At 59.8% G+C, this 41,079-nt stretch carries 32 protein-coding genes and 1 tRNA gene (1 of these 33 running past the window's edge); 7 read left to right on the forward strand and 26 right to left on the reverse strand.

Features of this window, described 5'->3' with window-relative positions; genetic code table 11:
* On the reverse strand, positions 1–129 hold the 5' portion of the coding sequence (locus tag HMPREF2928_RS06915; protein ID WP_070687944.1) for a co-chaperone YbbN. Its footprint begins 870 nt before the window's first position; the window shows 129 of its 999 coding nt (coding positions 1–129); it begins with the start codon at positions 127–129; its stop codon lies beyond the left edge, outside the window.
* Between the two features lie 295 nt (positions 130–424).
* Between HMPREF2928_RS06915 and HMPREF2928_RS06920 the strand changes: the two genes are divergently transcribed.
* On the forward strand, positions 425–1,711 hold the full coding sequence (locus tag HMPREF2928_RS06920; RefSeq protein ID WP_070687946.1) for an AI-2E family transporter: 1,287 nt from the start codon (positions 425–427) through the stop codon (positions 1,709–1,711).
* 188 nt (positions 1,712–1,899) lie between these two features.
* On the opposite strand, the gene HMPREF2928_RS06925 is transcribed toward HMPREF2928_RS06920, so the two are convergent.
* Positions 1,900–2,718 carry an alpha/beta hydrolase gene (locus HMPREF2928_RS06925; RefSeq protein WP_070687948.1) on the reverse strand — a complete coding sequence of 273 codons (819 nt, stop codon included), beginning with the start codon at positions 2,716–2,718 and terminating at the stop codon, positions 1,900–1,902.
* Between the two features lie 84 nt (positions 2,719–2,802).
* Entirely contained in the window at positions 2,803–3,129 is a 327-nt protein-coding gene (locus tag HMPREF2928_RS09000) for an ATP/GTP-binding protein (protein ID WP_080562540.1), read from the reverse strand.
* Between the two features lie 205 nt (positions 3,130–3,334).
* On the opposite strand from HMPREF2928_RS09000, the gene nucS reads away from it, so the two are divergent.
* A complete protein-coding gene (nucS, locus tag HMPREF2928_RS06930) occupies positions 3,335–4,048 on the forward strand; it encodes an endonuclease NucS (RefSeq protein ID WP_070687950.1) in 714 nt (237 codons plus the stop codon).
* Between the two features lie 231 nt (positions 4,049–4,279).
* Here the strand turns inward: nucS and HMPREF2928_RS06935 are convergent, their stop codons facing one another.
* The 13 genes from HMPREF2928_RS06935 to HMPREF2928_RS06995 form a co-directional block, all read right to left on the reverse strand.
* A complete protein-coding gene (locus HMPREF2928_RS06935) occupies positions 4,280–4,537 on the reverse strand; it encodes a hypothetical protein (RefSeq protein ID WP_070629492.1) in 258 nt (85 codons plus the stop codon).
* 2 nt (positions 4,538–4,539) lie between these two features.
* Positions 4,540–6,003: a F0F1 ATP synthase subunit beta gene (gene atpD, locus HMPREF2928_RS06940; RefSeq protein WP_005507810.1), complete on the reverse strand. Its 1,464-nt coding sequence runs from the start codon at positions 6,001–6,003 to the stop codon at positions 4,540–4,542.
* 56 nt (positions 6,004–6,059) lie between these two features.
* On the reverse strand, positions 6,060–7,001 hold the full coding sequence (locus tag HMPREF2928_RS06945; protein ID WP_070506648.1) for a F0F1 ATP synthase subunit gamma: 942 nt from the start codon (positions 6,999–7,001) through the stop codon (positions 6,060–6,062).
* 75 nt (positions 7,002–7,076) lie between these two features.
* Positions 7,077–8,702, reverse strand: a complete 1,626-nt coding sequence (gene atpA / locus HMPREF2928_RS06950) for a F0F1 ATP synthase subunit alpha (RefSeq protein WP_070629493.1) — start codon at positions 8,700–8,702, stop codon at positions 7,077–7,079.
* A 187-nt stretch (positions 8,703–8,889) separates the two neighbouring features.
* Positions 8,890–9,702, reverse strand: coding sequence for a F0F1 ATP synthase subunit delta (locus HMPREF2928_RS06955; RefSeq protein ID WP_049354850.1), 813 nt, complete (start codon positions 9,700–9,702; stop codon positions 8,890–8,892).
* Positions 9,702–10,259, reverse strand: a complete 558-nt coding sequence (locus HMPREF2928_RS06960; RefSeq protein WP_049326923.1) for a F0F1 ATP synthase subunit B — start codon at positions 10,257–10,259, stop codon at positions 9,702–9,704. The genes HMPREF2928_RS06955 and HMPREF2928_RS06960 overlap by 1 nt, the downstream gene beginning before the upstream one ends.
* Positions 10,260–10,310: 51 nt before the next feature.
* Positions 10,311–10,514, reverse strand: a complete 204-nt coding sequence (gene atpE, locus HMPREF2928_RS06965; RefSeq protein ID WP_005506461.1) for an ATP synthase F0 subunit C — start codon at positions 10,512–10,514, stop codon at positions 10,311–10,313.
* Between the two features lie 143 nt (positions 10,515–10,657).
* Positions 10,658–11,449 (reverse strand): F0F1 ATP synthase subunit A, encoded by a 792-nt coding sequence (gene atpB, locus HMPREF2928_RS06970; protein WP_005507804.1) that lies wholly within the window; start codon positions 11,447–11,449, stop codon positions 10,658–10,660.
* 112 nt (positions 11,450–11,561) lie between these two features.
* Positions 11,562–11,822, reverse strand: coding sequence for a hypothetical protein (locus tag HMPREF2928_RS06975; RefSeq protein ID WP_005506464.1), 261 nt, complete (start codon positions 11,820–11,822; stop codon positions 11,562–11,564).
* 28 nt (positions 11,823–11,850) lie between these two features.
* The gene (locus HMPREF2928_RS06980; protein ID WP_070687952.1) at positions 11,851–12,423 is read right to left on the reverse strand and encodes a hypothetical protein; all 573 of its coding nucleotides are present in this window, start codon (positions 12,421–12,423) and stop codon (positions 11,851–11,853) included.
* The gene (locus HMPREF2928_RS06985) at positions 12,423–13,709 is read right to left on the reverse strand and encodes an MraY family glycosyltransferase (protein ID WP_070687953.1); all 1,287 of its coding nucleotides are present in this window, start codon (positions 13,707–13,709) and stop codon (positions 12,423–12,425) included. Before HMPREF2928_RS06985 ends, HMPREF2928_RS06980 begins: the two co-directional genes overlap by 1 nt.
* Before the next feature lie 253 nt (positions 13,710–13,962).
* Complete coding sequence (locus HMPREF2928_RS06990; RefSeq protein WP_070687956.1) at positions 13,963–15,921, reverse strand: polysaccharide biosynthesis protein; 1,959 nt, start codon at positions 15,919–15,921, stop codon at positions 13,963–13,965.
* Complete coding sequence (locus HMPREF2928_RS06995) at positions 15,921–17,888, reverse strand: glycosyltransferase family 2 protein (protein ID WP_070687958.1); 1,968 nt, start codon at positions 17,886–17,888, stop codon at positions 15,921–15,923. The genes HMPREF2928_RS06990 and HMPREF2928_RS06995 overlap by 1 nt, the downstream gene beginning before the upstream one ends.
* A 429-nt stretch (positions 17,889–18,317) precedes the next feature.
* On the opposite strand from HMPREF2928_RS06995, the gene HMPREF2928_RS07000 reads away from it, so the two are divergent.
* Complete coding sequence (locus HMPREF2928_RS07000) at positions 18,318–19,319, forward strand: NAD-dependent epimerase/dehydratase family protein (protein WP_049337344.1); 1,002 nt, start codon at positions 18,318–18,320, stop codon at positions 19,317–19,319.
* A gap of 182 nt (positions 19,320–19,501) precedes the next feature.
* Here the strand turns inward: HMPREF2928_RS07000 and HMPREF2928_RS07005 are convergent, their stop codons facing one another.
* From HMPREF2928_RS07005 to argS, 9 genes are all read right to left on the reverse strand, one after another.
* Positions 19,502–20,710, reverse strand: a complete 1,209-nt coding sequence (locus HMPREF2928_RS07005) for an L-threonylcarbamoyladenylate synthase (RefSeq protein ID WP_070687960.1) — start codon at positions 20,708–20,710, stop codon at positions 19,502–19,504.
* A gap of 169 nt (positions 20,711–20,879) precedes the next feature.
* Positions 20,880–21,788 (reverse strand): peptide chain release factor N(5)-glutamine methyltransferase, encoded by a 909-nt coding sequence (prmC, locus tag HMPREF2928_RS07010; RefSeq protein ID WP_070687962.1) that lies wholly within the window; start codon positions 21,786–21,788, stop codon positions 20,880–20,882.
* A 134-nt stretch (positions 21,789–21,922) separates the two neighbouring features.
* Positions 21,923–23,005 (reverse strand): peptide chain release factor 1, encoded by a 1,083-nt coding sequence (prfA, locus tag HMPREF2928_RS07015; protein WP_005507792.1) that lies wholly within the window; start codon positions 23,003–23,005, stop codon positions 21,923–21,925.
* 142 nt (positions 23,006–23,147) lie between these two features.
* Positions 23,148–25,301, reverse strand: a complete 2,154-nt coding sequence (gene rho, locus HMPREF2928_RS07020; RefSeq protein ID WP_070687105.1) for a transcription termination factor Rho — start codon at positions 25,299–25,301, stop codon at positions 23,148–23,150.
* 515 nt (positions 25,302–25,816) lie between these two features.
* Positions 25,817–26,785 carry a homoserine kinase gene (thrB, locus tag HMPREF2928_RS07025; RefSeq protein WP_070687964.1) on the reverse strand — a complete coding sequence of 323 codons (969 nt, stop codon included), beginning with the start codon at positions 26,783–26,785 and terminating at the stop codon, positions 25,817–25,819.
* Between the two features lie 122 nt (positions 26,786–26,907).
* Entirely contained in the window at positions 26,908–28,008 is a 1,101-nt protein-coding gene (thrC, locus tag HMPREF2928_RS07030) for a threonine synthase (RefSeq protein WP_070604619.1), read from the reverse strand.
* A 158-nt stretch (positions 28,009–28,166) separates the two neighbouring features.
* Positions 28,167–29,456 (reverse strand): homoserine dehydrogenase, encoded by a 1,290-nt coding sequence (locus tag HMPREF2928_RS07035; RefSeq protein ID WP_070604617.1) that lies wholly within the window; start codon positions 29,454–29,456, stop codon positions 28,167–28,169.
* A gap of 316 nt (positions 29,457–29,772) precedes the next feature.
* Positions 29,773–31,293: a diaminopimelate decarboxylase family protein gene (locus HMPREF2928_RS07040; protein ID WP_070687966.1), complete on the reverse strand. Its 1,521-nt coding sequence runs from the start codon at positions 31,291–31,293 to the stop codon at positions 29,773–29,775.
* Positions 31,294–31,376: 83 nt separating this feature from the next.
* Positions 31,377–33,041 (reverse strand): arginine--tRNA ligase, encoded by a 1,665-nt coding sequence (gene argS / locus HMPREF2928_RS07045; protein WP_070687968.1) that lies wholly within the window; start codon positions 33,039–33,041, stop codon positions 31,377–31,379.
* A 74-nt stretch (positions 33,042–33,115) separates the two neighbouring features.
* Between argS and HMPREF2928_RS07050 the strand changes: the two genes are divergently transcribed.
* From HMPREF2928_RS07050 to HMPREF2928_RS07060, 3 genes are all read left to right on the forward strand, one after another.
* A tRNA-Arg gene (locus HMPREF2928_RS07050) sits at positions 33,116–33,189 on the forward strand.
* 282 nt (positions 33,190–33,471) lie between these two features.
* Positions 33,472–34,419 carry an NADP-dependent oxidoreductase gene (locus HMPREF2928_RS07055; RefSeq protein WP_070687970.1) on the forward strand — a complete coding sequence of 316 codons (948 nt, stop codon included), beginning with the start codon at positions 33,472–33,474 and terminating at the stop codon, positions 34,417–34,419.
* A 14-nt stretch (positions 34,420–34,433) separates the two neighbouring features.
* Positions 34,434–35,576, forward strand: a complete 1,143-nt coding sequence (locus tag HMPREF2928_RS07060; protein ID WP_246823581.1) for an alpha/beta hydrolase — start codon at positions 34,434–34,436, stop codon at positions 35,574–35,576.
* Between the two features lie 35 nt (positions 35,577–35,611).
* Here the strand turns inward: HMPREF2928_RS07060 and HMPREF2928_RS07065 are convergent, their stop codons facing one another.
* A complete protein-coding gene (locus HMPREF2928_RS07065; RefSeq protein ID WP_005506503.1) occupies positions 35,612–36,073 on the reverse strand; it encodes a helix-turn-helix domain-containing protein in 462 nt (153 codons plus the stop codon).
* 285 nt (positions 36,074–36,358) lie between these two features.
* Here HMPREF2928_RS07065 and hrpA point away from each other — a divergent pair, with 285 nt between their 5' ends.
* Positions 36,359–40,837 (forward strand): ATP-dependent RNA helicase HrpA, encoded by a 4,479-nt coding sequence (gene hrpA / locus HMPREF2928_RS07070; RefSeq protein WP_070687972.1) that lies wholly within the window; start codon positions 36,359–36,361, stop codon positions 40,835–40,837.
* Positions 40,838–41,079: the final 242 nt, after the last annotated feature.

The raw sequence follows: 41,079 nt of genomic DNA on the forward strand, positions 1-41,079 counted from the left end.
CATGGCATTGCGTACGGAGGCGGGAATCTCCTGCGCTGCCCCGTTCTGTGCTGCACCACCCTGCGCGACATTACCCTGTGCCGCGTTCTGGGATGCGCCGCGGTCTGCCGGATCAAAAATAATGCTCATCCTGGGCTCCTTTACGTTCTGTATCTATTGTTGCGTGCGGGCTAGATCCTTCACGCGTTCCTTCCTCTATTATCCCCACAACGCACCGTTGCGAGCGCCCGTTCTCTGTCGCCTACGCTCTGAGCTCATGCCGGGGATAGCGTTTGGGCTATTGCCTGAAACCGCCCCGCAGATGTCTCTCCCATTTGCGCTCCCCTGTCCTTGGGATTCACCGTTGACGCCGTAACAAAGTAAACCAGCCGGTAGAATGGCACAGTAGAGAAAAAATACCCGGAATGATCCGGAAAGGAAGAGCATGAGCGAGAAGAAAGCCTCAGCAGCTCACGAAGAGACAACATCGTCCGACGAGCCACGCAAGAAGGAATCCCTCACCGACCAGCTAACGGAGACCTTCAGCGAGATAACCGAAAGCATTAGCCAGGTGCGTTCCAACCGCCGCCGCGCGTCCATGCCTCCTACGGATACTATTCCGGTGGTCCCCGCCGCTTCTGAAGATGCGCCTCCCGCCCCGAAGGTGGTCGGCAACGGCAAGACCTCCATGATGCACAACCCGGTCGCGTTTGGTTTCCTCATGACCGTGGGCGTGGGTCTGGCGCTCTTCGCCTACTACATTTTCAATAATGTGGGTGCCCTGGTGGGCTGGGTGACCGGCGCTATTTTCATTGCTCTGGGTCTGGATCCGATTGTGCGTCGCCTGGAGTCGTGGGGCATTAAGCGCGGTATCGGCGTGATTGCTGTGCTTGCTGGTTTTGCTGGCGCCGTGACCGGTCTGGTCATGACGATTGGCCCGGTTATTAGCGAGCAGGCTTCTAAATTTATCCAGTATGCGCCGGGTATTTATCAGAACACGATTGATTCTGATTGGTACCACGAGCTTGATCAGCGCTTTAATATCAGCACCTGGGTGAATGAGAACGTCCCGAAGTTCTTGGAATCAACGTTCTCCTCTTCGCAGGTCAATAGCTTCATGTCGAGCCTGGTTTCTGCGGGTTCTACCCTGGCGCAGAGCGTGACCGGCGTGATTATTGTGCTGTTCCTGTCCCTGTACTTCCTCACCTCGATGGACACTATCAAGGCGTGGGGTGTGCGCCTGGCGCCGGCGTCTAAGCGTGTGCGCGTCAAGTACATTACCGACAAGATTACCGAGTCGGTGGGTAACTACGTGATGGGTCAGGCTCTGGTTGCTGTTCTGAATGCTTTTGTGGCGTTCTTTATTATGCTGTTTGTGGGCTTTAGCTTCCCGCAGTTGATGGCTTTGGTCGTCATGATTCTGGCGTTCATTCCGCTGGTTGGTGGCGTGATTGCGCTGATTTTGACCTCGCTGATTCTGCTGACCCAGGGCTGGAGCCTGGCGCTGTGGTTTGCGGTGGCGTACTTCCTGTACTTGCAGGTGGAGGCATACCTGATTTCTCCGCGTATTATGGCTCGCGCTGTGTCGGTCCCTGCCGGTGTTGCGATTATTTCGGTGGCTGCCGGTGGCGCGCTCTGGGGCGTGCTGGGCGCACTGATTGCTATTCCGGCGGCGGCTTCCATGCTGATTCTGGTGCGTGAGGTGTTCATTCCTCGCCAGGACCAACTGTAGTCATCTCCAGCTGTAGTCACCGCCCAACTGTAGTCACCTCCAGTTGTAAACAGTTGTAGGTTATCTACGCTCTCGCTACTCTTCCCGTGGGGGCACGCATCCCGTATAGATACGAAGGCGGCGGCTTTGGATGTTCTATCCAAAGCTGCCGCCTTGATATTTTTATGCCGTGTTTTTATGCCAAACCTTTAGAGCTCAGTGATTTCTTCTGCCACCGGGCCGCTGTATTCGGTGGGCAGTTCGGTGGGAACACCGGTCACGATGCTGACAATAGTGTTCAGGACCTGCTGCACGGACTTCTCGCCCACCCACAGGTGCTTGCACCCCTCAAAGGGAATCACCCGAGTACGCGGTACAGCCGCGAAACGCTCACGCGCCGCCGGAGGCTGCAGGTAGTCATCATGCTCGGGCACCAGCGCGTACAGCGGGTTCGAGATCTTGTTCCATTCATCCAGCTCAGCCGGGTGCACGCGGTGCAGCGGCGGGGGGAGCAGAATAGCGCCGGTGAACTCGTTAGCGTATTCGGGCGCGTACTTGAGCACCAGCTCGGTACCGAAGGACCAGCCGACCAGCCAGGGGTTCGGCAGGGCGCGCTCGCGTACAAACTTCAGGATTGCATCGAAGTCCTTCTTCTCGGCAAAGCCGCCGTCAAAGACGCCTTCGCTGGTGCCGCGAATCGAGGAGGTGCCGCGAGTGTTGAAACGCAGCACCGCAATGTTCGACAGCGCCGGCAGGCGGAAGGACGCCTTCTTGTACACGTGCGAGTCCATGTAGCCGCCATGGGTGGGCAGCGGGTGGAAGGTCACCAGGGTTGCCTTGACTTCGCCTTCGGGCAGGGCAAGTTCACCGACGAGGCGCTTGCCGTCCGCGGTGATGACGGTGAAGTTCTCACGGCGTGCCGGAAGCACAGTACGTGCCTTAATGGGGGTGGGCTCAGCGGCGGTGCTGAAGACGTAGCGGGCGGGATTGAATTCCTGCTCGCGGGTGATATCGGCGGTGTTGCTCATTGCGTTCCTTCAAGAATTGGATTCGAGAATGTGGTCTTGGTCAAAAATGTGGTCTTGGGCTGCGCCTCAAGTGCAGTGTTCAGCCTATTTACGGCGGGTGCGCCAGCAGTGCTGATGCCAGTGCCTGCGCTCGTCAATGGCGCGGCTACGGCCCATCGTGTGGCTTTCTTGCCACACCACCAGGTGCGCTGTTCTGGGCGGAATCGGGCGGTAGCATTCGGGGCAGGTGTAGGTTTTTTGGGCGTTGACGGCGGGAATGTATTGCACCAGCCAGTCACCGTATCGGTCACGTTCCAGTCGGGGTGCAGGATCGAGGATCCTGCTGATATCACGCCCTGCGGGTGCTTGACGGTGCCACTTATCACTGGTGGTGCCGGATGCTCGCCTGCCGGGATGATTCTTACGTGCCATGAGCCCTATTCTACCGCGCCGCTCAACTATCTCTACCTACCCGCCCTGCCGCTGTTCGCTCTGCGCTCTTCCTGAGGCGGCACTCCCCCGCTCTGTGCCGTACTTCCCTACTATCCCCTGTACCGCGACCTATACCAGGCTCAGGTTCCCTAGCTCATACCCTCACCTGCTAGAGCCAAACACTCGTACCTGCTAGAGTGGACGGATGCGTATTGTCATTGCTGAATGCTCCGTAGATTATGAGGGCCGCCTCCGCGCCCACCTGCCCCGCGCTACCCGCCTGCTGATGGTCAAGAATGACGGCTCCGTCCTCATTCACTCCGACGGCGGTTCCTACAAGCCTCTGAACTGGATGAGCCCTCCCTGTTCCCTGCTGGTGGCTGAGCGTGAGGACGTTCCGCAGAGCATCCGTGAGGACCTGGAATCCGATGTTCAGCAGCTGTGGACCGTTCAGGCAGCTAAGAGCGATGACCGACTCATGATTCGTATCTACAAGATTGAGCACGAGCACACCGTCGACCTGGGTGTTGACCCAGGCCTCATCAAGGACGGTGTGGAGGCTGACCTGCAGCGTCTGCTCGCCGAGCAGATCCACACTCTCGGTGAGGGCTATTCGCTGGTACGCCGCGAGTACCCGACCGCTATCGGTCCGGTAGACATCATGGCGAAGGATGCGCACGGCGTCTCCGTGGCGGTCGAGCTCAAGCGTGTGGGCGATATTGACGGTGTGGAGCAGCTGACCCGTTACCTGGAGCTGCTCAACCGTGACCCGCTGCTAGCTCCGGTGCGCGGCGTGTTTGCGGCGCAGACGATTAAGCCGCAGGCTCGTACCCTGGCTGAGGACCGCGGCATCCGCTGCGTCAGCCTGGACTACGACGCGATGCGCGGCGTGGACGATTCGGCTGACCGCCTGTTCTAAACGACTCTAGCTAGGCGGCTACACATAGTTTGAGGGGCGCCTCCCGATACATGGGAGGCGCCCCTTTTCTGTGCGCATTATCTTTCTATGCACGCTGTCGTTCTGCACGCGCGCTCTTTCTGGGCCCATGCTCTACCCCCGGATACACCAATCGCCGGTGCCCCTCCCCTTTCAGGGTGGAACACCGGCGAGGTGTACACAGCGGTCAATTCCCTCTGTAGAGAACCGACTTTAAATCTGTGCGTGCTTTGCAGCGATGGTCACGTGATCGTTCGAGACGGTCAAGAAACCTGCGTTGAGGATGGTCTTAATGGGCTCACCATCAACAGGTTCAATGAGCAGCTCGCCGTCCTGTGCCAGCAGCGTGCAGGTGGGGATCATGCCCGGCAGGATGCCGAGGTCACCGCTGACGGAGCGTGCACGAACGTACTTCGCTTCGCCAGTCCACACGACGCGTTCGCGGGAAACAACTTCAACTTTCAGAGCCATGATTACTTAGCTCCAGTCTGTGCCTTGATTTCCTCGTAGCGGCGCATAACGTCGTCCATACCACCAATGTTGTAGAACGCCTGCTCGGGGATGTGGTCGACATCGCCGTTGCAGATCATCTGGAAGGACTCGATGGTGTCCTTCAGCGGAACGGTCGAACCCTCGACACCGGTGAACTGCTTTGCAGTGTAGGTGTTCTGGGAGAGGAACTGCTCGATACGACGTGCACGTGCCACGACAATCTTCTGCTCCTCGGAGAGCTCGTCCACACCCAGAATCGCGATGATGTCCTGCAGTTCCTTGTTTTCCTGCAGAATAGCCTTCACGCGAATTGCGGTGTCGTAGTGCTCCTGACCGATGTACTGTGCGTCCAGAATTCGGGAGGTGGAGGACAGCGGGTCAATTGCCGGGTACAGACCGCGCGATGCGATTTCACGAGAGAGCTCGGTGGTCGCATCCAGGTGCGCGAAGGTGGTTGCCGGCGCCGGGTCGGTGTAGTCATCCGCAGGCACGTAAATTGCCTGCATGGAGGTGATGGAGTGACCGCGGGTGGAGGTAATACGCTCCTGCAGCAGACCCATTTCGTCCGCCAGGTTCGGCTGGTAACCCACTGCGGAGGGCATGCGGCCCAGCAGGGTGGAAACCTCAGAACCTGCCTGAGTGAAACGGAAGATGTTGTCGATGAACAGCAGCACGTCCTGGTTCTGAACATCGCGGAAGTACTCCGCCATGGTCAGACCGGTCAGTGCCACGCGCAGACGGGTTCCCGGGGGCTCATCCATCTGGCCGAATACAAGAGCGGTGTCCTTCAGAACGCCTGCTTCTTCCATTTCGACCCACAGGTCGTTACCCTCACGGGTACGCTCGCCAACACCGGTGAACACGGAGGTACCACCGAAGTTACGAGCCACACGGGTAATCATTTCCTGGATCAGCACGGTCTTACCCACGCCTGCACCACCGAACAGACCGATCTTACCGCCCTTGATGTAGGGGGTCAGAAGGTCGATGGACTTAATACCGGTCTCCAGCATTTCGGTGGAGCCTTCCAGCTCTGCGAAGCCGGGAGCGGCACGGTGAATCGGCCAGTAGGTGTCAGCCTTAATCTCGGAGTTCGGCACGTCGAGTGCGTCACCAAGAACGTTGAAAATGTGGCCCTTCACGCCGTCACCAACGGGGACGGAGATCGGTGCGCCGGTGTCGACTACAGCCTGACCGCGGACCAGGCCGTCAGTCTGCTGCAGGGAGATAGCGCGAACGATCGAGTCGCCCAGGTGCTGTGCGGTCTCGAAGGTGATGGTGCGGGTGCGACCGTCGAGGGTCAGCTCGGTGGTCAGAGCGTTGTAAATCTCGGGGACCTGACCGGCGGGGAACTCGACGTCGACCACGGGGCCGATGACGCGGGCAATACGACCCGTTGCGCCCTGAGTCGGTGCGGAGACCGATTCGTTGTAGGTGGCAGTCATATTTCTCACTTACTTAGAAAGTTTGGACAGTTGATGGCTTCGTTGGCGTACAAGTACTAGGAGCCGAGGGCGTCTGCGCCGCCCACGATTTCGGAGAGCTCCTGAGTAATTTCCGCCTGACGTGCGTTGTTCATCAAACGGGTGTACTTGGTAATCAGCGTCTCAGCGTTGTCACCTGCGGTCTTCATTGCGCGCTGGCGGGATGCCAGCTCACTTGCTGCTGCCTGCAGGAGGCAGGAGAAGATACGCGATGCAATGTAGCGCGGCAACAGCGCGTTGAGCACTTCCTCAGCGGAGGGCTCGAACTCGAAGGATGCCGCCTGCTCGTACTCAGCCTTGGTCAGTTCCTGGTCGGGAACGATTTCCTCGCCCATAGCCTTTGCGTCACCCACGTGGATGGGCAGCAGGCGCAGAATCTTGGGTTCCTGAACAACCATCGACTTGAACTCGGTGTATACGATGTGCAGTTCGTCCACGCCGCCCTCTTCGAAGGGCAGGTCGTAGGCTTCGAGCAGCGCGTCACGAATCTCGACGGCGGTTTCGACGCGAGGTGCATCGGTGTGGCCCTCCCACGCACGGGCGTAGGGGCGCTCACGGAACTCGAAGTAAGCCTTTGCCTTACGACCAACCAGGTACAGCTGTACCTCCTGGCCGTTAGAGCGCAGCCTCTCAATCAGAGATTCGGTACGACGCAGGATAGCGGAGGAGTACGAACCTGCCAGACCGCGGTCACTGGTAACAACCAGGATTGCGGAGCGGCGGTGTTCGTAGGCTTCGGACTCGTTCGGCTTGTGAATCAGCGGGTGCTTAATACCGTGCTGAGTCGCAACCGCAGTCACCACGCGGGTCAGAGCGTTCGCGTAAGGTCCGGCTGCCTGAGCAGCGTTACGAGCCTTGTTAATGCGGGAGGTCGCGATCATCTCCATCGCCTTGAAGATCTTCTTCATAGACGACGTCGAAGCAATCTTCTGTCGGTAAACCCTAATCTGGGCTCCCATAGAGCTTCCTTTCTCCTTGCTTTCTGCCCCGCCCCAGCCTCATAGCTGAGGCGGGGAGAAGGCGAGGACTAATCGCTAACCGATGGTTTCCTGAGTGATGTCGCTATCGCGAGCTGCCTTGTGCTCCTCGTGACCTGCGTCGACGAGGTGGCTGCTGCCCTCAGACTTGAAACCCTGCTTGAAGTCAGCAACTGCGGACTTCAGAGCTGCAACGGTGTCATCCTCAAGCTTGCCGGAGGAAGCGATATCGGTCAGTACCGAGGTCTTGTGACGCAGGTACTCGATGAATCCTGCCTCGAAGCGCAGCACGTCGGAAATCTCGATGTCGTCGAGGTGACCGGAGGTACCAGCCCAAATGGAGACAACCTGCTCTTCAACTGCGTACGGGGTGTACTGCGGCTGACGCAGCAGCTCGGTCAGGCGAGAACCGCGGGTCAGCTGTGCCTTGGTAGCGTCGTCCAGGTCGGATGCGAACATTGCGAACGCTTCCATTGCACGGTACTGTGCCAGCTCCAGCTTCAGGGTACCGGAGACCTTCTTCATAGCCTTGGTCTGTGCGGCACCACCAACACGGGAGACGGAGATACCGACGTCGACTGCCGGACGCTGGTTAGCGTTGAACAGGTCGGACTGCAGGAAGATCTGGCCGTCAGTAATGGAGATGACGTTGGTCGGAATGAAGGCGGAAACGTCGTTTGCCTTGGTCTCAATGATCGGGAAGCCGGTCATCGAGCCTGCGCCCAGGTCGTCAGAGAGCTTAGCGCAACGCTCCAGCAGGCGGGAGTGCAGGTAGAAGACGTCACCGGGGTATGCTTCACGTCCCGGCGGGCGGCGCAGCAGCAGGGACACAGCGCGGTATGCTTCTGCCTGCTTCGACAGGTCGTCGAAGATGATGAGGACGTGCTTGCCACCGTACATCCAGTGCTGGCCGATAGCCGAACCGGTGTAGGGTGCCAGGTACTTGAAGCCTGCTGCGTCAGATGCGGGAGATGCCACGATGGTGGTGTACTCCAGCGCGCCGCGAGTCTCAAGGGTGTGGCGGACAGCTGCAATGGTGGATGCCTTCTGGCCAACAGCCACGTAGATGCATCGAACCTGCTTCTCGGGGTCACCGGAAGCCCAGTTGTCCTTCTGGTTCAGAATGGTGTCGATCGCGATAGCGGTCTTACCGGTCTGGCGGTCACCAATGATCAGCTGACGCTGACCGCGACCGATCGGAATCATCGAGTCGATTGCCTTCAGACCGGTCTGCAGCGGCTCGTGAACCGACTTACGCTGGGTCACGCCGGGAGCCTGCAGCTCCAGTGCACGGCGACCTTCGGACTCAATGGGGCCCAGGTCATCGATCGGGTTACCGAGGGGGTCAACAACGCGACCGAGGTACGCGTCGCCAACGGGCACCGAGAGGACCTCACCGGTGCGGTGTACGACCTGGCCCTCTTCAATACCGGTGAAGTCACCCAGGACAATCACACCAATATTGCGGGTATCCAGGTTCTGTGCGAGGCCGAGGGTGCCGTCTTCGAAACGAAGCAGCTCATTCGCCATAACCGAGGGAAGGCCCTCGACACGAGCGATACCGTCGGAGGCCGATACAACTCGACCCACCTCAACACGTTCTGCATTGCCGGGTTCGTAAGACGCTGCAAACTCGTTCAGCGCATTACGGACATCTTCGGCATTGATGGTCAGTTCGGCCATCTTGTGTCCCTGCTCTCTCATTGTGGTTGCGTTCCGTCAACGGAACCAACCGAAACTTGCAATTCGGGTTGAACGGGCGGGCAATGCCGCCGCTTCTGCGAAGGAGGCATCAGCCACGCACCCGCTACCCGAGGTATCTTCTAAATCACCGTTGCGACGAACGGTTCAGCGTCGCTAGCTTGAGCCGCTAGCCGATGGAACGAGTCAGGTCGGACATGCGGGTCTCGACGGTACCGTCGATCACCTCGTCGCCCACCTGAACACGCAGACCGCCCAGAACGGCGGGGTCCACCGAAACGTCGAGCTTCAGCTCACGGCCGTACACGGCGTTGAGCGCGCGACCGAGACGTTCAAGCTGTGCCTGCGACAGCGCAATCGCGCTAGTTACTCGCGCAATGTAACGGTTCTGTCGCGTGACGATGATTTCTGCGAACTCATCGGCTACCCGTGCAGCGTGACGGCCGCGGGGGTTGGAGCCAACTCGTTCGAGCAGAAGCACACCTTCGGCGGTGGTGGCGGGGCCACCGAGCGCCACGGCGAGCTTCTTCTTTGCTTCTTTGCTTGCCTGATGGTCGGACAGCGCTTCCTGCGCCTGAGCGTTGGAATCAACGGTACGCACAAAGGTGAGTAGTTCGTTGAGCACCTCGTCCAGGGCATCCACGCCACCGCGAGACTGAGCCGATGCGGTCACGGCGAGCACTGCTGCACGTTCCAGGGCGTTCGCCAGATCAGCATCATCAGACCAGCGCTGAGCCACCGCATTGGTGAGCACAGCCATAGCCTGCGAAGAGATCTTGCCGCCGAAGACGGTGTTAGCGATACCCTGACGTGCTGCTGCATCACGCGAAGAATCGGTGACAGCACGGCGCAGGGTGCCGTTGTGGTCGAGAACATCAACCACAGCGAAAAGCTCGCTCGCCAGGTTCAGGGGCTGCAGGGAAGCGTGAGCTTCCAGCACCTCTTCCACCTTGCTCAGTGATTCAGTAGATACTCCTGCCATTACCGAGCCGCACCTGCGTTCTGCTTCTCGGTTTCAAGGTCAGCAAGAAAACGATCTACCACACGGGCCGATCGCTCATCATCGTTGAGGGCTTCGCCCACAATCTTGCCGGCAAGGGTGGTAGCAAGAGTGCCAACCTCGGAACGGAGGGACACTGCTGCTGCCGCACGCTCTGCCTCGATAGCCTTTGCTGCATTATCGCTAATGCGCTGAGCCTCAGCGGTTGCACGCTCGCGAGCGTCGGCAATGATTGCCTCGCCCTCTGCGCGTGCCTCTTCACGAATCTTCTGAGCCTCCAGTCGAGCGCTTTCGAGCTGCTGGGTGTACTCATCGCGAGCCGCTGCAGCCTCTGCCTGTGCCTTCTCGGCCTTGGCAAGGCCACCTTCGATTGCTTCCTTACGGTCCTGGTAGATCTTCTCGAACGCCGGGACAACGTACTTAGCAACGATGTAGTAGAGGATCAGGAATCCGATGAGGGTAATGACAATTTCCCCGACGTCGGGAATCAGGGGGTTCGAAGTTGCCTCCGCTCCCCCTTCGCTTGCCAGATAAATCATGGAGGGAATCCTGTTCTATGGGATGGGTCGTTTAGGATGTGGCAGAGCCGGTTACTTGATGAAGACGAGAACCAGGCCCAGAATTGCCAGTGCCTCGACCAGTGCGAAGCCCAGGAACAGCATGGGCTGCAGGGTCTTCTGGGACTCGGGCTGACGAGCAACGCTGGTCATGTATGCCGCGAAGATCAGACCCACGCCGATGCCGCCGCCAATAGCTGCCAGACCGTAGCCAACCGCAGTGATGGAACCAACCATTATTTTTCCTTTCAACAGTGTTCGACCGGGAACATACCCGGACCGAACAGAGTTTGATTTGAGTTAATAGCCCGCACAGTGAACGTGTGGGTTGCTTTATTCACGCCCAATGACGAACGCGAAAACCTAAAAAACTAGAGAGTTTAGTGTCCCTCGGAAACCGAGCCCTGCAGGTACACAGCCAGCAGCAGAGCGAACACATAAGCCTGGATGCACTGAATCATGAATTCCAGGAAGTACAGGAACATGCCCAGAGCACCGGGAGCAATAGCAGCCAGGTAGCCGATGCCACCCAGGGTCTCAACCATGTAGGTCACCATGCTGGATGCAACCATCAGCGCCAGGTGACCACCGAACATGGTCGCGAAGAGACGCAGTGCGTGAGTTGCGGGACGAATCAGCAGGTTCGAGAAGAACTCGATCGGGATCAGGATGGGGTAAATCCACACCGGCAGACCCGAAGGCATGGTGATGTCCTTGAAGAAGCCGCCCAGGCCCTTGCGCTTGATGCCAACACCAACCCAGGTCAGGTATGCCACGCCAGCCAGTGCGTAGGCGCTACCGGGGTGGGAGAAGGAGGGCAGCTGAACAAACGGAATCGAACCGAAGAGGTTGTTCACCAGAACAAAGAAGAAGGAGGCGAACAGAATCGGCACGAAAGGCTTGTAGTGCTGAACGCCCAGGGTTTCCTTACCCAGGGAGTTACGAGCAAACATGTAGCCGGATTCAGCAATGAACTGAGTCTTACCGGGAACCATGGCACGCTTACGTGCTGCGGTGAGGAAGAAGACCGCAATAATCACCACGGACAGCAGAATCAGTACGTTCTGCTTACCGAAAGCGAAATCACCAATGGTGAAGAAGGGGGGCAGATGCATGTCTTCAGGGGTCGGCGGCACATAGGCTTCCGCGAGGATCAACCCGTTCTCGATCAAAGCAAGTCCTTTCTTGCTACTAGTGGCTATCAAGAGCCCATGTCTGCCTATAAACGACTGACATGCTAACTACATGGATGAATGTGTGACCTAGCGGTCCGCGTTCAATGACCTAACGGTCTTTATTTTGCCTGGTCATGTGGGTAAAGACGAGGGTCAAACCTCCAACAGCGCCAATCAAGACGCCAACCCACACCAGCCAGGTGGTGGAGAAGACCAGGTCACCGAGGTAACCGATGCCTCCCCACACCGCTACACCGATGATTAGATAGAGAATCGACATGACGGCGCCGGAGAGCCCTCCGTCAGATACCAATTCTCCGGTGGTGCGGAGCTTTTTATCTCCGTCCCACCACTTCTTCTCTTCGGCCAAACGTTTTTCCTTTCAAACACCAATCGTGTTACCGACCATGGTCTTCCGAGTCGGTGTCGAAGTACAAAATTCTCAGTCGTGCGATGCTGACTGTTTCAATAACAATCCACAGAATCACGCCGGTACATGCGCCTGCGAGAGTCCAACCGTGCCTCAGATTCTCGGGGAATGGCACAAACATCAATACCAGACCGAGCAGAGCGATCTTCACGAGGTAGCTCACCACCAGCGATTTGGGTACACCCCAGTCGAAAATGGGAGCAACCAACATAACCAATACGCCCAGAGTGAAGCATATATAGATTATCAGAAAGCCCAATGTTATTCCTAGCGCGCCCACGGGGCCCGCAAACAGGTACGCACTCATCATACCGCCCAACCAAGCCAGCAGAGAGTAAGCCGATACTCTGTAGAACAAAAATTTCCATGAAAGCTCTTGACTCTCGAAGGAAGATACCTTCAAACCTGCTTGAGCACGCTCTTGGCGGCGTTTCTGCTGCTTCTTGCGTTCAGCAGGTGGATACCAGAGAACGTCGACTACGCGCCGCCATAAAGGCTCTAAAGGAGTCTCAACTGAGGCTTTAGAGCGTTCAGAAACCATTAGTGTTTCTCCCCACGATTCTGATTAGACTGCGTCGAAGAAGAGGAAGCAGAAGAAGACTGACCCGTACGATCCTTCACCGAATCCGGCATAATCGGCTCCGGATGCAGCGAGGTCGGCTCCACATTCTCAGGAGTCGCCGGAACGCCAGTTGCCGAGGTCAAAGAGCCGGTAGCAGGCTCCGCAGTTGCCGACTTCGCCTTCGACGCCGAACCCTTCAAATCCGCTGCAAAACGCTTCGACAGATCAATCGTAGAAGTAGGAGCCTCACCGCCAAAGAGCTGCGGCATACGCAGATACACCACCAGCACGGCAAGAGTCACAAGAACCACGCCCACGGTCGCCACCACAGATCCCGCAGCATACAGATCAGATGCAAACGCCAACAGCACCCACACCAAAATGGTCGTACCCGTCACCACGGCGGTCGAACCAAGGTGACTGAAACCAACATCCGTCAGACGCTGATACGTGTGAGTGCGGTGCGGCTTGTACCATTGCTCCCCCGCCATAAAACGACGGAACAGAGTCGTACCCGCGTCCGCCAGATAAGTCATCAGCGGGGCAAAAGCCAACAGGAACGGAACATCCGCAAACCACGCGCCCACAGCCAACGTGCCCAGCGCCGCGCCCAAAACATAAGAACCCGCATCGCCCAAAAACACGTTCTTACCCGGGCGCACATTCCACGGCAAGAAGGCCGCAAAAGCACCGGCAACCGCCACACCAGCCAACGCCAGCCACGGCAGGTTCACCATCCAACCGGTCAGCGCATACGCCAAACCAGCCACCAGGCCGTGAGCACCAGAAATACCGTTAATGCCGTCCATAAAATTCGCCACGTTAATGTAGCCGGCAATAAAAATCGCGCCAAGGATCAGCAGCAGAATATTCGTGCCCTGTACCGTCGCGAAGCTCACGCTTACCAGAAGACCAATGACCAGCTGCAGGCCCGCACGACGCACAATGCTCACGCCGCGAATATCCTCCAGCCACCCCAAGACGAGAGCGCACAGAATCGCCGCAGCAATCGTCACCGCCAGCTGCAAAGACTCAGCAGAACGGTACGTCCAGCCGAACAGGGTAGCCACCACAAACGCAACAAAGGTCGCAGCCGCAGTCGCCAAACCCATACCGCGGTACGTCGGAGCAGTATGCGAAGAACGCTCATTAGGAACATCCACCATGTTGTAGCGGTGCAAAATCGGGCGCACCGCAAACGGCAAAAGGGCACCCAAAACAAAAGCAAGAGCAAAAATACTCAACAGCTCAGAAAAGGAGGTCATACCAGCTCCAAAGCATTGGCGCCGCTCCCCTGGACGCAAACTCCAGAATCGCAGCTAAAGGACGATGTGTGCGTAGTGTGTGTTTACTTCGTATTCTATAGAACTCTTCAGTAGCCCGGGACTAAACGTTACAGATTCTCTCCATACGTTCTGCATATTCTGCGTCCTGATATGTTCTACACCCGAGAAAGAGAAAACACCGGATACCGCACCCGCCACGCAAGTGCAGCATCCGGTGTCATTTCCGTAAAGATTAGAACGTCTGTGCATCCGCCAAAGTACGCGGATCAGGGGCACGCTCCAGGCCATGACGCTCATAGCCGCTGTGCTCCCGATAGTTCTGAATCCACAGCTTATAATCGAGCTCATCAGGGTCAAGTGCCGGGGCACTCGACCGGGAAATATACCGGTTCTCCTCGCTCGGCACCAGCTTCTCGGTACCGCCGAAGAGAGTCTCATCCAGCTTCTCACCCTTGCGAAGACCAATCTCCTTGATCTCCACGTCATACCGCTCATACGCCTGGCGCATCGCCTTCGCAACATCCAGGATCTTGACCGGCTGACCCATATCCAGCACCATGACCTCGCCCGGGCGACCAATCGCACCGGCAAGCATCACCAGCAGGCAGGCATCGGTAATCAGCATGAAGTAACGGGTCGCACGCTTATCCGTCAGAGTAATCGGACCACCCGAAAGAATCTGCTTCGTAAAGAGCGGCTTAATCGAACCGCGCGAACCAAACACGTTACCGAAACGAACCGACACGTAGGTGTTGCCGGTCTTCTCGCCAAAGTACGCGGTCAGACGCTCCGCCACGCGCTTGGACTGACCCAGCGCAGTCTTCGGATCCGCCGCCTTATCGGTCGAAACGTTCACGAAGGTCTTCACTCCCACCGCCTCCGCGGCACGCAGCACGTTCAGAGTGCCCAAGGAGTTCGTCTTCCACGCCTCCTGCGGGTACGCCTCCAGCGCCGACACGTGCTTCAAAGCCGCAGCGTGGAACACCACCTCGGGGCGACGGTCACGGAAAATCTCCAGCAGATTATCCCCCTCACGAATATCAGCCAGAATAATGCGATCATCATCCAGGCTCGACTCGTGAGTAATCGAAACCTTCGTCTCCATCAGCAGAGTCTCATCATGATCAAGCATCATGAGGGTCTCAGGCCCAAACTCGCTAATCTGACGGCACAGCTCCGAACCAATCGAACCGCCCGCACCCGTAACCAGCACGCGCTTACCGTGCAGGTACGAACGCAGAATATCGCGGTCAATATCGTAGTTAATCTCGCCACGAATCACGCGCATCAGGTCGTTATCGCTCGCGGTAATCAGACGCTCACCCATCAGGCGAGCATTCGCGCTACTAATACGCTGAACCTCAACCTTAAGCTTACGCATGCGGTTGCAGAAGGACTCGAAGTAATCCTCCGACATATCCGAAATCGTCACCAGAATCTTACGGGTACCAGACTCACGAATCACCTGCTCCAGCTCGCGGTAAGTCGTAATCACCGAAATGCCGTGGAACTTCGTACCAGCCTTCAACTGGTCATCATCGAAAACCGCAACCGGGCGAAGCTTCGCCTCCTCATCGTGCAGCATCGAATCCATGACCATGCCGCCGATAAAGCCAGCACCGTACACAATCACCGGCTCACCGGTCAACTCACGCACAGCACCGCGCTCAGTGTAGACGCGCTTCGCCATGCGGGCGCCCGCCATCATAATCAGGCTAAATGCCGCCGCAATCGCAGGCACACTATGCGGAATATGCGGCAGACCCAACAGCTCATCCACAAAGGAGAAAGCAGTCAACGCCGCACCCGCGCTCAAAGCAGCCGCGCCGGCACGCCACGACTCGTCAAACGAACCGTACGAATACACGCCGTTATAAATCTTCACGCCCGCCAGACCAATGACCAGGTGCAGAACCACAGCCAACGTAGCGGTCATCGTCAACGACGCCGGGTGAATAATATCGAACACCGAACCGTTACTGAGCAGCACACTATAGCGGAGCATGTACGCAAACAAAACCGCCAGAACCCAGGCACTCGAATCAATCAGCGCCTGCGCAATCAGCCACCACGGCTTACGCTCATACAGGCGGTTCACCAGCATCGTGCCAGAGTCACCCTCCGTCACCATCGTGCCGCGCTGAGCTGCCTTCTGCATCACCACATGAGCGTGAGGTTTCAACTGAGCCACTACATGCCTCCTTCAGATGCGGTACCAGAAGAACGAGAAGAAGCACGAGCCGTCAAAGACGACAACGCACGAAACGCCGAACGGCGCGCCTGCTCAGGAACAAAACGGTACACACTCCGCACCGCCATATTCTGAGCCCACTGAAGCTTAGAAATACCGTGACCGGTGTACAGTCGACGCTGAATCGCCACATCCTGCAACCAGGCGTCCACTCCCCCGCGCTTCGTGTACGCGCCCGCACCCACGCGGTAACGCACCAGAGCCTCAGGGATATTACCCAGACGATAGCCGGCATCGCGCAGACGCATCCACAGCCACCAATCCTCAGCGCCGGGCACGAACTCGTAACCGCCCAGCTGCTGCACGGCACTCTTCACGAACGCCACGGACGGGTGATAAATCGGGTTACGCGAATCCATCGCGCTGAGCAGACGCGCAGAATCAACAATCGCCTCGCGGGTCGACTCCACCGAAGTATTGCTCTCATTCACCTCAAGCATGGCAGAGCCCAGCACCGTGTAGCCGCCCTGCACCAGGGCAGGAATCAGACGCGCAAAACGAGTCGGCTCAGACAGATCATCAGAATCAGCACGAGCAACCAGCTCATACAAACACGCCTGCAGACCGGCGTTCAGCGCCTCCGCCAAACCAACATTCTGAGCCAGATCCACCACCTGAATCGGCGGGCAATCCAGATTCTCGGCGCGTTGAACCCAGCGGTCCACCACGGCATCCAGCTCGGGGGTCAGCGGACCATCCTTCACCAAAACCAGCTCGGAAGGACGCACCGTCTGGTTCAGCAGATTCGACTCCAACGCCTGATCCAGATAGGAGGGGTTCTCCTTCGCGTACACGCTCATCAGCACCGAAAAATCGGGTACGGAGCTCACGCAACCGCGCGCCTTCTCAGAATCAGCGTGACTTTCAACGGATGCAGGCACGCCGTAGCGGCCGGGGAAAGTCAGCGGGTAAATGCCCTCAAGCACCTGAGCATTCGGGCGAGGCGCACGCAAACCATCACGCACACCATTGAGGAAATACCCCAGGTAGGTTCGGCGGTCATCAGTACGCAGAACAGTAGAAATCCACAGGCGCACCGACGAGCCACCGTAGAGCAGCTTCTCCAGCGGGTTCAGGGTACGCGAACGGGTAAAGACCCACAGCTTATTGCGCACATCGTTATAGAAACGCGGCCCCGGGTCAGCGTTCGTTGTACCAAAAGTCTTCGTGTGGTGCTTAGCCACCGAAGAAGGCACCGCAATGCCGTCACGGTGATGAATCAGACGAGTCGAAAACTCGAAGTCATCATTCCAAATAAAGAACTCAGCAATCGGCAAACCACCATTACGGCGAATAGCCTGCGCATCCATCAGAATCGACACGAACGAGGCGCTACGAATCGGGCGGGCACCCACAGCCTGCGCACGAGCATGACGCTGCTGACCCGCCGCAAACATCGTGCGCGGAGTGTTCATCGGGTGGTCCTCGCCGTTCGTCCACACCACACGAGATGCCACCACCGCGGGGCGCTGCGAAGGCACCGGCGAATAGTTCAGCCAGGCGGCAACCGCCTCCGACAGAGTGTTCTCGGTCGGCTCGGTGTCATCATCCATAACCCACACCAGATCCGGGTTATGGCGTTCCAGGGCGCGATCAATACCCACCGCGAAACCGCCAGCACCGCCCATATTGCTCTCCAGGCGGATGCAATCCACCGGTAGCTCGTAGTCCAGGGCACGCAGATACTCAGCAGTACCGTCCGTGGAGGCGTTATCAACAATCACCACCGCCGCAGGCACACGCTCACCAGAAGCGATACCAGCAAGGGTCTTCGGCAGCAGGTCCTCACGGTTATAAGTCACCACCACGGCAACCGTGCGGGGATACTCATTCAAAGAATTGTGAGAAGAAGACTGATTGGAAGAAGGCTGGGCAAAAGCGGTCACGTCGCTGTACTTTTCTGCCATAAGTTCTCCCTCCACGGCGCGATGCGCCTGAATCAGCCGATACGCGATATACCCATACCGAACTGGGCGCTTGTGGTGTTTCTCGCGCCCGCGGTATTCAACCGTGTGGATATATCACTCAAAGAAAATATTCTACCTGCGGTCTCCACTAGAGAGTGAACCATCACCCCAAAAGGCGCACTTTATGACAAATAAACAACCGAATTCAGTTGATTTATCCGCATAGCGGACGTACCGGCACACCCAGTTTTGGGTATCCATCAAGCTACCAGCTTCACAGCCTGTGTTTGCGCTGTGCACCCCGTGCGAAAAAACGACCAGAGACCGAATAAAACCCCACAAATTCCCCATAAACTGTTCAAATATGGGAAAGTTGAAATGACCCCATTTTTCCCCGCAACGTACGCGGGCTCGTGAGAGGTAAAAGAGATGTCCGAATCCAAGTGGAAAGTCATTGGCGCCAGCGGCTTCGTTGGTTCCTCCATCGTCGCGCGTCTGAACGCAGAAGGTATCAGCGTCGACCCCATCGAGGCACCTCGACTCGCAACCCGCGCCCTCGACGTAGACAGCATCATCGACGAAGCAGACCAGCTTGAAGGCATCATCGACTCCCTCGCAGAAGCCTTCGCCGGCGCGCAGGTCGTCGTCAACGCAGCGGGCCTCGCAGCGCCCAATATGCAGGATCTACCTCCGCTCGTCGGTGCAAACGCCCTGCTTCCCGCCGTAATTGCCATCGCCGCACAGCGAACCGGCGTACGCCGCGTCATCCACCTCTCCTCCGCAGCGGTACAGGGCCCGCGCCTCGTACTGGATGATTCCGAAGAGACCAACCCGTTCAGCGCCTACTCCTTCTCCAAAGCACTCGGCGAAGAAGCGCTGCTCGACCTGCAGGACTACTTCCTCGAAGAGCACCCCGACTGCGCACCCGAACTGTGCATCCTTCGCGCAACCAGCGTGCAGGGCCGCGGCCGACGCACCACCGAACTCTTCGCCAAGATGGCCTCCTCCCCCTTCGCATCCGTTGCGGGTGCAGGCACCGGCAAGTCCCCGGTTTCCAGCGTGCACGCCCTCGCAGAATTCGTGGTCATGCTCGGCACCTTCTCCGGCGAGCTACCCACCATCGTGCTGCAGCCTTGGGAAGGCGCAACCGTCGCCTCCGCATCCGTGGATGCTGGTCGCCGCCACCCGCGCCGCCTGCCCGAGTGGCTCTGCCGCGCAGCCGTCAAGGCGGGCTACACCGTCTCCGAGCTGATGAATGACAAGTTCGCAGGTTCCGTGCGTAAGGTCGAGGTCATGTGGTTCGGCCAGGGCATCGACGACTCCTGGGCACGTGACAACAACCTTCTGCCCACCCCGCGCGTGCGTGAAGTACTGCGCAACGCCCACACCGCGCTGGGTAAGAAGAAGGACCGCCGCTTCGAGAAGAACTAGGTAGCGCGCGTGCTCTCCTAAAGGTGCACGACCTGAGGCACACAGCTTAGTGGCGCGCCTCTAGAGGGCTCATCACGAAAGGGAACCCCCGATATATCTGAACGATATATCGGGGGTTCCCTTTACGTTTTTATGCTCTGAGTTTTTACACTCAGCAGAGAGTTCTTACAGCCCGCAGAGGTTTAGAGGTGATCCTCCGGGGCATCCTTCTGCTCGGTCTTTGCCTCAGTATTTGCTGCGGGTTCAGCATCTTCAGCCTTAGCTTCTGCAGTCTTTGCCTCGCTCTGAGCAGGCTTGCTCTTAGCGGCAGTCTCAATCTTCGACTCGCCAAAGACCAGCGCGCGAGCAGTATCAGCAGGAACCGGGTGGGTCTGGGGCTCATCCGCACGAACCGGCTTCGGAGTGTTGTCACGGTAGCCGCGCGAACGCTCCTGATCCACGCCGGTGCTGAAAGCAGAAGACAGAGCCGAAGTAGCGCCCAGCAGGGACGCCGCGACAGAACCGGCAACCGGTGCCGAAGCGCGACGAGCAGGCTCACCGCTCACGGTGTGGGTGCTGTCCCACTGCTCATACGCCTCATCCAGGTCAGCCTGCTCATCCAGAGCACGCTCAGAAGGAGTCGACTCAGACGACGCAGAAGAAGCAGCCTCAGCTTCCTCAACCTTACGAGCCGCCTGCTCGTCAGCCTCCGCACGAGTCAGAATGGTCGGAACGACCTCGCGCAGCTCCTCCACCGAAATTGCGCCCTCACGAACCACCACGTAGGGGAAGGAGGTGCAATCCAGAATCGTGGACGGTGCCGGGTCACGCTCAGTCACCACAACCACGCCGTCCTCATTCGGCTCAGACTCAAGCGGCTTAGGACGAGCACCACCATCAATCACCACGGCAACGTCCTCGCCCAGGGATTCCATGGCGGTCTGTGCGTCCAGAGCGGCTTCCTGACCGGTCTTGTTCGCGCTCGAAACCGCCAGCGGACCGTGCTCAGTCAGCAGCTTCAGGGCGAACTCATCATCGGGAACACGCACGGCAACAGTACCGCGGGTCTCACCCAAATCCCAGCTCAGTGACGGGTACGCGTGAAGAATCATAGTCAGCGCGCCGGGCCAGAAGCGACCACCCAGATCGTAAATATCGTCCGGAACGTCGTCGACCACGCCAGCGAGCGCAGCAAGATCAAAGATCAGCACGGGCGGCGGCATGGTGCGGTCGCGGCCCTTATCTGCCAGCAGCTTGGCAACGCCCTGATGCGAGAAAGCATCGGCGGCAATACCGTAGACGGTATCGGTGGGCATCACAATCGTGTCGTGCGCCTTCAGCGCCTCGCGGGCAGCTTCAATGGCCTCGCGGGTCTCAGTTTCAGTCGTTACGGGGTACAGCTTTGCAGTCACGGGTCTTATTCTCTCATGTTTTTCTGGATGCGGCGAGACACCGGCACCCACAACGCGCCATGTGGAAGCACTCTTCCGGAGGTTCACCATATTTCACCAGCTCTGAGCTGGCTGAGGAGGCGGACGCGTTGCCTTCACGCAGCCCGGCACGGGCTAGGTGGTGCATCTACTAGTCTAAAGGCTCTAGTGGGCGCGGTTTATAACCGACGCTATGACGCGGACGATTATTCAGGTCACGCACCGGGTAGCAGCCCTCGAAGCCGACACGCGCCAACAGCTCGGCGACGGCTTCTTCCTGGGTGTCGTCGTGCTCCATGATGAACAGGCCGCCGGGGGTAAGAAGCTCGAAGGCGCGGGCGGCAATCGCGGAGGGAATCTGCATGCCGTCCTCTCCCCCGCCGTACAGTGCCATGTCCGGGTCGTGCAGGGCGGCTTCCGGGTCGGCGGGCACGTTCGCCGGCGGAATGTACGGAGGGTTCGAGAGCACCGCGTCGAAGGTTCCGGCGAGCTCGGGCAGGGCGGTGAGGGCGTCCCCCTGAACCAGGTGCACGCCGAGCGGCCCCAGGTTCTTGCGGGTGTAGGGGATGGCGTCTTCGGAGAGTTCCACCGCGAACACCTGGGCGTTCGGCAGTTCGCTCTTGATTGCCGCGGCGATAGCCCCGGAGCCGGTGCACAGGTCGACGATGCGCTGCTGACCGGTTGCCGATTCGGTGCGGGGTGCCAGCACCTTGAGGGCTTCTTCGACGAGTAGCTCGGTCTCGGGGCGGGGTACGAACACGCCCGGTCCGACTGCCAGTTCTAGGCGGTAGAAGGGAGCGGAGCCAGTGATGTGCTGCAGCGGTTCGCGGCGGACGCGGCGGGCGACCAGCGCCTCGTACTCTGCGACTTGTTCAGGGGTGAGCCGTTCCCCCATGAGCGCCGCGTGCTGTAGGCGTGAGCGTGAGCCGTCGTAGAGCAGGTGCGCGGCGAGGAGCTCGGCGTCCACGCGGGGGCTGGGCACCTGGGCCAGTGCCGCGGTGGCGCGCGTGAGTACCTGCGCGAGTTCTTCCCCGCGCGGGTCGTGCACATTCACCTTCATGAGCTCTCCTTTTCATCTCTCAACGGCTCAAAGCCTATCGCGGCATACAGGTGAGGGGCTCCACCGCCGTAGCGGCGAGCCCCCTCACCAACATCTCATACCGTTTCAAAGAATCGGCACGAGCAAATACAGAATTACTTCTGTTCCTGGCCCACCTGAGCGAGGCGGTGCGCCTCATCCATCTCAATAGCGGACTGAACCACAGGCTCCAGGTCACCATTGAGCACGGCGTCCAGGTTGTACGCCTTGTAGCCGGTACGGTGATCCGCAATGCGGTTCTCCGGGAAGTTGTACGTACGGATACGCTCCGAACGGTCCATGGTACGCACCTGCGAAGCACGGTGTGCCGCGTTCTCAGCGTCAATCTGCTCCTGCTGGTGAGCCAACAGGCGCGCACGCAGAACGCGCATCGCAGCTTCACGGTTCTGCAGCTGCGACTTCTCATTCTGCATAGCCACCACAATGCCGGTCGGAAGGTGAGTAATACGCACCGCCGAGTCAGTGGTGTTCACCGACTGACCACCGGGGCCCGAAGAACGGTACACGTCAATCTTCAGGTCGTTCTGGTTAATCTCGATTTCTTCCGGCTCGTCCACCTCGGGGAACACCAGAACACCAGCGGCAGAAGTGTGGATACGGCCCTGAGACTCAGTCGCCGGAACACGCTGCACACGGTGCACGCCACCCTCATACTTTAGGTGCGCCCACACGCCCTCAGCCGGCTCATTCGAGGAGCCCTTAATAGCAATCTGGGCGTCCTTGTAACCGCCCACGTCGGTGCTGGTCGAAGAAATAATCTCAGTCTTCCAGCCCTTGTGCTCGGCATAACGCATGTACATGCGCAGCAGGTCACCAGCGAACAGAGCCGCCTCGTCACCACCGGCGCCAGCCTTCACCTCAAGAATGACGTTACGGCCATCATCCGGGTCACGCGGAATCAGCAGGCGGCGCAGCTTCTCCTGAGCAACCTCCAGCTCCTCCTCCAGACCGGGAATCTCCGCCGCGAAATCCGGATCCTCATCAGCCATCTCGCGAGCAGCCTCAAGGTCATCCTTCAGCGAAGTGTACTTGTTATACGCAGTCACAATACCGGTCAGCTCCGCGTAACGGCGGCCCACACGGCGTGCCTTACCCTGGTTCGCCTGCACAGCGGGGTCCGCCAGCTGATTCTGCAGGTCAGCGTGCTCATCCAGCAGAACCTGAATAGATTCAAACATTCTGTTCTCTCTTCCATCTCCCGCACTTTACGCCGCACGGGCAGGCACTAGACATCTCACACCCCACACAACAGGGATGCACAAAACGAACGGCTCACGCGCCCCACCCACAAGAGGAGGTGGGGCGCGTGAGATACGAGCCTTAGTCGACCAGACGCAAACCGTTCTTCTGAACCGTCAGAAGGAACTCCACGTTGCTTTCAGTCTTACGCAGCTGGTTGGTCAGAACGCCCAGAGCCTGCTCAGGCTCCATACCCGCCAGGGCACGGCGCAGACCCCACATAATCTTGATCTCATCCGGGGAGAGCAGGTTCTCCTCGCGGCGAGTACCAGAAGCGTTAATATCAACCGCCGGGAAGATACGCTTATCCGCCAGCTGACGGGACAGGCGCAGCTCCATGTTACCGGTGCCCTTGAACTCTTCGAAGATCACTTCATCCATCTTCGAGCCGGTCTCAACCAGGGCGGTAGCCAGAATGGTCAGCGAGCCGCCCTCTTCAATGTTGCGGGCAGCACCGAAGAACTTCTTCGGCGGGTACAGTGCGGCAGAATCCACACCACCGGACAGGATACGACCGGATGCGGGAGCCGCCAGGTTGTATGCGCGGCCCAGGCGGGTCATGGAGTCCAGCAGCACGACCACATCGTAGCCGAGCTCCACCATACGCTTCGCACGCTCAATAGCCAGCTCAGCCACGGTGGTGTGATCCTCAGCCGGGCGGTCGAAGGTCGAGGCAATAACCTCACCCTTAACGGTGCGCTGCATATCGGTCACTTCTTCAGGACGCTCATCCACCAGGACCATCATCAGGTACACGTCCGGGTTGTTCACAGTAATCGCGTTCGCGATGGACTGCAGCATGAGGGTCTTACCCGCCTTCGGCGGGGACACAATCAGACCACGCTGACCCTTACCAATCGGGGACACCAGGTCAACCACGCGGGTGCCCAGCTTCTTCGGGGTGGTCTCCAGGCGCAGACGCTCCTTGGGGTACAGCGGGGTCAGCTTCGAGAACACGCGGCGGTTCGCTGCTTCCTCAACGCTCTGACCGTTAATCGCCTCAACCTGAACCAGGGCGTTGAAACGCTGGCGGTTGTTCGACTCACCCTCGCGCGGCACGCGAATCGCGCCGAGCACGTGGTCGCCCTTACGCAGGTTGTACTTCTTCACCTGAGCCAGGGAGACGTACACGTCATTGGTGCCGGGCAGGTAGCCGGTGGTACGCACGAAAGCGTAGTTATCGAGGATGTCCAGAACACCCGAAATCGGTGCCAGCACATCGTCTTCGCTCAGACGAGGCTCGTTCTCCTCGCGGCGGCGAGCCTGCTTCTCAGCACGCTCAGCCTGACGGTCACGCTTGGAACGGCGCTCAGTGCGCTCGGCACGCTCTGCGCGTTCTGCACGCTCAGCAGCCTTACGCTCGGCACGTTCGCTACGCTCAGCATTGCGCTCTGCACGCTCCGCCTGGCGGTCACGCTTGGAACGACGCTCAGTACGCTCACCATCCTGGTCGCGGCGACGCTCACGGGTACGAGTACGCTTCGAGCTCTTCTCACCGTCAGGGGTACCAAAAGTCATGTCCAGGGCAGCGTTCAGGCTGTCCAGGCTCGCGGTGCCGTCAGCGGTAGCAGCCTTCAGCTCAGCCGAGTTACCGGGCAGGTCAACCTGCTCCGAACGCTCACCAATACGCTCAGCAGCCAGCTCAGCGCGCACATCCAGCGGGGGAAGCTCAGCGGGCTTCTCATCCTTACGGGTGCGGGTGCGGCGGGTACGCTTCTCCGGCTTCTCGTTATTCTCAGTCTTCTCGGACTTCTCAGCCGATGCGTCCTCGCCCTCAGCGGCGCGGCGAGCGCGCGCACGCTTCTGAGCGGGAGTCTCATGGCGGGAAGAACGGGTACGCTTCTCAGACTTTTCAGCCTTCTCAGCGCCCTCGGCGGGAGCCTCAGCAGCCTCCGCGTTTTCGGTCTTCTCAGCCTTCTCCACCTTCGCCTCAGCATCCTTCTGGGTGCGAGTACGGCGGGTACGGCGAGGGTTAGACTCCTCAACCTTCTCAGCAGCGGGGGTCTGGGCAGACTCAACGGGAGTCTCAGCCTTGGGCTCAGCAGGAGCGGCTACGGCGCCGCCACGCTGATGCTCCTCAAGAGCCTGAACCAGCTCAGCCTTCTTCAACTTCAAATAGCCGCGGATACCAAGCTGCTGGGCGAGGACACGCAGCTGCGCGACCTTCAAGTTCGCAAGTTCCGGTGCGGCAGCGGCCGTACCGTACTCATCGGTGACAACAATATTCTTTGCCAACTACAATTCCTTTGGTTATAAGCCCTGAAAATCTTCAGAATAAAGATCGGGCGAACGCTATAGCGCGGTCAAAGGCTTAGACACTGCCGAAAGAAAACAGCAGTCCGCACCTTCGACTCCCTCGAACCGCACTGGAGGCGGTTCGCGTCTCTTACCGTACCCGCTGATTCAGACACAGCGAGCACACACGGAAGATAAGGCGCTCTATCACAAATGTGGGCAAGCCCAAACCATCATCTCTAAGAACCATCTACACGAGATGAAGAGGACGGAATGGTCACTTTGAAAGGGCACCCGCCGCGAAACCGAACCCCCCCAGAAAAGTCTTCCCCTATGCGTCAGAAACAAAGAAAGACGTGGAATCCAAAGGCACTCCCCCGAACCCTGCCGACTCCCACTCAGATACACAAAGCACCTGAGGCATAAGGGGAAACGGAAGTACGTTACGAAGGATAGTATCGACGGTCTACATTGAACGACGGGCGAACCTCAACATAGGACGAACTAATAACGTCCTACTGAGTAACTATAACACCTTCAGTATCAATTTCAAGAGGAAGAACCCGCCAGTTCAGGCGACGATCCACAATAGCGCTACAAGGGTGAGTCGCCTCAAACTCGGCAATCGCCTCCTGAACCTGTCGCACCTGCTCGTCGCCGTGTGCAAAGGTCAAAACAGTAGGGCCAGCGCCAGAAATCACCGCCGCAAAACCCTGACTGCGCAGGTACGCAACCAGCACAGCCGACGGCTCCATCGCGGTCACACGGTAACCCTGATGCAGGTAATCCACGGTCGCATCCATCAGGTACTCGGGAGCATCAGAGAGAGTGCGCACCAGCAGCGCCGCACGAGCCGAGTTCGCTACCGCCTCAACGTGGGGCATCTGCGCAGGGATCAGCGAACGAGCAAGCTTCGTCGACACCTCATAATCGGGCACAGCCACCACAGGGTGAACCTCAGGATGCACCGGAATAATCAGGGTCTTCCAGTTACCCATCTCACCCCAAGACACCGACAGGTTGCCGTAAATCGCCGGAGCCACGTTATCCGGGTGGCCCTCCATATCGGAGGCGACCTGCAACATCTGCTCACGGCTCAGACGGTGCTCCTCCGGCAGCAGACCGCTCGCCGCAGCCACACCCGCCACAATAGCCGACGCCGAAGAACCCATACCGCGAGAATGCGGAATCTTATTATCAGCAATCAGCTTCACCGGCGGCAGTTCATCCAAACCAGCCGCCGCAAAACCAGCCTTCATCGCCTGCAAAACCAGGTGGCTCTCATCGCGAGGGACATCCGCGCTACCCTCACCGCTGAGCTCAAACTCCAAACCGGACTCAATACGCTCAACAACCAGCTCATCATAGAAGCCAAGACCCAAACCCATGCTGTCATAGCCGGGACCCAGGTTAGCGCTCGTAGCGGGAACGCGAACCTTAACGGACGCGCCCACCGGAATATCAGAAATATGCAGGGAAGACATGAGAAGAACCTCGCGATCGGTGACGTAATGAGTGAATAGGTGAAAGATACAAAAAGGGCTGTCATGCAGGTGCACCCCGCCCCGAAAAATCGGGACGGAGTGCACAACGTAGTATGAATAGGCTAGTGCAAATCGAGAATATCTGCCACAGCAACCACGTCGAAGGGAGCCTTAGTCGGCTCAACCTTCACGCCGTTCACAGCCTGCAGAGCCCACTGCGGGTCCTTCAGACCGTGACCGGTCACGGTGATGACGATGGTCTTACCCTCGGGAGCTTCACCGGCGCGGTGCTTCTTCAGCAGACCCGCAACACCGGCAGCCGAAGCCGGCTCCACGAAGACACCCTCGCGGGCAGACAGCCAGCGGTGCGCCTCCAGAATCTCCTCATCGGTCACAGCCTCAATCACGCCGCCGGACTCGTCACGAGCAGCTTCAGCCTTCTCCCACGACGCGGGGTTACCAATACGGATAGCGGTCGCAATGGTCTCAGGAGCCTCAATCGGGTGACCAGCAACGATCGGTGCAGCACCGGCGGCCTGGAAGCCCCACATGATCGGACGCTTGGTCGCAACCGGCTCCAGAACCTCACCGTCACGGTTGGTGTAAGGCTCCGAGTACTCCTTGTAGCCCTTCCAGTACGCGGTGATGTTACCCGCGTTGCCAACCGGCAGCAGGTGGTAATCGGGAGCGTCACCCAGGGTGTCAACAACCTCAAACGAACCGGTCTTCTGACCCTCAATACGGTAAGGGTTCACCGAGTTCACCAGGAACACAGGGTAGTTCTCGCTGAGCTTGCGAGCAATCTCCAGGCAGTTATCGAAGTTGCCGTCAATCTGAATGATGTCAGCACCGTGAGCGATAGCCTGAGACAGCTTACCCATAGAAATCTTGCCGTCCGGAACCAGCACCGCACAGCGCATACCAGCCTGCAGAGCGTACGCAGCAGCCGAAGCGGAAGTGTTACCGGTCGAAGCGCACACAACAGCCTTCGCGCCGTCACGCTTAGCGGCGGTCATCGCGCTGGTCATACCGCGGTCCTTGAACGAACCGGTCGGGTTCATACCCTCAAACTTCAGGTAAACGGTGTTACCGGTCTCAGCAGACAGTGCCGGCGCGTGAATCAGCGGGGTACCGCCCTCGCCCAGGGTCACAGCCTTCACATCGTCTGCGAAAGGCAGACGGTCACGGTACTCATTGATAACGCCCTGCCACACGTGTGCCATTGGCTTCTCCTTCAATCTTGGCGCCCCGCCCGCCGGACCTCCCATAGGTCCGGCGCGGTAGCGGGTACGCGGGTTAGTTAGTGAGCGATGCACCCGCAAGCGAACATCGCACGTTTAGTGAGCGGCGCGTGCCGCACATAGATAACGGCTTTTGAGCCTTAGTGCTTCTCGGACTCCACGCGGATGACCGAGTTCACCTCACGCACAGTGTCCAGAGCATCAATCACAGCAATCGCACGGCGCAGATCAGAATCCTTCGCCGAGTGAGTCACCATACGAATCTGAGCCGCACCCTCCTTCGGGGTGGACTGGCGCAGCGAATCCACCGAAATACCGTGCTCGGCAAGGATACGGGTAATATTCGCCAGAACGCCCAGACGGTCCTCCACCAGAACACCCACCGAGTAGCGAGAAATCACGTTGTCCAGGCTAGTTGCGTGCAACTGAGCGTGAGAAGTCTCCGGAACACCGGGACCGCCCAGCACCAGGCGACGAGCCAGAGACACGAAGTCACCCAGAACAGCCGAAGCAGTCGGTGCGCCACCCGCACCGGGACCGTAGAACATCAGCTCGCCAGCGTTCTCCGCCTCAACGAACACAGCGTTGAACGCACCGTGCACGCCCGCCAGCGGGTGCTGACGAGGAATCAGGGTCGGGTTCACGCGAATGTTCGCGCCGTCCGCACCCTCGCGCTCACAAATGGCCAGCAGCTTGATGACGTAACCATCAGCATCCGCGGCAGCAACATCATCAGCGGTGATGGAGGTAATGCCCTCAGTGTGCACATCATCGATGGTGAAGTCAGAGTGGAACGCCAGCGAAGCAACAATCGCAGCCTTCGACGCGGCATCGTGGCCCTCAACGTCAGCGGTCGGGTCAGCCTCCGCGTAGCCGAGCTTCTGAGCCTCAGCCAGTGCATCCGCGAAGGAAGCGCCGGTGGTGTCCATCTGGTCCAGAATGTAGTTGGTGGTGCCGTTCATAATGCCCAGAACGCGGGTCACACGGTCACCAGCCAGGGAGTCACGCAGGGGGCGCAGAATCGGGATAGCACCCGCAACCGCAGCCTCGTAGGAGAGCTGAGCACCAGACGCATCAGCGGCAGCCTGCAGCTCCACGCCGTGCTTAGCCAGCAGTGCCTTGTTGCCGGAGACCACAGACTTACCCGCCTTCAGAGCACGCAGAATGCGAGTGCGAGCCGGCTCAATACCGCCGGTCAGCTCGATGACCACATCCGCCGCATCAATCAGGGATTCAGCGTCGGTGGTGTACAGCGAGGGGTCCGCATTCCAGTGGCGGGATGCATTAGTATCGCGCACAGCAATACCGATCAACTCCACGGGGGCGCCAATGCGCTTTTCAAGGACAGCGTTATCCTCGACCAGGATGCGAGCAGCCTGGGAACCGACATTACCGGCACCAAGCAGTGCTACTTTGATCTTTTCAGCCACGATAGTCTCTTTCTACGGTCTGTTCCGGGTTCGCCCCGGTATCTCTTCGGGCTAAGGCACGGATACGGCGCAGAGCACGCACCCAACAACCACTTTATCAAGAGGCGGGGACGGCTCAGCAGCCTCAAGGTGCGACTTTTACTCTCTGAGATGAGGTTTCCCTCACAGTTATGAGGTGAACCTTATCTTCTGTCATGTTTTGAACGCACAAAACCGTGAAGACCCCGCCCGCAACCGCCACCTCACGGCACGCATTGTAGAAACGGGAACTTCACGGTTTTTCATGATGTCAGAATGGGTTCTTAGATATCCGTTCTTAGATATCCGAACCCATATCCAGCGCCAGCATATCCTCCTCACGCTGACGACGAATCATCACGCGCGAAGGCTTACCCTCAGCAGTGGCAATCACCGGCGGGCGAGTCAAGAAGTTATAGTTCGAACCCAGCACATAGCAGTACGCGCCGGTCGCCGGAACCGCCAAAATATCGCCAGCCTGCAGGTCAGCGGGCAGGTAGCAGTAGCGCACCACCACATCGCCAGACTCGCAGTGCTTACCCACCACGCGAGAGAGCACCTGCTCCCCCGCCGGAGCACGATTCGCCAGGGTCACCGAATAATCCGATTCGTACAGCACCGGGCGGGCGTTATCACTCATACCGCCATCCACCGAAACGTAGCGGCGCACGCGAATCTCTCCGTTCTCATCCTCAATGCTCACGTTCTTAATGGTGCCCACCGTGTACAGGGTCGCACCCGAAGGACCAGAAATGGAACGGCCCGGCTCAAACGACATATGCGGAATCGCCATGCCCAGGCGCTCACAGGTTGCCGCAACGGAAGCCGCAATCGACTCGGTCACCTCGGTAATGGAGCGGGGGTGATCCGCCTCGGTGTAGCCGATGCCGTAGCCACCACCCAAATCCAGCTCCGGCAGGATCACGCCCAGGTCACGGTTGAGACGGTTCATGAACTCCAGGGCGGTAGTTGCCGCCTGCTCGAAGCCCTCCGCCTCAAAAATTTGCGAACCAATATGGCAGTGAATACCGCGGAAATCCAGGGAATCGGTCGCGTTCAGAATCGCGGCAGCCAGAGCCGCGTAAGAATCGGTAGCCTCAACACCCCAGTACTCCAGCTCCTCCTCGTCCAAACCCGCGAGCGCGGCGGTACCGGGCTGCAGGGACATGCCGAACTTCTGGTCCTCGTGCGCGGTCGCAATGGATTCGTGGGTCGAGGCATGCACGCCGGGGGTGATGCGAATCAGCACCGGAACCGGGGCGTACGGTTCTTCTCCCTCCGCTACACGCTCGGCGGCAAGCTCGGCGTACACGCGCTCAATGAGCTTGAGCTCGTCCACCGAGTCAGCCACCACGCGGCCCAGGCCGTTGCGGATCGCGCGGGCAATCTCAGCCTCCGACTTGTTATTACCGTGCAGGGCGATATTCGCACCGGGCACCTGCGCGCGCAGAGCCAACGCCAACTCACCACCGGAGGCGGTATCCAGGCACAGCCCCTCCTCGGTCGCCCAGCGCGCCACAGCGGTAGACAGGAACGACTTACCGGCGTAGTAAACGCTCACCTTCGCACCGTGCGCGGCGAAAGCCTGCTCAAAAGCGGTGCGGTAGGCGCGGGCGCGGGTACGGAAGGTCGTCTCGGAGAAGACGTACTGCGGGGTTTCGTGCTCGGCGGCCAGCTCGCTGACGGTCACGCCATCAATGCAGAGCTCACCCTGCTCATTGCGGGTGAAGGAATCGGTCCAGATGCTTCGGGACAGGTCGGCGGGGTTCTCAGGCTGGATCAGCCATTCGGGGCGGTAGAGGGAACGGGCTTCGCTCATCGTGTCTCTTTCTTAGCTATCTTTGCCGGCATACGCTCAACCCCCGCCCCGGTAGCACCGGGTCGGGGGTTGAAACGAGAGTATTACATGCGCTCGGGTGCGCTCACACCCAGCAGGTTCAGGCCGTTAGCCAGCACCTGCTGTGCCGCGTTGTTCAGCAGCAGGCGGGTACGGTGCAGGTCGGTAACCTCTTCATCCGCCTTGGGGGCGACGCGGGAAACACCGTACCAGCTGTGGTACGCCGAAGCGAGCTGCTCCAGGTAGCGGTTCACGCGGTGCGGCTCGTAGAACTTCGCGGCATCACGCACAGCGGCGGGGAACTGGCCGAGTACAGCCAGCAGCTCGCCGTCAGCAGCCGAGTCGAGCAGAGAGGTGTCCACGCCGTCCTCAACCTTCACGCCAGCCTCCGCAGCGTTACGTGCCACAGCGGCGGTACGTGCGTGAGCGTACTGCACGTAGTAGACCGGGTTCTCGTTGCTCTTGGAAGTCAGCAGGCCCAGGTCAATGTCGATGGGGGTGTCCACCGAGTAGCGGGTCAGCTCGTAACGAGCCGCGTCAACGCCCACAGCCTCGACCAGGTCCTCGAGGGTGACCACGGTGCCGGCACGCTTGGACATGCGGACAGGCTTGCCGTCCTTGACCAGGTTCACCAGCTGACCGATCATGACCTCAATCTGGTCGGCGCGGTAGCCAAGAATCTGGGCGATAGCCTTCAGACGGCCCACGTAGCCGTTGTGGTCAGCACCGAGCATGTAGATCGCCACGTCGGCGGGATTTACTGCGCGGGTCATCTTGTCCTGGTAGTAGGCGATATCGCCCGCCACGTAGGCGTGGTTGCCGTCAGACTTGATGACCACGCGGTCCTTGTCGTCGCCGTAGTCGGTGGTGCGCATCCACCAGGCGCCGTCAGCCTCGAAGAGCTGACCGTTCTCGCGCATAGCGTCGAGCAGGGCGTCCACCTTGCCGCCTTCGAACACGGAGTTCTCGTGGAAGAACACGTCGAAGTGAGTACCGAATGCCGCCAGGGACTCCTTGATCTGATCGAACATCAGGTGAGTACCGATTTCGCGGAAAATCTCTTCGGGGTTCTCAGCCTCAAGCGCGTCGGGGCGCTGAGCCAGGATCTGGTCCTTAATGTCAACAATGTACGCGCCAGCGTAGCCGTCCTCGGGGGTCTCCTCACCGCGAGCAGCGGCAATCAGGGAGCGCACGAAACGGTCAATCTGGGTACCGTGGTCGTTGAAGTAGTATTCACGCACGACGTTAGCGCCCTCAGCCTCAAGGACGCGGGCGAGCGCATCACCGACGGCAGCCCAGCGGGTGCCACCCAGGTGGATGGGGCCGGTGGGGTTCGCGGAGACGAACTCAAGGTTGATGGTCTTGCCGGCGAACTTGTCGCTGCGGCCGTATGCTTCACCAGCCTCAACGATGGTGGCGGCAAGCTCACCGGCAGCTGCGGCGTCCAGGGTGATGTTCAGGAAGCCGGGGCCAGCAATATCTACGGATGCAACACCGGGGATGGCGCTAATCTTCTCTGCCAGAAGAGCTGCTGCCTCACGCGGGTTCTTGCCCACCTTCTTGGCGAGCTGCAGAGCGACGTTGGTTGCCCAGTCGCCGTGTTCACGGGACTTGGGGCGCTCCACTCGGACGGCGGGCAGTTCAGCGCCCTCCACGAGGGTCAGCTGGCCGGAGGAAATGGTTTCTTCAAGGGCAAGCGCAATGGCTTCGGAGAGTTCTTCAGGAGTCATAACAAACTATTCTAGCAAGCCTTGGCAGGCGCCTGACCCTTTATCTAGTGCATATCTGATACCATAGGTGGGTTGCCTCTGTAGCTCAGCGGATTAGAGCACCAGTTTCCGGTACTGGGGGTCGAAGGTTCGAATCCTTTCAGGGGCACGATGTTCTTATTCGAGAGGGAACACGGGAGCCGATATCCGAGGCGTATTGTTCGGGTATCGGCTCCTTTTTATTTAACAACTCAACTTTATTGAGCCACCCACCCTGTTGTGCATAAAGCCTGCGCCGGGCGACCGTTCCCGCCAGCTCCCTCTTCAACCTCAGAGGGTGGACACTACCCGCCTGCCTGTTGTGGCAACGCTAACAGCCTTGAGAGAATGGGAAAACGCGCACACCCGTCACATCAGCACGGCTTCAAGCCACAACAGCGGAGGTAACCCGATGACCACCATGCGCCAGATTCAGCTCACCGAATGGGGCGACGAAAGCGTTCTGCACAAAGCAAACGTACCTATCCCCTCGCCGGTGCGCGGTCACGTGCTCATCAAGACGGTTGCCGCCGGTGTCAACCCGATTGACCTAACCACTCGCAAGGGTCTGGGGCCCGCCGCTCAGCTGGCAGATCCGTCGTACAAGCCCTTCGTGCCCGGCTGGGATGTTGCCGGCACCGTGGTTGCTACCGCCGGCGACTACACGGGTTTTAAGGTGGGCGACGGCGTATTTGGTCTTGTTGCTTTTCCCTCCCCCGCCGGTGCTTACGCCGAGTATGTTCTCGCCCCGGCGCATCAGCTGGTGAAGGTGCCCGCCGATGTTCCCTGCGCGCAATTGGGCGGCGCTCCCCTGGCGGCGCTGACCGCATACCAGGCGCTCTTCGAAGTGGCGCGATTGAAGGAAGGCGAGCGCGTGCTCATTCACGCCGGAGCCGGAGGCGTCGGTCACCTCGCCGTTCAGTTGGCGGCGCAGGCTGGCGCTCAGGTTTTTGCGACCGCCTCCGCGGCGAACCACGAGTTTGTGCGCTCTCTGGGTGCCCAGCCCATTGATTACCGCGCCGAGGATTTCCGCGCCGTACTGGGCCAGACCATGGATGTGGTGCTCAATTCCACCGGTCAGCAGACCTTCCTCGATTCGCTGGAGGTGCTGGTTCCCGGCGGCCGCATTGTCACCCTGACCAGCCCCGACCCGCTGGATGTTGCGCGTGAGCGCGGCTTCGAGGCACAGTGGCTGACGGTTCACCCGGACCGCACGCAGATGCAGGAGATTGCCCGCCTCATGTCCTTGGGCCTGTTGAAGGTGCACGTGGATCAGGTGCTTGATTTTTCGCAGGCCGCGCAGGCTCACGCCCTGGTTGCGACGGGTCGCACCCGCGGCAAGATCGTGCTGGTTCCCTAACGCGGCGCTGATTCATGCAGATTTCTGAGAGCGCACCGACCGTTGAGAATACCGATTACCGCTCTGGTTTTTACCGCGAGGCGGGCTTTTACGATGCCCACTCGCTACCCGACTATGGCGCGCAGTCGCCGGTAACTCGCGAGGCGTTCGCCTACGACTTCTTCCCCGCGACCGGGGATATCTCTTCCCCCGCGCCGCTGCTGGTGTGGGTTCACGGTGGCGCCTGGCGTTTCGGCACCAACCAGGCTCTACGCGACACTATCCTGCGCACCCCTGGCGGGGAGCAGCCCAATACCCAGGCGCTCATGCGCGCCGCTTTTCAGCAGGCAGGCTGGGCGGTCGCGTCCATCAACTACCGGTATTCGCATCAGGCACTCTTCCCGGGTGCCCTACACGATGTGAAGGAGGCGGTGCGTTTCTTCCGCGCCAACGCGCACGAATTCGGTATTGACCCGCAGCGCATTGCGGTAGCGGGCGGAAGCGCCGGCGGGCATCTGAGCATGATGGTTGCGCATACGGGAGATTCCGCCGCCGATGACGGCAGCGGTGGGGATTCTGCGAGCGCGCCCGAGCACGACGAATACTTTGAGGGCAGGGCGGCGAGCGCCTACCCGTCCCATAGTTCGCAGGTGGCGGCGGCGGCTTCGTTTTACGGGGTCAGCGATTTGAGGACCATCTTCACCGATCGGCCCCTGGCTGGCTACGCTCTCGACCACCCCGAGGATGACGGCGCCGAATGGCGGCTGCTGGGAAGCACCCACCCTGTCCCCGCTGACGTGTCTGCTATCGACGCTTCCAAGGGCGAGCGGGCAGTTCCGGGTGTCTGCATCGAGCGCGCCCAAAAGAACTGGGAGCGTGCGCATCCTATTGATGCGGTACGCCCCCAGAAACGAGTGAATAAGGTCGAAAGTGCCTCTGCACAGGGTACGAGCGGCGGCGCCACTGCCCTGATGCTCGTGCACGGTATTAGTGATTCGTGTGTGCCGTACCAGCAATCGGTGCGGGTGTATCAGGCGCTGCGCACGCGGCAGGTGCCTACCGATTTGGTGCTGGTTCCGGATGCCGAACACGGGGATTCGCGCTGTTTTAGCCCCGATATTGTTCAGCAGATGCTGCTATTTCTCAACCGCGCTGTTCAGTTCAACCGCGGCGTGTAGCTCAACCGTGCTGTGTAGCCTGAGCGGTTCACAGGTTAGCGAACGCGGCGGTTCACGTATTCGTGCTCAAGGCGGTAGCGTTCGAGGTCATCAAAAGCAACGCGACGGTGCGTGTTAATGCGCTCGAACGGAATATCTCCGCGCTCCAGCAGGCGAACAACGGTCGGGCGGGATACGCCCAGGTAGTCTGCCGCCTCCTGCGTGGTCATGAGGCGGTCCTGGCGTACCACGCAGACGTCCTTACGGTCGGCGAATGCGCGCGCTACGGAGGTGAGGGGTCCGTACATTTCAGGGGAAATTTGTACGCGCTCGCCGTCGCCGGTGACCAGGTAGAGGGTTTCTTCGGCGCTGAGGCGGTCGAAGTGGGTGCGCAGACTCGCGTGAACGAGGGCTTGGAAGAGCTCTTCGCAGCGGTGGTGAATTTCTTCGTGCTGTCCGTCTTCGCAGCAATCCAACACTGCAACACGTGTTGCCGGGTACGTCTTTGGTGATGGCATAGTCACTCCTTCGTTACTGTGTTATTCACCACTGTAGCAGTTGAACGAAACTATCGAAAGAAAGTTAAGAAGCGCAGTTAATTCGCATCTACGGTGCATAAAATTCAAATGAATAATTATTAACTCCTTAGATAGCATTTGATGTCATTTATTGTACATTAACTGCATGCCTGGAGTCAGTATTCCACCACCACCCGCCCCTGGGTTCCCGCGAACAAACCCAAATATGACAAACAAAGCACACCCCAAGCCCACCGCGGGCAAGGCGAGTACACTGGATAGGATATGTCTGAGCAGAAATCCACGAAGAAACACGCAGATACTTCTAAGGCCCCCCGCACCGCCCCCACCATGGCGAGCATGGCCGCCGCAATCCACGCGGCAAAGGTACGATCCTCCGAAAAGACCGGCGAAAAAACCGCAGATAAAACTACTGAGAACAACGCGGTAAAAAACGGCGCCCCGAAGAAGGGTGCGCAGAAGAACAGCGCCCCGAAGAATAACGCAGACCGCAAGAACTCCTCCCGCGGCGCCTCCGAACGCAACTCCAACGCCTCCCGCTCCAACCGACGCGCAGGCGCCAACAACCGCGCCCGCAAGCAGGGCGACAACAAGAGCAGCCAGCAGAACCGCCCGGCACCGCGCCGCTACGAACCCTTCATTCCCGAGGTCATCACCTACCCCGAAGAACTGCCCGTCAGCGAACGCCGCGAAGACATCATGGAGGCAATCCGCGACAACCAGGTCGTCATCATCGCGGGTGAAACCGGCTCCGGTAAAACCACCCAGATCCCCAAAATGTGCCTCGACCTGGGCCTGGGAGAGAAGGGCCTCATCGGCCACACCCAGCCGCGCCGCCTCGCCGCACGCTCCGTCGCCGAACGCATCGCCGAAGAACTCGGCCAGAAAATCGGCGAAACCGTCGGCTACCAGGTGCGATTCACCTCCGAAGTCGGCGAACACAGCGCTATCAAGCTCATGACCGACGGCATTCTGCTCGCCGAAATTCAGAACGACAAGCTGCTGCGCCGCTACTCCACCCTCATCATTGACGAGGCGCACGAACGAAGCCTGAACATTGATTTCATCCTCGGCTACCTCAAGCGCATCCTGCCGCAGCGCCCGGATCTGAAGGTCATTATCACCTCCGCGACCATCGACCCGGAGCGTTTCGCGCGCCACTTCTCCCCCAGCTACGTGCCGGGTAAGGGCATCGTCGACGAAAACCTCAGCGCCGAAGAACGCGAAATCGCCGAAGCGATCCTGCCCGACGACGCGCCGCCCATCATTGAGGTGTCCGGCCGAACCTACCCCGTGGAAATCCGCTACCGCCCGCTCGACGAGGAAGACTACCTCAGCGACGACGAAATCGAAGACGACCACGATCCCACCGATGGCATCCTCGACGCCATCAAGGAACTCTCCAAGGAAGCGCCCGGCGACATCCTCATCTTCTTCTCCGGCGAACGCGAAATCCGCGACGCCAAGGACGCCATCGAGGCAATGGTTCTCAAGTCGCCGCGCTTGAACTACGAAGTGCTGCCCCTGTACGCGCGCCTCTCGCTCGCCGAACAGCACCGCGTGTTCTCCCCCGGATCGCGCCCGCGCATCGTGCTCGCCACGAACGTTGCCGAAACCTCACTGACCGTGCCCGGCATCAAGTACGTCATCGACACCGGCACCGCACGCATCTCCCGCTACTCGGCGCGCACCAAGGTGCAGCGCCTGCCCATCGAACGCATCTCGCAGGCAAGCGCCAACCAGCGTTCCGGTCGATGCGGCCGCGTCAGCGACGGCATCGCAATCCGCCTCTACTCCGAAGAAGACTTCAACTCGCGCCCCGAGTTCACCGACCCCGAAATTCTGCGCACCAACCTCGCAGCCGTCATCCTGCAGATGATCGCAATCGGCGTGGTCCGCGAGCCCGGCGACATCTCCCGCTTCCCGTTCGTGCAGCCGCCCGCATCTCGCGCCATCAACGACGGCGTGAACCTGCTGCGCGAACTTGGCGCGCTCACCGAACGCCCCCGCCAACCCCGCAAGGGCCGCGGCAATAGCGCAACCCTCACCGCCATCGGCCGAGCCATGGCGGCATTCCCCGTGGACCCGCGCCTGGCCCGCATGATCATTGAAGGCGGACGCCGCAACTGCGCCAAGGAAATGATGGTACTCGCCGCCGCCCTGACCATCCAGGACCCGCGCGAACGCCCCGCCGACGTGCGCGCCGAAGCCGACGCGATGCACGCCCGCTTCGTCGACGACACCTCCGACTTCTCCTCCTTCCTGCTGCTCTGGGACTACATCAACGAGCAGCAGGCGGCGCTGTCCTCCTCTCAGCTGCGCAAAATGTGCCACCGCGAATACATCAACTACCTGCGCATCCGCGAATGGCAGGACCTCTTCGCGCAGCTACGCGAAATGGGACGCACCGCCAACATTCACGCCAGCGGCGGCAGGGACATCAACGCCTCCGCCCACGAAGTCGACATCCATAAGAGCCTGCTCACCGGCCTGCTCTCGCACGTAGGCGTCAAGGAAGAACGCGAGAAGGACTCCAAGGGGCGCAACCGCGGCCCCCGCGAATACCTCGGCGCACGCGGCACCAAGTTCGCAATCTTCCCTGGCTCCGGCCTGTTCAAAAAGGGCCCCGACTGGGTGCTCTCCGCCGAACTCGTCGAAACCTCCCGCCTGTGGGCGCGCACCAACGCCTCCATCGACCCGCAGTGGATCGAAGAAATCGGCAGGCACCTCATCAGCGTGCAATACTCCGAACCGCACTGGTCTCTCAGCTCCGGCGCGGCAGTCGCCTACGCCAAGGGCACCCTCTTCGGCCTGACCATCTACGCCGACCGCCCCGTACAGTACGCCCGCGTAGACGCCGCCGCAGCCCGCGAACTGTTCATCCAGTCCGCCCTCGTCGAAGGCCAATGGCACACCCAGCACAAGTTCTACCTGCGCAACCAGCGCGCCCTCGCTGAGGTCGAAGAACTCGAAGCACGCCTGCGCCGCCGCGACCTGCGCGTGGACGACTCCGTACTCTTCGCCTTCTACGACGCACGCATCCCCGCCCACGTGACCGACGTGCGCGCCTTCGACAAGTGGTGGAAGCAGGCACGTCTTGAAGACGACAACTACCTGGACTTCAACCCCGAAAAGCTCATCAACGAGGAAGCCGCCGACTACGACGACTCCCAGTTCCCCCGCCAGTGGGTGCAGCGCACCGACAGCGGCGAACTGACCCTCGACCTGCGCTACGAATACGCCCCCACCGCCGGCATCGGAGGCGCCCGCACCGACGCCGCCAAGCGCGACGGTGTAGCAGTCCAGGTACCCATCCTGTTCCTCAACCAGCTGAACCCCGAACCGTTCCGCTGGCAGATCCCCGGCCTGCGCCACGAACTCGTCACCGCGCTCATCAAATCGCTCCCCAAGGCGATCCGACGCAACTTCGTACCCGCACCCGACGTGGCACGCGCTGCCTGCGCCGCACTGGAGGAGGACTACTCCCCCGCCACCGACGAGCTCATCCCCTCCCTTGCACTCGTACTACGCCGCCTGCGCGGCGTCGTTGTCGAGCCCGAAGCCTTTAACTGGGACGCCGTGCCCGAACACCTGAAAATGGGATTCCAGGTGCGCAACGCACGCAACAAAATCCTCGGCGAAGGCAAGGACCTGCGCGCCCTACAGCAGCAGCTCCACAAGGAAATCCGCAGCGCCCTCGCCGACTCGCTCGGCGCATCCGACGACACCATGGCAAAAATGGTGGCGCTCGCGCAGGGCAACTCGGGTAGCTCCGCGGCTTCTGCCAAGAAGAGCGTGAAGAACGCTCAGAGCGGCACCGCTCAGGCAGCCGATGCGCACGGCTCGCAGGTACGCGAAATCAGCGGCCTCACCGAATTCCCCGCCGACCTCTTCCCCAACGGAGAAATCCCCCGCAAGGTACAGCGCATCATCGCCACCCAGGCAGTCAACGGCTACCCAGCCCTCGTCGACGAAGAAACCAGCGTAGGCCTGCGAATCTTCCCCACCGAAGCCGAACAGCTCCACGCACAGCGCCGCGGCATCATCCGCTTGCTCCAACTGCAGGTGCCCTCGCCCGTACGCTACGTGAGCGAACACCTCTCCCACAAGGAGAAAATCGTCTTCACGCAGAACCCGCACGGCTCTATCGACGAACTCATCCGCGACTGCACCGTCGCGGCGCTCGACCACCTCGTGCCGCACACGCCCATCTTCACTCACACCGAATACAGCGAACTCTACGAGCACGTGCGTGCCGAACTCATCGAGACGGTCTTCGACGTCACCAAGCTCGTCGCCGAAATCCTCTCCGAAGCCACCGCGCTGAAGAAGGCAATCAAGAAGGCAACCTCGCTGACGACCATGCACGCCGTCTCCGACGTGAAGGCACAGATGGAGAACCTCGTCTACCCCGGATTCGTGGCGCAGACCGGCTACGACCAGCTGGTTCACCTGCCGCGTTACCTGAAGGCCGCCCAGGTGCGCCTGACGAAGCTCGGCCCGAACCTGCACCGCGACAACCAGCTCATGCTCACCGTGCAGGACCTGGAAGACTCCTACGATAACGCGGTCAAGTCGCTACCGGCAGGCACCATCGTGCCGGATGCACTCCGCCGCGTGAACTGGATGATTGAGGAGCTGCGCGTTAGCTTCTTCGCCCAGGAGCTCGGCACCGCCTACACGGTTTCTGAGAAGCGCATTGCGAAGGCTCAGCGTGAGGCGCTGGACGCTATCAAGCGCTAGATTGTGAGACTACGGGTTGTGCGGACGGCGGTGTTCGTCCTCGCTCCTACAGGGGCACCCGCCCTCGCAGAGCTCGGGCACCCTGATGTCGCTACGGACGACACCGCCTGTCCGCGATAGGTTCCCGCCTCAGCTTGCGCTGTGAACGGCAAAGAGCCCCCACACGATCACCTCGTGTGGGGGCTCTTTGCTTGCGTTACAGGTGCAGCCGTGTTTTCCGGAAGCGCCCTCAGGGTGTCACA

Source organism: Rothia sp. HMSC072B04, assembly GCF_001813725.1.
Taxonomy (GTDB): domain Bacteria; phylum Actinomycetota; class Actinomycetes; order Actinomycetales; family Micrococcaceae; genus Rothia; species Rothia mucilaginosa.

Excerpts from the sequence above, each read along its gene's own strand:
- HMPREF2928_RS06945 (WP_070506648.1), bottom strand. The coding sequence starts at position 7,001 with ATGGGAGCCCAGATTAGGGTTTACCGACAGAAGATTGCTTCGACGTCG.
- HMPREF2928_RS07060 (WP_246823581.1), top strand. The coding sequence starts at position 34,434 with ATGCAGATTTCTGAGAGCGCACCGACCGTTGAGAATACCGATTACCGC.
- prmC (WP_070687962.1), bottom strand. The coding sequence starts at position 21,788 with ATGAAGGTGAATGTGCACGACCCGCGCGGGGAAGAACTCGCGCAGGTA.
- atpE (WP_005506461.1), bottom strand. The coding sequence starts at position 10,514 with ATGGTTGGTTCCATCACTGCGGTTGGCTACGGTCTGGCAGCTATTGGC.
- HMPREF2928_RS06980 (WP_070687952.1), bottom strand. The coding sequence starts at position 12,423 with ATGGTTTCTGAACGCTCTAAAGCCTCAGTTGAGACTCCTTTAGAGCCT.
- HMPREF2928_RS07055 (WP_070687970.1), top strand. The coding sequence starts at position 33,472 with ATGACCACCATGCGCCAGATTCAGCTCACCGAATGGGGCGACGAAAGC.
- HMPREF2928_RS06935 (WP_070629492.1), bottom strand. The coding sequence starts at position 4,537 with ATGGCTCTGAAAGTTGAAGTTGTTTCCCGCGAACGCGTCGTGTGGACT.
- argS (WP_070687968.1), bottom strand. The coding sequence starts at position 33,041 with ATGACTCCTGAAGAACTCTCCGAAGCCATTGCGCTTGCCCTTGAAGAA.
- HMPREF2928_RS07000 (WP_049337344.1), top strand. The coding sequence starts at position 18,318 with ATGTCCGAATCCAAGTGGAAAGTCATTGGCGCCAGCGGCTTCGTTGGT.
- HMPREF2928_RS06995 (WP_070687958.1), bottom strand. The coding sequence starts at position 17,888 with ATGGCAGAAAAGTACAGCGACGTGACCGCTTTTGCCCAGCCTTCTTCC.
- atpA (WP_070629493.1), bottom strand. The coding sequence starts at position 8,702 with ATGGCCGAACTGACCATCAATGCCGAAGATGTCCGTAATGCGCTGAAC.
- HMPREF2928_RS06960 (WP_049326923.1), bottom strand. The coding sequence starts at position 10,259 with ATGATTTATCTGGCAAGCGAAGGGGGAGCGGAGGCAACTTCGAACCCC.
- hrpA (WP_070687972.1), top strand. The coding sequence starts at position 36,359 with ATGTCTGAGCAGAAATCCACGAAGAAACACGCAGATACTTCTAAGGCC.
- prfA (WP_005507792.1), bottom strand. The coding sequence starts at position 23,005 with ATGTTTGAATCTATTCAGGTTCTGCTGGATGAGCACGCTGACCTGCAG.
- HMPREF2928_RS06920 (WP_070687946.1), top strand. The coding sequence starts at position 425 with ATGAGCGAGAAGAAAGCCTCAGCAGCTCACGAAGAGACAACATCGTCC.
- nucS (WP_070687950.1), top strand. The coding sequence starts at position 3,335 with ATGCGTATTGTCATTGCTGAATGCTCCGTAGATTATGAGGGCCGCCTC.
- HMPREF2928_RS07040 (WP_070687966.1), bottom strand. The coding sequence starts at position 31,293 with ATGAGCGAAGCCCGTTCCCTCTACCGCCCCGAATGGCTGATCCAGCCT.
- HMPREF2928_RS09000 (WP_080562540.1), bottom strand. The coding sequence starts at position 3,129 with ATGGCACGTAAGAATCATCCCGGCAGGCGAGCATCCGGCACCACCAGT.
- thrC (WP_070604619.1), bottom strand. The coding sequence starts at position 28,008 with ATGGCACACGTGTGGCAGGGCGTTATCAATGAGTACCGTGACCGTCTG.
- HMPREF2928_RS07065 (WP_005506503.1), bottom strand. The coding sequence starts at position 36,073 with ATGCCATCACCAAAGACGTACCCGGCAACACGTGTTGCAGTGTTGGAT.
- atpD (WP_005507810.1), bottom strand. The coding sequence starts at position 6,003 with ATGACTGCCACCTACAACGAATCGGTCTCCGCACCGACTCAGGGCGCA.
- HMPREF2928_RS06985 (WP_070687953.1), bottom strand. The coding sequence starts at position 13,709 with ATGACCTCCTTTTCTGAGCTGTTGAGTATTTTTGCTCTTGCTTTTGTT.
- HMPREF2928_RS06925 (WP_070687948.1), bottom strand. The coding sequence starts at position 2,718 with ATGAGCAACACCGCCGATATCACCCGCGAGCAGGAATTCAATCCCGCC.
- HMPREF2928_RS06955 (WP_049354850.1), bottom strand. The coding sequence starts at position 9,702 with ATGGCAGGAGTATCTACTGAATCACTGAGCAAGGTGGAAGAGGTGCTG.
- thrB (WP_070687964.1), bottom strand. The coding sequence starts at position 26,785 with ATGTCTTCCCTGCATATTTCTGATATTCCGGTGGGCGCGTCCGTTAAG.